The 56,931-nt window shown below is 70.4% G+C and carries 51 protein-coding genes and 3 pseudogenes (2 of these 54 running past the window's edge); 28 read left to right on the top strand and 26 right to left on the bottom strand.

Features of this window, described 5'->3' with window-relative positions; translation table 11 throughout:
* The 4 genes in view from narJ to ABD811_RS01870 are tightly spaced (at most 22 nt apart) and all read right to left on the bottom strand, a layout consistent with a single transcriptional unit that may run on beyond the window.
* Positions 1-361 carry the 5' portion of a nitrate reductase molybdenum cofactor assembly chaperone gene (gene narJ, locus ABD811_RS01885; protein WP_344939702.1) on the bottom strand. 344 nt of this gene lie to the left of the window's left edge, so 361 of the gene's 705 nt are visible here — the first part of the coding sequence; it begins with the start codon at positions 359-361; the stop codon falls past the left edge of the window.
* A complete protein-coding gene (narH, locus tag ABD811_RS01880) occupies positions 358-2,094 on the bottom strand; it encodes a nitrate reductase subunit beta (protein ID WP_344939700.1) in 1,737 nt (578 codons plus the stop codon). Before narH ends, narJ begins: the two co-directional genes overlap by 4 nt.
* On the bottom strand, positions 2,095-5,835 hold the full coding sequence (locus tag ABD811_RS01875; protein ID WP_425549362.1) for a nitrate reductase subunit alpha: 3,741 nt from the start codon (positions 5,833-5,835) through the stop codon (positions 2,095-2,097).
* A gap of 22 nt (positions 5,836-5,857) precedes the next feature.
* Positions 5,858-7,126, bottom strand: coding sequence for an MFS transporter (locus ABD811_RS01870; RefSeq protein WP_344939698.1), 1,269 nt, complete (start codon positions 7,124-7,126; stop codon positions 5,858-5,860).
* Positions 7,127-8,111: 985 nt separating this feature from the next.
* Between ABD811_RS01870 and ABD811_RS01865 the strand changes: the two genes are divergently transcribed.
* Positions 8,112-9,152 (top strand): NAD(P)-dependent alcohol dehydrogenase, encoded by a 1,041-nt coding sequence (locus ABD811_RS01865; protein ID WP_344939696.1) that lies wholly within the window; start codon positions 8,112-8,114, stop codon positions 9,150-9,152.
* Here the strand turns inward: ABD811_RS01865 and ABD811_RS43850 are convergent.
* Together ABD811_RS43850 and ABD811_RS01860 are read right to left on the bottom strand one after the other, a co-directional pair.
* Positions 9,116-9,334: a hypothetical protein gene (locus ABD811_RS43850; protein ID WP_425549361.1), complete on the bottom strand. Its 219-nt coding sequence runs from the start codon at positions 9,332-9,334 to the stop codon at positions 9,116-9,118. The two genes, ABD811_RS01865 and ABD811_RS43850, sit on opposite strands and share 37 nt — an antisense overlap.
* Before the next feature lie 41 nt (positions 9,335-9,375).
* Positions 9,376-9,653, bottom strand: a pseudogene (locus ABD811_RS01860) (transposase); the annotation flags it as partial.
* A 199-nt stretch (positions 9,654-9,852) separates the two neighbouring features.
* Here ABD811_RS01860 and ABD811_RS01855 point away from each other — a divergent pair.
* The 3 genes and pseudogenes from ABD811_RS01855 to ABD811_RS01845 all read left to right on the top strand — a co-directional run.
* Positions 9,853-9,996 (top strand): hypothetical protein, encoded by a 144-nt coding sequence (locus ABD811_RS01855; protein WP_344939695.1) that lies wholly within the window; start codon positions 9,853-9,855, stop codon positions 9,994-9,996.
* A 94-nt stretch (positions 9,997-10,090) separates the two neighbouring features.
* Positions 10,091-10,867, top strand: a complete 777-nt coding sequence (locus tag ABD811_RS01850) for a hypothetical protein (RefSeq protein WP_344939693.1) — start codon at positions 10,091-10,093, stop codon at positions 10,865-10,867.
* An 84-nt stretch (positions 10,868-10,951) separates the two neighbouring features.
* Positions 10,952-11,725 (top strand): annotated as a pseudogene (locus tag ABD811_RS01845) (IS5 family transposase); the annotation flags it as partial.
* A gap of 1 nt (position 11,726) precedes the next feature.
* On the opposite strand, the gene ABD811_RS43845 reads toward ABD811_RS01845, so the two are convergent.
* Complete coding sequence (locus ABD811_RS43845; RefSeq protein WP_425549360.1) at positions 11,727-12,203, bottom strand: transposase family protein; 477 nt, start codon at positions 12,201-12,203, stop codon at positions 11,727-11,729.
* Positions 12,204-12,538: 335 nt separating this feature from the next.
* On the opposite strand from ABD811_RS43845, the gene ABD811_RS01840 reads away from it, so the two are divergent.
* Positions 12,539-13,141 carry a histidine phosphatase family protein gene (locus ABD811_RS01840; protein WP_344939692.1) on the top strand — a complete coding sequence of 201 codons (603 nt, stop codon included), beginning with the start codon at positions 12,539-12,541 and terminating at the stop codon, positions 13,139-13,141.
* 842 nt (positions 13,142-13,983) lie between these two features.
* Here the strand turns inward: ABD811_RS01840 and ABD811_RS01835 are convergent.
* Positions 13,984-14,166, bottom strand: coding sequence for a hypothetical protein (locus tag ABD811_RS01835; protein WP_344939690.1), 183 nt, complete (start codon positions 14,164-14,166; stop codon positions 13,984-13,986).
* 46 nt (positions 14,167-14,212) lie between these two features.
* Between ABD811_RS01835 and ABD811_RS01830 the strand changes: the two genes are divergently transcribed.
* From ABD811_RS01830 to ABD811_RS01820, 3 genes are all read left to right on the top strand, one after another.
* Positions 14,213-15,652 (top strand): serine/threonine-protein kinase, encoded by a 1,440-nt coding sequence (locus tag ABD811_RS01830; RefSeq protein WP_344939689.1) that lies wholly within the window; start codon positions 14,213-14,215, stop codon positions 15,650-15,652.
* A gap of 355 nt (positions 15,653-16,007) precedes the next feature.
* Positions 16,008-16,193 (top strand): lysine 5,6-aminomutase subunit alpha TIM-barrel domain-containing protein, encoded by a 186-nt coding sequence (locus ABD811_RS01825; RefSeq protein ID WP_344939687.1) that lies wholly within the window; start codon positions 16,008-16,010, stop codon positions 16,191-16,193.
* A gap of 58 nt (positions 16,194-16,251) precedes the next feature.
* Positions 16,252-16,773: a GNAT family N-acetyltransferase gene (locus ABD811_RS01820; RefSeq protein WP_344939686.1), complete on the top strand. Its 522-nt coding sequence runs from the start codon at positions 16,252-16,254 to the stop codon at positions 16,771-16,773.
* A gap of 50 nt (positions 16,774-16,823) precedes the next feature.
* Here the strand turns inward: ABD811_RS01820 and ABD811_RS01815 are convergent.
* The 3 genes and pseudogenes from ABD811_RS01815 to ABD811_RS01805 form a co-directional block, all read right to left on the bottom strand.
* Positions 16,824-17,024 (bottom strand): annotated as a pseudogene (locus ABD811_RS01815) (apolipoprotein N-acyltransferase); the annotation flags it as partial.
* Between the two features lie 200 nt (positions 17,025-17,224).
* Positions 17,225-18,142, bottom strand: a complete 918-nt coding sequence (locus ABD811_RS01810) for an amidohydrolase family protein (RefSeq protein WP_344939684.1) — start codon at positions 18,140-18,142, stop codon at positions 17,225-17,227.
* 426 nt (positions 18,143-18,568) lie between these two features.
* On the bottom strand, positions 18,569-19,174 hold the full coding sequence (locus tag ABD811_RS01805) for a helix-turn-helix domain-containing protein (RefSeq protein ID WP_344939682.1): 606 nt from the start codon (positions 19,172-19,174) through the stop codon (positions 18,569-18,571).
* An 87-nt stretch (positions 19,175-19,261) separates the two neighbouring features.
* On the opposite strand from ABD811_RS01805, the gene ABD811_RS01800 reads away from it, so the two are divergent.
* The 3 genes from ABD811_RS01800 (at position 19,262) to ABD811_RS01790 (ending at position 21,354) form a co-directional block, all read left to right on the top strand.
* Positions 19,262-19,885, top strand: a complete 624-nt coding sequence (locus tag ABD811_RS01800) for a class I SAM-dependent methyltransferase (protein ID WP_344939681.1) — start codon at positions 19,262-19,264, stop codon at positions 19,883-19,885.
* 42 nt (positions 19,886-19,927) lie between these two features.
* Entirely contained in the window at positions 19,928-20,428 is a 501-nt protein-coding gene (locus ABD811_RS01795) for a DinB family protein (RefSeq protein ID WP_344939679.1), read from the top strand.
* 128 nt (positions 20,429-20,556) lie between these two features.
* Positions 20,557-21,354 carry a YdeI/OmpD-associated family protein gene (locus tag ABD811_RS01790; RefSeq protein ID WP_344939678.1) on the top strand — a complete coding sequence of 266 codons (798 nt, stop codon included), beginning with the start codon at positions 20,557-20,559 and terminating at the stop codon, positions 21,352-21,354.
* Between the two features lie 119 nt (positions 21,355-21,473).
* Here the strand turns inward: ABD811_RS01790 and ABD811_RS01785 are convergent, their stop codons facing one another.
* The 5 genes from ABD811_RS01785 to ABD811_RS01765 form a co-directional block, all read right to left on the bottom strand.
* Positions 21,474-24,686 carry a family 78 glycoside hydrolase catalytic domain gene (locus ABD811_RS01785; protein ID WP_344939676.1) on the bottom strand — a complete coding sequence of 1,071 codons (3,213 nt, stop codon included), beginning with the start codon at positions 24,684-24,686 and terminating at the stop codon, positions 21,474-21,476.
* 80 nt (positions 24,687-24,766) lie between these two features.
* Complete coding sequence (locus tag ABD811_RS01780) at positions 24,767-27,358, bottom strand: family 78 glycoside hydrolase catalytic domain (protein WP_344939674.1); 2,592 nt, start codon at positions 27,356-27,358, stop codon at positions 24,767-24,769.
* A gap of 51 nt (positions 27,359-27,409) precedes the next feature.
* Positions 27,410-28,237 carry a carbohydrate ABC transporter permease gene (locus ABD811_RS01775; RefSeq protein ID WP_344939672.1) on the bottom strand — a complete coding sequence of 276 codons (828 nt, stop codon included), beginning with the start codon at positions 28,235-28,237 and terminating at the stop codon, positions 27,410-27,412.
* Positions 28,234-29,181, bottom strand: coding sequence for a carbohydrate ABC transporter permease (locus tag ABD811_RS01770; protein WP_344939670.1), 948 nt, complete (start codon positions 29,179-29,181; stop codon positions 28,234-28,236). The genes ABD811_RS01775 and ABD811_RS01770 overlap by 4 nt, the downstream gene beginning before the upstream one ends.
* Positions 29,182-29,189: 8 nt before the next feature.
* Positions 29,190-30,491, bottom strand: coding sequence for an ABC transporter substrate-binding protein (locus ABD811_RS01765; protein ID WP_344939668.1), 1,302 nt, complete (start codon positions 30,489-30,491; stop codon positions 29,190-29,192).
* A 222-nt stretch (positions 30,492-30,713) separates the two neighbouring features.
* Between ABD811_RS01765 and ABD811_RS01760 the strand changes: the two genes are divergently transcribed.
* Positions 30,714-31,772 carry a LacI family DNA-binding transcriptional regulator gene (locus tag ABD811_RS01760; protein ID WP_344939666.1) on the top strand — a complete coding sequence of 353 codons (1,059 nt, stop codon included), beginning with the start codon at positions 30,714-30,716 and terminating at the stop codon, positions 31,770-31,772.
* Positions 31,773-31,834: 62 nt separating this feature from the next.
* Here ABD811_RS01760 and ABD811_RS01755 read toward each other — a convergent pair whose 3' ends face one another.
* Entirely contained in the window at positions 31,835-32,713 is an 879-nt protein-coding gene (locus ABD811_RS01755) for a helix-turn-helix domain-containing protein (protein ID WP_344939664.1), read from the bottom strand.
* A gap of 136 nt (positions 32,714-32,849) precedes the next feature.
* On the opposite strand from ABD811_RS01755, the gene ABD811_RS01750 reads away from it, so the two are divergent.
* Positions 32,850-33,872 (top strand): zinc-dependent alcohol dehydrogenase family protein, encoded by a 1,023-nt coding sequence (locus tag ABD811_RS01750; protein WP_344939662.1) that lies wholly within the window; start codon positions 32,850-32,852, stop codon positions 33,870-33,872.
* A 32-nt stretch (positions 33,873-33,904) separates the two neighbouring features.
* Here ABD811_RS01750 and ABD811_RS01745 read toward each other — a convergent pair whose 3' ends face one another.
* Positions 33,905-34,582, bottom strand: a complete 678-nt coding sequence (locus ABD811_RS01745) for a TetR/AcrR family transcriptional regulator (RefSeq protein WP_344939661.1) — start codon at positions 34,580-34,582, stop codon at positions 33,905-33,907.
* 207 nt (positions 34,583-34,789) lie between these two features.
* Here ABD811_RS01745 and ABD811_RS01740 point away from each other — a divergent pair, with 207 nt between their 5' ends.
* The gene (locus ABD811_RS01740) at positions 34,790-35,197 is read left to right on the top strand and encodes a hypothetical protein (protein WP_344939659.1); all 408 of its coding nucleotides are present in this window, start codon (positions 34,790-34,792) and stop codon (positions 35,195-35,197) included.
* The gene (locus tag ABD811_RS01735; RefSeq protein WP_344939657.1) at positions 35,179-35,661 is read left to right on the top strand and encodes an acyl-CoA dehydrogenase family protein; all 483 of its coding nucleotides are present in this window, start codon (positions 35,179-35,181) and stop codon (positions 35,659-35,661) included. Before ABD811_RS01740 ends, ABD811_RS01735 begins: the two co-directional genes overlap by 19 nt.
* Here ABD811_RS01735 and map read toward each other — a convergent pair.
* Positions 35,633-36,415 (bottom strand): type I methionyl aminopeptidase, encoded by a 783-nt coding sequence (gene map / locus ABD811_RS01730; protein ID WP_344939655.1) that lies wholly within the window; start codon positions 36,413-36,415, stop codon positions 35,633-35,635. The genes ABD811_RS01735 and map overlap by 29 nt on opposite strands.
* Positions 36,416-36,480: 65 nt before the next feature.
* On the opposite strand from map, the gene ABD811_RS01725 reads away from it, so the two are divergent.
* The 11 genes from ABD811_RS01725 to ABD811_RS01675 all read left to right on the top strand — a co-directional run bounded on the left by ABD811_RS01725 (position 36,481) and on the right by ABD811_RS01675 (position 49,495).
* A complete protein-coding gene (locus ABD811_RS01725; RefSeq protein ID WP_344939653.1) occupies positions 36,481-36,783 on the top strand; it encodes a helix-turn-helix domain-containing protein in 303 nt (100 codons plus the stop codon).
* Positions 36,784-37,911: 1,128 nt separating this feature from the next.
* Positions 37,912-39,510, top strand: coding sequence for a DUF1593 domain-containing protein (locus tag ABD811_RS01720; RefSeq protein WP_344939651.1), 1,599 nt, complete (start codon positions 37,912-37,914; stop codon positions 39,508-39,510).
* A 128-nt stretch (positions 39,511-39,638) separates the two neighbouring features.
* Positions 39,639-40,670, top strand: coding sequence for a sugar phosphate isomerase/epimerase family protein (locus ABD811_RS01715; protein WP_344939649.1), 1,032 nt, complete (start codon positions 39,639-39,641; stop codon positions 40,668-40,670).
* Between the two features lie 2 nt (positions 40,671-40,672).
* The gene (locus ABD811_RS01710; RefSeq protein WP_344939647.1) at positions 40,673-41,566 is read left to right on the top strand and encodes a transketolase; all 894 of its coding nucleotides are present in this window, start codon (positions 40,673-40,675) and stop codon (positions 41,564-41,566) included.
* Complete coding sequence (locus tag ABD811_RS01705) at positions 41,563-42,516, top strand: transketolase family protein (protein WP_344939646.1); 954 nt, start codon at positions 41,563-41,565, stop codon at positions 42,514-42,516. The genes ABD811_RS01710 and ABD811_RS01705 overlap by 4 nt, the downstream gene beginning before the upstream one ends.
* On the top strand, positions 42,516-43,985 hold the full coding sequence (locus tag ABD811_RS01700) for an FGGY-family carbohydrate kinase (RefSeq protein WP_344939644.1): 1,470 nt from the start codon (positions 42,516-42,518) through the stop codon (positions 43,983-43,985). The genes ABD811_RS01705 and ABD811_RS01700 overlap by 1 nt, the downstream gene beginning before the upstream one ends.
* On the top strand, positions 43,982-44,659 hold the full coding sequence (locus ABD811_RS01695; RefSeq protein WP_344939643.1) for a DUF2291 family protein: 678 nt from the start codon (positions 43,982-43,984) through the stop codon (positions 44,657-44,659). Before ABD811_RS01700 ends, ABD811_RS01695 begins: the two co-directional genes overlap by 4 nt.
* Entirely contained in the window at positions 44,656-46,221 is a 1,566-nt protein-coding gene (locus tag ABD811_RS01690) for a sugar ABC transporter ATP-binding protein (protein ID WP_344939641.1), read from the top strand. Before ABD811_RS01695 ends, ABD811_RS01690 begins: the two co-directional genes overlap by 4 nt.
* 1 nt (position 46,222) lies before the next feature.
* Positions 46,223-47,356, top strand: coding sequence for an ABC transporter permease (locus tag ABD811_RS01685; RefSeq protein WP_344939639.1), 1,134 nt, complete (start codon positions 46,223-46,225; stop codon positions 47,354-47,356).
* 68 nt (positions 47,357-47,424) lie between these two features.
* Positions 47,425-48,414: a D-ribose ABC transporter substrate-binding protein gene (locus ABD811_RS01680; RefSeq protein WP_344939638.1), complete on the top strand. Its 990-nt coding sequence runs from the start codon at positions 47,425-47,427 to the stop codon at positions 48,412-48,414.
* Between the two features lie 115 nt (positions 48,415-48,529).
* On the top strand, positions 48,530-49,495 hold the full coding sequence (locus ABD811_RS01675) for a sugar-binding transcriptional regulator (RefSeq protein WP_344939636.1): 966 nt from the start codon (positions 48,530-48,532) through the stop codon (positions 49,493-49,495).
* A 566-nt stretch (positions 49,496-50,061) separates the two neighbouring features.
* On the opposite strand, the gene ABD811_RS01670 is transcribed toward ABD811_RS01675, so the two are convergent.
* From ABD811_RS01670 to ABD811_RS01660, 3 genes are all read right to left on the bottom strand, one after another.
* Positions 50,062-50,835 carry a class I SAM-dependent methyltransferase gene (locus tag ABD811_RS01670; RefSeq protein WP_344939635.1) on the bottom strand — a complete coding sequence of 258 codons (774 nt, stop codon included), beginning with the start codon at positions 50,833-50,835 and terminating at the stop codon, positions 50,062-50,064.
* Complete coding sequence (locus ABD811_RS01665) at positions 50,832-51,314, bottom strand: hypothetical protein (protein ID WP_344939634.1); 483 nt, start codon at positions 51,312-51,314, stop codon at positions 50,832-50,834. Before ABD811_RS01665 ends, ABD811_RS01670 begins: the two co-directional genes overlap by 4 nt.
* Before the next feature lie 352 nt (positions 51,315-51,666).
* The gene (locus ABD811_RS01660) at positions 51,667-52,203 is read right to left on the bottom strand and encodes a YbhB/YbcL family Raf kinase inhibitor-like protein (protein WP_425549349.1); all 537 of its coding nucleotides are present in this window, start codon (positions 52,201-52,203) and stop codon (positions 51,667-51,669) included.
* Positions 52,204-52,353: 150 nt separating this feature from the next.
* Here ABD811_RS01660 and ABD811_RS01655 point away from each other — a divergent pair, with 150 nt between their 5' ends.
* Both ABD811_RS01655 and ABD811_RS01650 read left to right on the top strand, forming a co-directional pair.
* Positions 52,354-53,046, top strand: a complete 693-nt coding sequence (locus tag ABD811_RS01655; RefSeq protein WP_344939631.1) for a GntR family transcriptional regulator — start codon at positions 52,354-52,356, stop codon at positions 53,044-53,046.
* A 239-nt stretch (positions 53,047-53,285) separates the two neighbouring features.
* Entirely contained in the window at positions 53,286-53,516 is a 231-nt protein-coding gene (locus tag ABD811_RS01650; protein WP_344939629.1) for a hypothetical protein, read from the top strand.
* 84 nt (positions 53,517-53,600) lie between these two features.
* Here ABD811_RS01650 and ABD811_RS43840 read toward each other — a convergent pair whose 3' ends face one another.
* From ABD811_RS43840 to ABD811_RS01630, 4 genes are all read right to left on the bottom strand, one after another.
* Positions 53,601-53,843 (bottom strand): transposase, encoded by a 243-nt coding sequence (locus tag ABD811_RS43840; RefSeq protein WP_425549348.1) that lies wholly within the window; start codon positions 53,841-53,843, stop codon positions 53,601-53,603.
* Between the two features lie 1,014 nt (positions 53,844-54,857).
* Positions 54,858-55,451, bottom strand: a complete 594-nt coding sequence (locus tag ABD811_RS01640; RefSeq protein WP_344939627.1) for a TetR/AcrR family transcriptional regulator — start codon at positions 55,449-55,451, stop codon at positions 54,858-54,860.
* Positions 55,452-55,460: 9 nt separating this feature from the next.
* Positions 55,461-55,913, bottom strand: a complete 453-nt coding sequence (locus ABD811_RS01635) for a LysR substrate-binding domain-containing protein (RefSeq protein WP_344939625.1) — start codon at positions 55,911-55,913, stop codon at positions 55,461-55,463.
* Between the two features lie 861 nt (positions 55,914-56,774).
* Positions 56,775-56,931: the end of an acyl-CoA synthetase gene (locus ABD811_RS01630; protein ID WP_344939623.1), read on the bottom strand. Its footprint extends 1,349 nt past the window's final position; the window shows 157 of its 1,506 coding nt (coding positions 1,350-1,506); its start codon lies off the right edge, out of view; the stop codon is at positions 56,775-56,777.

Here is a 56,931-nt window from a genome sequence, read left to right as displayed (position 1 = left end):
CGTCGTCGCCGAGGACGAGCCCGGCGCGGTGGTAGGCGTGCTTGAACCGCAGGAGCGCCACGCCGCGCTTACGGGTGTCGCCGCAGGCGTAGTACGTCAGGTAGAGGCAGCAGCGTTTGCGGTGGTCGAACGTCGCGACGTAGTCGGCGGCCAGCTCCGGCAGGGGCGTCGCGTCGACGTGGTCGAGGAAGCGTCCCAGCGGCTCGCCCAGCTCCGCGGGCAGCGTGGCGGCGGCCCGGCGGAGCAGGGGACGGCGGCCGAGCAGACCGTCGTCGGGGTAGTCGAGCAGGAGTGAGGCCGTCTGCCAGGCCGTGGCCAGCTGCGTGCCGTCCGGCGCGGGGTTCCTCGTCCCTGTGATCATTGCTGGGGCTCCTCGGGGACCGTCGTCGTCGATGTCGGCCCGCCAGGGGCGCCCTCCGGATCCGTGGCGCCGGGGCGGGGTCCTTCGCGCCGGGGTGGGAAGAGCCCGGCGGGCGTGCCCTTGCCGTCCCAGTTGAGGAGGTTGACGCGCGTGCGCTTGCCGGCCGGGTCGACGGGACTGTCGGCCGTCTGCCGCTGCCGGAGCATGTGGAAGTTCTCCACCGCGATGGGGGCGGCGCCGCCGGAGGTCTCGCCGAACGGTCCCCAGCCGCCCATGCCCGGGCCGCCCTCGTAGTCCAGGCTGCATTCGGTGGCGAGTTCTTCCAGCTTGTGCGCCTGCTCGGCGTGTGCGGGCGGGATGACGTAACGCTCGTCGTACTTGGCGAGGGCCAGCAGCCGGTACATGTCGTACATCTGCTCGCCGGTCATGCCGACCTTGACGGGGATGCCCTCGTCGGGGCCGCGGCCCAGGTTGATGTCGCGCATGTAGGAGCGCATGGCCGCCAGGCGGCGCAGGACGGTCTCGACGGGCGCGGGATCGCCCGCGGTGAACAGCTGGGCGAGGTAGTCGACGGGGATGCGCAGGGCGTCGATGGCGGCGAACAGGTTGCCGGTGTCCTCCGCGTCGTGGCCGGTGTCGCGGACGACGTCCACGACGGGCGACAGCGGCGGGATGTACCAGACCATCGGCATCGTGCGGTACTCGGGATGCAGCGGCAGCGCCACCTTGTAGGTGCTGATGAGCGCGTGGACGGGGGACCGCTGGGCCGCGTCGATCCAGTCGCGGGGGATGCCCGCCCGTCCGGCGGCCGCGACGACCTCCGGGTCGTGCGGGTCCAGGAACACGTTCCGCTGCGCCTCGTACAGCCCCTCCTCGTCGGGCGTGGACGCGGCTTCGAGCACCTTGTCGGCGTCGTACAGCACCAGGCCGATGTAGCGGAGCCGTCCCACGCACGTCTCCGAGCAGACGGTGGGGATGCCGACCTCCACGCGGGGGAAGCAGAACGTGCACTTCTCGGCCTTGCCGGTGCGGTGGTTGAAGTAGACCTTCTTGTACGGGCATCCGGTGACGCACATCCGCCAGCCCCGGCAGCGGTCCTGGTCGACCAGCACGATGCCGTCCTCGGCGCGCTTGTAGATCGCGCCGGACGGGCAGGACGCCGCGCACGACGGGTTGAGGCAGTGCTCGCAGATGCGCGGCAGGTAGAACATGAAGGTCTTCTCGAACTCCAGCTTCACCTTCTCCGACACCCGCCCCAGCACCACGTCCCGGTCGGCGAGGCCGGGGGAGCCGCCCAGGTTGTCGTCCCAGTTCGCCGACCAGGAGATCTTCATGTCCTCGCCGGAGATCAGCGACTTGGGGCGCGCGACCGGGGTGTGCTCCTGCAGCGGCGCGTTGGTGAGGGTGTCGTAGTCGTAGGTCCAGGGTTCGTAGTAGTCGTCGATGGACGGCAGCTTCGGGTTGGCGAAGATGGTCAGCAGCTTGCGCAGCCGCCCGCCGCCCTTGAGCGCGAGACGCCCCCGCCGGTTGAGCGTCCAGCCGCCGCGCCACCTGTCCTGGTCCTCGTAGCGGCGCGGGTATCCCTGCCCCGGACGGGTCTCGACGTTGTTGAACCACACGTACTCGACGCCGCCGCGGTTGGTCCACGCCTGTTTGCAGGTCACCGAGCAGGTGTGGCAGCCGATGCACTTGTCCAGGTTCATGACCATGGCCATCTGGGCCATCACGCGCATCTAGTACGTCACCTCCTGGGAGCGGCGGCGGATCACGGTGACCTCGTCGCGCTGGTTGCCGGTGGGGCCCAGGTAGTTGAACGCGAACGACAGCTGGGCGTAGCCGCCGATGAGATGGCTGGGCTTGATGAGCAGCCGGGTCAGCGAGTTGTGGATGCCGCCGCGCCGCCCGGTCGTCTCGCTGCGGGGGACGTCGATGAGCCGGTCTTGGGCGTGGTGCATGTAGACGGTGCCCTCGGGCATGCGGTGCGAGACGATCGCGCGGGCGACGACCACGCCGTTGCGGTTGACCGCCTCGATCCAGTCGTTGTCGCTCACGCCGAGCTTGGCGGCGTCCCGGTCGCTGATCCAGATGGTGGGGCCGCCGCGCGACAGCGACAGCATGAACAGGTTGTCCTGGTACTCGGAGTGGATGGACCACTTGTTGTGCGGGGTCAGGTACCGCACCGTCAGGCCAAGCGCACCCTGCTCGCCGACATGAGGTTCATCGAAGAGGGCGTGCATGTTCAGCGGCGGGCGGTAGACGGGCAACTGCTCGCCGAGCTCGGCGATCCAGTCGTGGTCGAGGTAGAAGTGCTGGCGCCCGGTGAGGGTGTGCCACGGCTTGAGCCGTTCGACGTTGATGGTGAACGGCGAGTAGCGGCGCCCACCGCTCTCCGAGCCCGACCACTCCGGCGAGGTGATGACCGGGACGGGCCGGGCCTGGGTGTCGGCGAAGGTGATCTGCTTGCCCTCGTGCTCGGTGGCCAGGTCGGCCAGCGCCGTCCCGGTGCGTTCCTCCAGCGTCCGGAACCCCTGGACGGCCAGCTGCCCGTTGGTGGTGCCCGACAGCGCCAGGATCGTCTCGCAGGCGTGCACGTCGCGCACCAGCGACGGGCGTCCGTCGGCCGGTCCGCCGCGGATCGTCCCGTTGCGGTGCCGCAGGTAGTCCACCTGGGCGCCCAGGTCGAACGTGACGCCCTTGACGGTGGCGCCGAGCGAGTCGGCCAGCGGGCCGAGGGCGCGCATCCTGTCGGCGATCGCCCCGTAGTCGCGTTCGACGACCACCAGCTTCGGCATCGTCACGCCCGGCACCGGCTCGCACTCCCCGGCCTTCCAGTCGCGGACGCGCCCGTGCGGGGTGGCCAGCTCGTCGGGGGTGTCGTGCGTCAGCGGGGCCGCCACCACGTCCCTGCGGACGCCCAGGTGCGTCGCGGCCAGGCGGCTGAACGCGGCGGCGATCGTCTGGAAGGCGTCCCAGTCGGTGCGGGTCTGCCAGGGCGGGGCGATCGCCGGGTTGAACGAGTGCACGAACGGGTGCATGTCGGTGGTGTTGAGATCGTGCTTCTCGTACCAGGTCGCCGCCGGAAGCACGATGTCGGAGTAGACCGTCGTGCTGGTCATCCGGAAGTCCAGCGACAGCAGCAGGTCGAGCTTGCCGGTGGGGGCCTCCTCGCGCCAGACGACGTCCTTCGGCCGCGCCCCCGGCGGCGCCTCGTCCGCGCGCAGCTGCGAGTCGGCGCCGAGCAGGTACTTGAGGAAGTACTCGTTGCCCTTGGCCGAGGACCCCAGCAGGTTCGCCCGCCACACCGTCAGGATCCGGGGGAAGTTCTCCGGCGCGTCGGGGTCCTCACACGCGAACCGCAGCCGTCCCTCTTTGAGCTGGGACACCACGTACTCGCCGACCGGCATCCCGGACGCCTCCGCCTCGTCGGCCAGGTCCAGCGGGTTGCGGTCGAACGTCGGATAGGACGGCATCCATCCCAGCCGCGCGGCCTGCGCGATGACGTCCGCGGTGGTCTTGCCGGCCAGCAGCCCGCCCGTCCGCGCGGCGGCGAGGGTGTCGGCGCCGAAGCGGTCGTAACGGAACTGGTCGGTGTGCAGGTACCAGAACGCCGTGCCGATCATCTGCCGGGGCGGCCGCGACCAGTCCAGCCCGAACGCCAGCTGCGCCCAGCCGGTGAACGGGCGGCACTTCTCCTGGCCCACGTAGTGCGCCCAGCCGCCGCCGTTGACGCCCTGGCAGCCGGTCAGCGTGGTCAGCGCCAGGAACGCCCGGTAGATGGTGTCGGAGTGGAACCAGTGGTTCGTCCCCGCCCCCATGATGATCATCGAGCGGCCGCCGGTCTCCTCGGCGTTGGCGGCGAACTCCCGGCCGATCCGCGCCGCGGCCGCCGCCGGAACCCCCGTGATCGCCTCCTGCCAGGCCGGGGTGCACGGCTCGGCCGCGTCGCCGTACCCCGACGGCCACGTCCCCGGCAGGCCCTCGCGCCGCACACCGTACTGGGCGAGCAGCAGGTCGAACACGGTCGTGACCAGATGGCCGCCGACCCGTCGCACCGGCACGCCCCGGCGCAGCACGCCCGGCGTCCCGTCGGCGGCGTCGAACCGCGGCAGCTCCACCGGCACCGGCGGCTCGGCGGCCGGATCCCCTTCCACCGAGAGCCGCGGGTCGGCGTCCCCCAGGTCCAGGTTCCAGCGGCCCGCGCCCTGCTCCCCGTACCGGAAGCCCAGCGACCCGCCCGGCACCAGCGGACGGCCGGTGGCGCCGTCCAGCAGGACGGTCTTGAACGCGGCGTTCTCGGTGCGCGCCTCGGCGCCCGGCAGGTCGGCGGCGGTGAGGAACTTGCCCGGCACGAACGCGTCGCCGGCGGCGTTCGGCTCCAGCCGCACCAGGAACGGCAGGTCGGTGTACCGCTTGGCGTAACCGGTGAAATGGTCCACCCGGCGGTCGACGAAGAACTCCTTGAGGATCACGTGCCCCATCGCCAGTGCCAGCGCACCGTCGGTGCCCGGCCGGGCGGCCAGCCACTCGTCGGCGAACTTGACGTTGTCGGCGTAGTCGGGGGAGACGGCCACCACCTTCTGCCCTCGGTAGCGGGCCTCGGCCATCCAGTGCGCGTCCGGGGTCCGCGTCACCGGCAGATTGGACCCCCACATGATCAGGTATCCGGCGTCCCACCAGTCTCCGGACTCCGGCACGTCGGTCTGGTCGCCGAACACCTGCGGGGACGCCACCGGCAGGTCGGCGTACCAGTCGTAGAACGACAGCATCGTCCCGCCCAGAAGCGAGACGAACCGGGCACCCGAGGCGTGCGACACCATCGACATCGCCGGGATCGGGGAGAAACCCGCCACCCGGTCCGGCCCGTACGTCTTCACCGTGTGGACGTGCGCGGCGGCGATCATCTCGACCGCCTCGTCCCAGCCCGCCCGTACCAGGCCGCCCCGGCCGCGCGCCGACTTGTACCGCCGCGCCCGCTCGGGATCCGACACGATCTCCGCCCACGCCGCCACCGGATCCCCGGTGCGGGCCCGGGCCTCGCGGTACATCTCCAGCAGCACCCCGCGCACGTACGGGTACCGCACCCGCGTCGGCGAGTAGGTGTACCAGGAGAACGCCGCGCCTCGCGGGCAGCCCCTCGGCTCGTAGTCCGGCCGGTCCGGCCCCACCGACGGGTAATCGGTCTGCTGGGCCTCCCAGGTGATGATGCTGTCCTTGACGTACACCTTCCACGAACACGAACCCGTGCAGTTCACCCCGTGCGTGGACCGCACCACCTTGTCATGCGCCCACCGGTCGCGGTAGAACTCGTCCGCCTGCCGCCCGCCGGCCTTGTGCAGCGTCCGGAGGTCCTCCGACACGTCCGCGCGGGTGAAGAACCGTCGCGTCCCCACCAGCGCGTCCACCACGGGGCCGTCCAGACCCGCCCGGCCCGGCGGCCGCTTCCCGTTCTCGCCCAACGTCGCGTCCTTCGGCATCGATGTCATCTCGGTCAGTAGGTCAAGCGGCTCGCGCCACACGTCCGCCGGCGACGTCACGGCCGCGCACCGTCCGCTGAACGGCGACGATCGTGAAGGCCGCGGCCACGGCGGCGACCACCGACAGCAGCGCCAGGCCCAACGCGTAGGAGCCGCTGCTGCCGTAGACGGCCCCCATGACCAGCGGGGGCACGAAACCGCCCAGGCCGCCGGCGGCTCCGACGACGCCGGTGACCGCGCCGACCCGGTTCGCCGGCGCCAGCAGCGTCACCAGGGCGAAGGTGGCGCCGCTTCCCGCACCCAGCGCCGCGGCCATGGACAGGAACGCGATCGTTCCCAGCGGCATCAGCGAAGGCGTGAACGCCTGCACGGCCGCGCCCGCGGTGACCACCGCCAGCGCCGCGGCCAGTACGCGCGCCGGTCCCAGCCGGTCCGACAACCAGCCCCCGACGGGCCGCATCACGACCGCCAGGACGACGAACCCGGCCATGCGGTTCGCCGCGTCCGCCTGCGTCAGCCCGTAGCCGGTCTTGAGGTAGGTCGGCAGATACACGGAGAACGCCACATACCCGCCGAACGCCACCGCGTACAGGGCCGAGGCCTGCCAGGTGACCCCCAGCCGCGCGGTCGCCGCCAGCCGCCGCCCCAGCGTCTCCGCCGGCACCGTGCGCCCGGGGGCCTCCCGCAGCACCGCCATCGCCGCCGCGGCGTACACCGCCAGCAGCACGGCGGTCACCAGGTACGGGGTGCTCGTCCCCGCGGCGTCCACCAACCTGACCGTGGTCAGGGCGCTGATGGCGGTGCCGCCCATGCCCATGCCGAACACGCCGATCGCTAGGCCCCGGCGCTCCGGCGGGAACCAGGCGCTGACGAACGGCACCCCGACGGCGAACGCGGTGCCGCCGATGCCCAGGAAGAACCCGCCGACCAGCAGCGCCGTCAACGACGACTCCCCGCCCCACCCCAGATACAGCACCGGGACGATGGTGGCCGCCGACACCAGCGGGAACATCACCCTCCCGCCGAACCGGTCGGTCAGCGCCCCCACCGGAATCCGCCCGAGCGAGCCCACCAGCACCGGCACGGCCACCAGCAGTGCCTGCTGGAACGCCGTCAGGTCCAGCGACTCCTTCAAACGGGGCGCCAACGGGCTCAGCAACGCCCATGCCCAGAAGTTCAACGCGAACCCCGCGGTGGCCATCGCCAGCATCACCGCCGGACGACCCGCGGGCCCTCTCCGCACCGGTCCGGCCGCCTCGCGGCGGCCGTGCGCACTCCGCAGCTCATCCATGTGTCAGCACCATCGCCTCGCACCATCCGGGCAGGTCGTCGATCAGCTTCCGCCGAGGCGGGTACGAACGATCACCCGCCGAGCGGAATCCAGCATCGCCGCCGCAAGGCAGGCTGAGGCCGTCCGTCCGGCCCTTTCTCGGGGGCGATCAAGCCGGAGATTCCAGGACGAAAGTCCCTTGCGCCGCCGCCGCCCGAAGGCGCCCCCTGCATGGACGCTCCCCCGACCAATAGCGCCGCCGACCTCGGCCTCAACGTGCGGACCCGCTGGGCCGACCTGCGTCTCGGCCTGCCGCCGTCGGCCGCCGGCCACGCCGACCTGGCCATCACCGACCCGCCGTACACCGGCGAGGGGGTTGCGGCGCGCGGGGCTGTCGGGTGCGAGCTTCGTCAGGTCGCTCTGGCGGCTGCAGGACAACGCGCGCGCGATGAACCTCAACGCGGTGTTCGTGCAGATCCGCCCTGCTGGGCCGGGCGGGCGATGTACTCCTCCGCGGTAAGCGGCCATCACCCACGCGGCGACCGACGTGGTGCAATCGGACGCACCACCGCACGTCTGGCATGCGCTCCCCACCTACCTGATCGACGCCGTCGACGACGTGGGAGCCGCGGCGGTGCGGGCAGGTCTTCCAAGCGGGTGCGTTGTTCGTCATTGAGTCGCGGGTCAGGGTGTTCAGGACGCTGTCGGAGGCTCCGGGCAGATCGCCGCGTTCCGGTGGAGTAGTACAGAGGTGTCGTAGGAATGCAGCCGGGTCTGCTGCGGGCTGATCCTGGCCTGACGCGGCGTCAGGGACTCCCGGATTCGGCTGCTGTGATCCCTCCTCCCCACGCTGGACGGCCCCGCTCCGGCAGGGGTGCCCTGTCAGTACACCTTTCACCAGTGCCTTCTCCCTCGCCTGGTCAGCGCTTTCGATGGGGAGTGGCTCACCTCGCCCGGCTCCGTGCGCGCTGGGGGAGTGGGCCCCCGACCAGAGGAGCAAACCACTATGCGAGTTCACGCCTATGCCGCGCCGGCCGCCGCCGAGCCGTTGGCCCCCACGATCATCGAACGGCGGGACGTCGGTCCCAACGACGTGCTCATCGAGATCAAGTACGCGGGCATCTGCCACTCCGACATTCACACCGTCAACGGTGACTGGGGATCGCAGCCCTATCCGTTGGTCCCCGGTCACGAGATCGTCGGCATCGTCAGCGAGGTCGGCGCCGCCGTCACCCGGCACCGGGTAGGGGACCGCGTCGGAGTCGGCTGCATGGTCAACTCCTGCGGTGAGTGCACCAACTGCCGCAACGGCGACGAGCAGTACTGCCTCAACGGGATGGTGCCCACCTACGGAGGTGTCGACCGGGACGGCACCATCACGCAGGGCGGCTACTCCACGCACGTCGTCGTCGACGCCGACTTCGTCGTTTCGGTGCCCGAGGGCATGGACCTGGCGGCCGCGGCGCCACTGCTGTGCGCCGGTATCACCACCTACTCGCCGCTGCGTCGCTGGGGCGCCGGCCCTGGCAAGAAGGTCGCCGTCGTCGGTCTCGGCGGACTGGGGCACATGGCCGTCAAGATCGCCCACGCCCTGGGCGCCGAGGTCACCGTGCTGTCGCAGTCGCTGAAGAAGCAGGAGGACGGCCTGCGGCTCGGGGCCGACCACTACTACGCCACCAGCGACCCCGACACGTTCAGCCGGCTCAGCGGCCGGTTCGACCTGATCGTCAACACGGTCAGCGCCCGTGTCGACGTCGACGCCTACCTCGGCCTGCTCGCGGTCGACGGCACCTTGGTCAATGTCGGCGCCCCCGCCGAGCCGCTGAGCCTCGACGTGTTCTCCCTCATCGGTGCCCGACGCTCCTACGCCGGGTCGATGATCGGAGGCATCGCCGAGACGCAGGAGATGCTGGACTTCTGCGCACAGCACCACATCGGCGCCGACATCGAACTGATCTCAGCGGACCGGATCAACGAGGCCTACGAACGTGTCCTGGCCTCCGACGTCCGCTACCGGTTCGTCATCGACACCGCCACCCTCGGCTGACACGCGGCCCAACCCGCTGCACGCTCTCCGAGGACGTCACCAGTAATCACCGGTGACGGGCCGAGCGCGTGCAGCGGGGCAGGGGTCGGGGCCTCCGAGCGGCCGTGCACACGCGGGTCGCCGACGAATTGCTTGACCACCTCGGCGTTGTCATCGGGCGACCCGCCGTCGACGATGAGCAGCTCGCAGTCCGGCGTCGTCTGCGCCAGCAGCCCGGCCGCCGCCCGTCGCAGGCCAGGTGGAGTGTGCTGGTCAGCCCGCCCGCCGAGCGGCCGAGCGCCCGCCGTCGCCTTTTCGGGCGCCGGCGGCGTGCTGGTGGGCGCGCACGATCTCGGAGTCCACCGACACCAGCCAGTCGATGTCCTCGGCAGCGTCGGCGCGGGCCTGGGCGGCTTGCAGCATCGGCGTGAACGTCCCGTCGGCGGCCCAGCGGCGAAAGCGGGTGTGCAGCGATCGCCAGAAGCCATAGCGTTCGGGAACATCCCGCCAGGCCTCTCCGGAATACGCGGCAGGAACGCCGCCTGGCCGTACGTCGGCATGAGCGCCGAGACGGCCGGAACCTCGGCCCCTGCGGAGTCGTCGGACGAGCGCTTCATGGTCGGCCGGTGCCGCCTGGTCTGGACGGACCGCGGCCAGGACACCGGCCTACGCCCCCGAACTCAACCCCGCCGAAGGCGCGTGGTCCCTGCTCAAACGCTCCATGGCCAACTTCCTGGCCACCGATTTGCACCATCTCGCCGGCATGGTCAAGCACCGGCTCAAGGTGATCCAGCACCACCCCAACGTGATCAACGGCTGCCTGCACGCCACCGGCCTGACCCTGACGTCACCCCACCCGGCCTGACCAATTAATCCTGGTCAGGACGACCTGTCTGGCAGTTCTCGGCATCGAAGGCCGGTGGGCGGCCTCCCTGGCTGTACTTGTTTATGGTTGACCCGTGGACGATGACCGTCATTCTCGGCATGCGGCCCAGCCGGCGCATGGTCCAAAGGTCGATGCCGCCCAAGAGACGATGTTCAGTGAACGCGACCTTGAAGTGTTCCTCCGCCTGAGTCTTGACCAGGCTCATTTGCCGTCCCCCGCCGTTGGCGCCGGCGGCCTTGCCGGCACCGGTTTCACAGAAGCCGCCGCCAGGGAAGTCGCCCGCGTGAACCGGCGGCGTGTCATCACCAGCAACCTGGCCGTCGCCCTCGTCGGCCTCCGTGCCCTGGCCCGCGATCTCGCCCGTGACATCGCCCTCCGCCGCAACCTGACCCGCGTTCCCGGTCGCGTCGACGCCTTGGCGAGCAATCTGACTCTCGCCGCCGATCTTGCACGCTGCCTCCCGTCCGCCCACCCCAATGCGACGATGGTCGCAGGGTTGCGCAACGCCCGTGACACGTTCATGTATGCCCGCCAGAGCGCCGGCCGTGGTCCCCTCTTCGACAGCGCACTCATTCGCGCCCGAGACGACTCTCCTCTGCTGAAGGACAACAGCGCGCAGGTGCTCAGACGCGAGCTCGACGCGATCAGGATCAACGTATCGGGTATCGACCTGCCATACGGCCTGGACGGATGTGACGTGGAACTGTTCGTCAATTTCGTTTGGTCTCGCCGTACCCGGTGGCCGACCGGCCTCTACTCGCAGATCCAAGCCTGCTCCACCAGGGAGCAACCTGGCGGGTACCAGGTGGTCCAATCCAGCCGAGCACACTCTGACCACGGCAAGGCCTGATCTCCGGGCGTTTGCCTGTTCACGTAAGCGTCCTTGGGCACCGAGTTAGAGCGTGTCTCATGTGGCCGTGTGGTGATCTGCGAGATGATCGGGGATCATGACCCCGATCTCGCGCGCAGGCTGATGCCGGATGAGTTGTGGGAACTGGCTGAGCCTTTGATCCCGCGGTTCACGCCACGCCGTCAAGGTGGTGGGACCGCGCCGGTCGATGATCGGGCGGTGTTCACCGCGATTGTGTACGTGCTGACCAGCGGGTGTGCTTGGCGTCAGCTGCCCGGCGAGTTCGGGGTGAGCGTGCCGACCGCGCACCGCCGGTTCGCCGCCTGGACCAAGGCCGGGTTGTGGCCCAGGCTGCACCGGGCGGTGCTGGACGAACTCGGTGCGCGCGGGCAGATCGACTGGACGTCGGCGGTCGTGGACGCCGCCGCCGTCCGCGCGAAAAAGGGGGCACGCTGACCGGTCCCAATCCGGTCGATCGCGCCAAAAGGGCAGCAAGCTCCACGTGTTGAGCGATGCCGCCGGACTGCCGCTGGTGGTCGCCGTCTCCGCCGCCAACGTCCACGACAGCCTGGCGTTCAAGCCATTGTTCATGGCGGTGCCTGCGATCCGTTCCCGTCGCGGACCGCGCCGGCGCCGGCCGCGCTCAAGGCCCGCGCCGACAAGGCGTACCACTCGGCCGAGCACTTGATCTTCCTGCGGCGGCGCGGGATCACGCCGCGCATCGCCCGGCCCGGCATCGAGTCCAGTGAACGTCTTGGCCGTCACCGCTGGGTCATGGAACGCACCATCTCCTGGCTGCTGGGCTACCGGCGCCTGGCCGTGCGCCACGAGCGCCACGGCCATCTGTTCACCGCCTTCCTCACCCAACCTGCGGATCGGGGAGCGCCCGCAGCATACGTGGCAGCGTGGACCGGCACGTCGGCCCACCGGCACGCCGGCCATGGCGGCCATGCGGGCACCGGCGCGGCCAACCAGGGCCACCGCGATCGAGGCCGCGCAACGCGCCGGTGCGGCGGGGATGCCGCTCGGCGAGTCCATCGATCTGCTCGGCGAAGATCTCTCGCTCGCATGCGGGTTCACCACAGAAGAATCGGCGTACCTCCAGTGCGATCATCAGCGGCCCTCCGCACGCCGCCAGGTCCCACAATTTCCGCCGGTACCGGCTGTGCACCCGGGCCGACGACACCCCACACTTTGGGCACGAGGCCTCGGTCGCCGAGGTGCGCGCCGCGATCCGTACGGTGTCGCCGCGTTCCACAACGTCCAGGACTCGCAGGTCCTTGAGGGCAGGGCAGAACAGATGAAGGCAGCAGGCTTCCGTCGCCCGCCGGCGCATGCAGCACAACTGACCCCACGGCCGCTCGTTGGTGATCGGTTCTCGACAAACAGATCGTTGACGAGCGGCTGCTTGCGTGCGCGGCCCGTTACGGGATCGCGATCAACGAACTGGGGGCGCGGACCACCCCGTGCCACAGGCCTGCTCGCACCTGGGGTGGCCTCTGACCGAAGCTGCCGCGTGATCGAAGGGCTCGCGGGCCCAGTGCTGATGCCGGTGTGTGCCTCGGTCCTGTCCACCGAATTCGCGGTCGCCTGGATGGCGCTGACCAGGTCGGGATCGGTGACGGTAGATATTTGTTCGCGCGCTCTGCGCAGGCGGAGGAGTCTTTGTGTATGACGATCTTCTATCTCGTTCAGCATGGTGAGAAGGACCGGAGCCGGTTTCCGGGAGATCCCGGGCTGACCGAGGCGGGCTGGTGGCAGGGCGTCCGGACCGGTGCGTGGTTGCGGACCACCGGGGTGGTCGCGGTCTATTCGAGCCCGCTGCGGCGGGCCATGCAGACTGCTGAGTTGATCGCGTCGGCGTGCGGGGTGAACGTTCGGACAGACCCGCGGCTGCGGGAGCGGATGAACTGGGACGGCTCGCTGCCGTGGCCGGAATTCCTTGTTGAGTGGGACCGGACGGTTACCGACCGCGATTACACGCCTTCTTCGGGAGACTCGTCACGACAGGCCGGTGAGCGGCTGGCGGACTTCCTGGTGGAGCACCAGGGGTGCCGTGGACCTGTTGCGATGGTCGTTCACGGCGGTGTCACCGTGGATCTGCTCAGGACCTTGCTGGGCGATGCCGCAGTCCCTGCCGAGCTGCTGTCCGGGGTCCCAAGCTGCGCGATCACCAAGCTCGATGGGCTGGAGGTAACGGAGATCGCCTCGGTCACGCATCTGACGTCACGACCGTGGAGCCGACCAGGTCCTTTCCAGGCTCACCCTGAGTGACTTCTCATCGAGCGTGGGCCAGAGCCGCTTTCCGTGCGCGGTGGTAGCGGTGCAGCCGGTAGATCAGCCGAGGCCGGTGGCCGGGCCGGTAGCAGACCATCCCGGCGACCGAGACGCGGGCGCCGTGTCGGCCGCCGTGCACCCTCACCTGGGGGCGGTGTCCGCGGCGGCTCCAGGGACGTCCGTTGGGCGGCCTGAGCCCTTGACCGATCTCGTCGAACCGAGGCCGCCCACGCGGGCCCTTGGACCGCAACGCCTCGACCCCGCCCTGGCGCCAGGCCCGCCGCCATTCCTCCATCTGCCGCCGCCCGAGTCGCAACTCGACGGCGACGCGCGCATTGCCCACTGCGCGGCCTGCATCAGCACCTGTTCTCGTTTGTCACGGCCGACGGCGGCCAGCCCGCCGCCCTGGAGGTATCTGGCCATGCCACGGGATATGCGCGCTACACCGGCCTGTCCACTCACCCAAGCGCCATCACATATTAACTCTGGTTAGACGTCGGCGCTGATGCAGTGGCTGCACATCTACAACCATCACTGCGGCCACACCGCACTCGGCGCTCTTCCACCCGCCGGCCGCGTCACCAACCTCACCGTTCAATGAGTTTCTCGACCCACGCATTCGTCCGGCAGTTCATCGTTTCGCTGGCGCGTAAAAGGGCGCGCCTTGGGAACGGCTCGCCCATCAGATATTGGACGGCCACGACTCTGTGCGATCTGTGAGAGATATTGAGTCGTTCGAGTCTGGCCGCCGGTGGGGTCGGTCTTGTTTTAAGTTGCTTGAAGGGGTGCGGCGGCGCGGTGGCAGGCGACCTTGCGAAAGGGCTTAGCTGGCAGTCTGTTCACTTTAACGGTAAGTTCGGCAGGCTGGCTGTCGCCGATTCCGTGTGCTGGGTGATGAAGCTTATTGAGATGGCCAGGATGTCGATGACTTTTTCGGTGCGGTCTGGTTCTTGGTGCATGCGGGGCTTGCGGGTGACCGTGGGCGTCCGGGGGCTAATCGTGATGAGACGCTGAGTGTTCATTCAAGGAACCCTGCCATATAGACAGGGATGTTTGTATCATCGTCTCGTGGCAGAGGAGACGAGGCCGGGGCGAGTGATCGGTGGTCGCTACCGGTTGACCGACGAACTGGCGGCGGGTGGTTTCGGGCGCGTCTGGCGAGCGTGGGACACGGCGCTCGAGGTCGAGGTGGCCGTCAAGGAGGTGTGGCTGCATCCGGGGATCAGTGGCCCTGTGCGGGAGGACATGCTGCGGCGCGCCACGCGCGAGGCCCGGAATGCGGCTCGGCTGCGCAATCACCCGAACATCGTCACGGTGCACGACGTGGTGATCGAGGACGGTGTTCCCTGGACGGTCATGCAACTCGTCTCCGGATGCTCCCTGCACGAACGCGTCAGCGAGCAGGGGCCGCTGAAGGCGAAGACCGCCGAGAAGGTGGCCAGAGCAGTGCTGAGGGCTCTGGAGAAGGCGCATGAGGCGGGCATCGTGCATCGTGACGTCAAGCCTGCGAACGTCATGCTGGCCGCAGACGGCGAGGTTCTGCTCACCGACTTCGGGATCGCGGTCCAGCAGGACGAGACACGGCTCACGGCGCCCGGAACGTTCATCGGAACGGCCGAATATCTCGCGCCGGAGCGGATTCGCGGGCGGGACGAGCGGACCGCGAGTGACCTGTTCTCGCTCGGGTCGACCCTGTACTACGCCGTCGAGGGCGTCTCGCCGTTCCACCGGGACACACCGGACGAGACGTACGGCGCGATCCTCATGGCGGAGGTTCCCGCACCGCGGCGGGCGGGAAGGCTCGCGCCGCTGATCGAGCGCCTGCTGCGGAAGGACCCCGACCGGCGGCCGACGGCCACCCAGGCGCTGGAACTGCTCGACCTGCCGCCGACCAAGCTCGTCACGACCCCTGGTCAGCAGAAGCCGAAGAAGGAGGGGGCGGACAAGCCAAAGAAGGCGGGCAAACCCTCGGATGCTCCCAAGCCGCGACCCAAACCCCAACCCAAGCCTCGGCCGAAGGTCCAGCCGAAGCCCCAGCCCAAGCCCCAGCCAAAGCCTCAGCCCAAGACTGTCTCGCCGCCGGCGGCGAAGAGCACCCAGCCCGCGCAATCGCAGGCCAAGGCGAAGGAGCCAGCCAAGAGCTCGGACGACACGTGGTTGTGGGTGGTCGGTGTCGCCGCCGTCATCTGCGGTCTGTTGTATCTCGAGAAGCCCGGCTTCGCCGATGCCGTCACGGACATGGGGCTCTCCGGAGACCTAGCGTCCGCGGCACAAGGCGACTGCCTGCATCGCGGGAAAGATCTGCGGTGGGTCAAGGTCCCGTGCTGGTCCGCTGCCGCCGACCGTACGGTGACCAGGACATTTTCTCGATCCCCGTACCTGGTCCGCTCCCGCCTGTCCACGAGTACGACCACCAGCACCTCGACATGCCAGTTCTACGGCGGCAGCTTGTACGAAGTTCAGGACATCGGATCCGGCCGGGTTCTGTGCACACGGCTCAAGCAATGACGCCGAGTTCAGCCAAGCCCAGCGCGCGACCTGCTCGGGAACAGCGTGCTCTCACTGCTGATTTGGGCAGGGAGATGGGCCGTCCACCAGATGACGTGGTGAGATCGGGAGGTTGAGCACATGCCCATGTGGGGCGCAGTCGGCGGCCCCCGGAAGGGCTTGCAACAAGCCGTAGCCATCGCCGTCGCCTACGGCTTCGGTCCCGACCCCGACTTCGTGTGCCGCGAACCGTACAAGGCCGCTCGCCCATGCCGGTCACGCGCCGCGTTCGGTGAAGCTCTTATTCGGTTTCCCCGGCTCGCCGACAGCAGACGTCGGCAGGACGCGGTGACACCTGGGTCGGGGCCATCAGCTCGTGCGTCACACCCCCTGGCTGTCGGACCGCGACCTGGCGCTGGAGAACGTGCGCTACGTTCGCGACGCCTGCGGCGACCTGGCCGAGGACTTCGTCCCGAGCCCCGACGGGTTAACACCCGCGACCAGGACGGACCTCGGCAGGCGTGCTGCCCGACCCGCTGAATGTTCGTGGGCAGCGCACTAGAGTCGACCCGTTGATGCTGTGACGGTTCGCCGATGGACCGCATGGGCGGGTGGTTCGAGTGCACCTTCGTGATGTCGAGCTCGGTGATGTGGACGCCTACGTCAGGATGCGGTGCGACCCGGTCATGATGGCCGAACTCGGTGGCCCGCGCCCCCGGGACGGGATAGAGGAGAAGGTCCGGAGCGACGTCCGGGATGCGGCCTCGGGCACCGCCTGGATCAAAATGATCGTCCCCAGCGACGACAGGCCCGATGCGGTGGCCGGAACCGTGTCGTTGTGGTCGCATGACAGGGACGGTGCGTTGTTGTCCGAGATCGGCTGGATGGTGCTGCCAGAGTTCCAGGGGCGTGGCCTGGGCAAGCGCGCGGTCCGCAAGCTTCTGAAAATGGCCCGCGAGGAGGACCGCTGGGGGCTGGTGCACGCGTTTCCGGCGGTGACCAACGCCCCGTCGAACGGCATCTGCCGCTCGCTCGGCTTCAGGTTCGCAGAAGAACGGGAAGTCGTCTTCGCAGGCCGGACCCTTCGGTCGAACCACTGGATCATCGATCCTGCCGCCGATCTGATCGGAAAGGTTCGTTGATGGCCTGCGGTGACGGTCGGAGCCTCTCGACGAGGCGCTGTGACGATTCACCCTGTGACGGCGCCTGCCAACGGACCCAGCCACCCCGAGCCCGAGAGGGCTAGATCGTAAGAGGCGGTCTGGCTGAACGCCAGCCGCGCCCAGGGGAAGCCGCCGAACGGGACGCGTCCGCGGGCCGCCTCCTGGGCCACCCACAGCGCGGCGGTCCAGAGGGGCAGGCGGGTGACCAGGGCGATGCCCGCGCCCATGGGCCATGACCTCCGGTGCGGTGTCGGAGCGGAGGGTGTTGCGGTAGAGGACCGGCGGAGATCCGCAGGTCGCACCGGAAGGTGTGCGCCGATGGCCGGGCTCGTCCGCCGTCACCCGAAGGCAGGCCCGCGCTCGCGCCATCCAGCGCTGGTGCGACAACGCCGTGCGCAACGTCGCGGCCCCTCGGCAATCCGCGGGGGCACTAGCGTCCAGAATCGGTTTGAGGCTCCTCAGAAGCCAATCCGAACAGCCTCGCCGCGTTGTCGTGGCACACCGCCCGCAGCCATTCCTGTCCGAGGCCCAGCGTCTCCAGGGCGTGGAGCTGGTGCACATAGGGATAGGGGATGTTGGGGAAGTCGGAGCCGAGCAGGATGCGGTCGCCGAGCCCGGCGAGCCGGGGCAGGGCCCGGCGCGGGAACGGCATGAATTCCTCGGTGAAGTCGGTGAACGTCATCGTCGTGTCCAGCCGCACCTGCTCGTACCGCTCGGCGAGGCCGAGGAACTCCTCGTACTCGGGCATCCCCATATGCGCGATGACCAGCCGCAGCCGGGGGTGCCGCGCCAGCACCCGGGCGATCGGCTCGGGGCCGGTGTGCTTGCCGGGCGCGGGCCCGGAACCGCAGTGGATCACCACGGGGATCCCGGCCTCGGCGAACACCCCCCATGCCCGGTGGAGCAATTCGTCGGCCGGGTCGTACGCCCCCACCTGGACGTGCGACTTGAACACACGCGCGCCCGCTTCGATGGCCTCGCGGACGTAGGTCTCGACGTCCGGCTCGGGGTAGAGGGTGGCGGTGTGCAGACAGTCGGGGGTGCGGCGGGCGAAGTCGGCCGCCCATCCGTTCAGCCACCGGGCCATGCCGGGCTTGTGCGGGTAGAGCATCGCGGTGAAGGCCCGGACGCCGAACTCCCGGAGAAGGGCCGTCCGCTCCGCCTCCTCCTTCCGGTAGGTGATCGGCCACTCGAGCCCGCCGATCAGCGGTCCGTGCGTGTCGAAGTAGTTCCAGACCTTGTGCAGGACACGCTCGGGCATGAAGTGCGTGTGGACGTCGACCAGCCCCGGAAGCCCGAGCCGGCCCCAGAAGCGGCGCACCTCACCGGCCTCATCGGCCAAGGTCACGTCACTCGTGGCCCCTCGCGGACCCGTGGCTGCGCTCGACCTCGGCGACCCGGCACTGTACGAGGCGGCGGCGGTGGGTTCGGCGGAGGCGGCAGGGGCGACAGGGGCCATGCGGTGATCGCTCATGTCGCCCACGATCGGCCCTGGTGAGGGGACGGGTCCACCCCTTTCCACAACGGACGCGTGAGGAATCCATCACCCGGGCCGCGGCGGTGAGGTGCCGCCTCCGGCCGCAAACCGCGCACCCCGCGCGGAACAACGGCGCGAGAACACGCGCTGAGTGGCGCGTCCGGTTTCTGGTTGTGCGGGTCGGTGAGGGGTCCTGGCGGGCGTTCCTGATGCCCCCGACGATGAGGATGATCTCACTGGCCTAGTGCTGATCGGACTCACTGCCGGTGCGAACAGACAGATGGTCTTTCGCTGAGTTCACCGCCGGCTCCCGCCGTGAGACGACCGATGAGGATCGGCGCGCACGTGCACTCGCATCCCCTGCAGGCCGAACAGGATGAGAAGCTCCACCACGCCGCCGTCGGCGCTGCCCAGCCAGTGCGGCAAGGACGTGTCGAACTCGGCGGCCTCGCCGGGCGGCAACGTCAGGTCGCGCTCGCCGAGCACCAGCCGCAGGCGTCCGTTGAGCACGTACAGCCATTCGAATCCGTCGTGGGTCTGCGGGGTCGGTTCGAGCGGTTCCGGCTGGGCGGGGATGATCATCTTGAACGCGTGCACCCCGCCCGGCCGCCGGGACAGCGGTATGAACGTCATTCCGAATCGCCGGATCGGCTTGAGGTGGATCCGGGGGTCGCCGGTGCGCGGGGCGCCGACGAGGTCGTCCAGCGGAACGTCGTAGGCACGGGCCAGCGGCAGCAGCAACTCCAGAGTCGCCCGGCGCTTTCCGCTCTCCAGCCGGGACAGGGTGCTCTGCGACACGCCGGTCGTCGCCGCGAGGTCGGCGAGGGTGATGCCGCGGTCCCGACGCAGCGCACGCAGCCGCGGCCCCACCGCGTCGAGCACGTCTTCTGTTGTGTGGTCCACGAGGCCATGTTGCCGGAACGGCAAGATTTCGTGCCAGATCGTGGTGAGCCCGGCAAGACTGAGCGCGTGCCGACAGAAGGAGTCTTGATGAGCACCACCGATGCGGTCACGTTCTGGGACGGCGTCCACGCGGCCCGACCTGCCATCGACCCGCAGCCGAACGCTCGTCTCACCGAGACGGTCACAGGCCTCCCGCCGGGCGACGCGTTGGACCTCGGATGCGGCGACGGCGGCGACACGCTGTGGCTCGCCCGCCAGGGGTGGCAGGTCACCGCCGTAGACATCTCGGCCGTTGCGGTCGAGCGGCTCGCCGGCCTCGCCCGCTCACACGGCCTTGGCAACCGGGTCATCACCGTGCGGTACGACCTGCACAAGTCCTTCCCGCAAGGTCGGTTCGACCTGATCTGTGCCCACTACCTGCACACCCCGTTCGACCTGGACAGGGCAACCGCCCTGCGCTCGGCCGCGCACGCACTGCGCCCGGGTGGGCGGCTGCTGGTCGTCGACCACGGCTCGGCCGCGCCGTGGTCGTGGAACACCGATCCCGACGTCCGGTATCCGAGCCCGCGGGAGGTCGCCGCGGGTATCGATCTGGACGCGGCGACATGGACCGTCGAGCGTGCCGACGCACCCCGCCGGATCGCGACCGGACCAGACGGGAGCACCGCCGAGGTCACCGACCACGTCCTGCTCATCCGCCGCACCGCCTGACACGGCGACCAGCGCCGCTCCCCACAAAGGAAGGAGACCACCGTGTCCAGGACCACGCGCCGCAACCGCCGCGGCGACACCCCGCCGCCCCGCACCGGAAGCAGCGAGACGGAGACCCTGCGCGAATTCCTCGACTACCTCCGGACCTCGATCGCCGCGAAGGTCGAGGGTGCCCCCGAACCGCAGGTGCGGACAGCCGCGGTGCCGTCGGGCACGAACCTGCTCGGCCTGCTCAACCACCTGACCTTCGTCGAGCGCTCGATCTTCCTCGGGGACGACGTCACCGACTGGCAGGCGACCTTCCAGGCCGCACCGGCCGACAGCGCGGCCGATGTCGTGGCCCGCTACCGCGAGACGGTCGAGCGCGCCAACGACGTCCTCGACGGGTGCACCGATCTCGGCGCACCGGTCCCTCGACCGCGGCCGGGCCGCCCCGCTCCCAGCATCCGCTGGGCACTCACCCACATGATCGAGGAGACCGGCCGCCACGCGGGCCACGCGGACATCCTCCGCGAACTGATCGACGGCACGACCGGGCGCTGACACCTCGCAAGCACCGCCGCGTAGACGGCGCCACAAGGACCGACGTCACCACCGGACAGGCCGGTCCACTCATGACACCGGAATGGACTTCAACCTGCCGACGGGTCCCCGCATCTGGCCCTCTACGAATGGCGCAGGACGCCGGCGTCTCCGCAGAGGGAACCGGGATCCGCGGTGCCTTGGTTCACCTCAACCCCGACTCCAGGGAAGCGGCGGATGAGATCATGCGCGGCGCGGCGGCTGCCGGCGGCAGCGTGGTCAAGGAGGCGGCTCCCGCCCAGCGACCCCGACGGTTATCTATGGCAGGTCACCGCGTACGCCTCCTGCCCCGCCGCGGCCATCCCGGACGCGGCGATAGCCTCGGCGAGGAAGTGGCCGGTACCCGGGGCGGGGCGGGCTGGATTCGCGGTGAGCCGGCAGGACAGCGGGAGCAGATCATGAAGTTTCGGGCCTACGTCGAGCCTCCGGAGCCCATGAGGGGGCTGGAAGTCCCCGAAGAGGTCGTGGACGCGCTCGGTGGAGGCAGGCGGCCGAGGGTGACCATCACCATCAACGGGCATTCCTGGAAGAGCATGATCGCCATCATGCGCGGCCGCTACCTGATCGGCATCAGCAAAGCCAACCGGCAAGCCGCCGGTCTCGTGATCGGCGACCAGGTCGAGGTCGAGGTGGAACTCGATACCGAGCCCCCTGTCGTGGTCGAGCCCGCCGACTTCGCCCAGGCCCTGGACGCCGACCCGGTCGCACGCGCCGCCTACGACCGCTTGGCCTACAGCCACAAGCGCAAGCACGTGCTCGCGATCGAAGGCGCGAAGAAGCCCGAGACGCGCATACGGCGGATCGAGAAGGCATTGGCGATGCTGCGGGACGGGGAGGAGCGGCCTGCTGCCCGCGCCAAGACCCGGCCCGCCCGGGACGAGTCGTAGCCTTCCAGCGGCCGCACCGTCGCTACCGGCTGCGACCGGCGACGGCACGGGCGTACGGGTGCCACAGCGCGTGTGACACCCGTACGCCCGGTCAGGTGTTCAGGCGCGTTGGGCGGGCCTCACTTCGCCGCCGGTGAGGTGAACGTGAACTCGCCTGAGGGGACGGAATAGACGGCGTGCTTGCCGTCGGTGCGCAGGAAGGTCGCCCGGGCCGGTGTCGGGCCGGGCCGTCCGCTGGTGGGCACCCAGACCTCGGCCGTGGTGCTCGCCGGGACGGTGATCTTCAGCTGGAAGCCCTGGGTCGACTTGGTCCACGAGCTTCGCGCGACGCCGTACGGCGTGGCGTAGCTGCCGTGGGCGTAGCGCAGGTCGCCGACCGGCTTGGGCTGGAAGACCAGCTTGTCGTAGGCGGTGGCGCCGGACGCGGCGCGGATTCCGGCGACGCCGGAGTGGAACCATTCCTCGATCTGGGCGAGGATCATGTGGTTCTTGGAGTCGCCCCTGTTCCAGCGTTCGCCGATGGTGGTCATCCCGCCCGGGTTGGCCGGGGTGGACGCCATGAAGTAGCCGTAGCCGGGCTGGTCGTCGGTCTGGAGCAGGTCCCACAGCACGTCGTCGCGATCGCCGTCGGCCAGGGCGCGGATGGTGGAGGCCATGCCGATGGTGCCGCCGCTGAAATGCGGGCCCTCGCCGTTGGGGTGGTAGGCGTAGACCAGCTCGACGAGGGCGTTCAGCACCTGGGCGCGCTTGTCGTCCGGGACGAGCCCGGAGTCCAGCGCCAGCGCCTGCGCGGCCTGGGTGGCGCCTTCGGAGCCGGCGTTCCCGTTGGCGGTGTAGCGGCCGAGCGACTCGTTGAAGAACGCCTTGTTGAACGCCTCCCTGATGTCGGCGGCGAGCGTGCGGTACTCGGCCGCGTCGGCGGTGTGGCCGGTGAGCTCGGCCATGCGGGCCATCTTGCTGATCATGATGTAGTAGCCCCAGGTGCCGGTGATGCGGCCCGAGGTCTGGTCGGCGGCCACCCAGTCCGCCAGCGCGGCGTCGACGATGTGCGCGTTCGCGCCGGTGCCGACTTTCTCCCGCCGGATGTAGTCGACGTACATCTTCATCCGGTCGTAGTACCGCGCCATGGTCTGGGTGTCGCCGTACAGCTCGTACAGCATGGACGGGACCAGGACGATGGCGTTGCCCCAGTTGATCTCGTCGCCGAAGCGGCCGCTGTAGCCCCAGTCGTAGACGGGGGTCTTGAGCGCGACGTTTCCGCGCATCGGGGTGTCGGCGACGGACTGGCCTTCCACCAGGTGCCGCATCGTGGTGCGCAGGTAGGCGGCGAGCTCGAAGTTCCGATGGACGGCCCCCATGGGCATGGTGTAGTCGGCGGGGTAGGACAGCTTCTCCCGGCCGGGGCAGTCGGTGAACGTCGACATGATGTTGCTGGCGATGGAGTAGTACGCCATCTTGTGGATGCGGTTGATCCGCGCGTTGGAGCTGCCGAACTCGCCCGCGGCGGGGGTGTCGGCCTGCAACCTGATCCCCGTGACGAGGTCGCGGGTGGGCTTGTAGCCGTCGGGCAGCCCGGTGACCTGCACCCACTGCATGCCGAAGTAGTTGAAGTCCGGATGCCAGGTCTCGCCGCGAGGGTCGCCGTGGGCGGTGTAGGTGTTGAACAGGTCGACGCCCCGGGAACCGCCGCCACCCATGAGGGACGCCTGGTTCACCGTTCCGTCGGGGTTCAGCGACTCGGCCGGCGCCATCTTCACCGTGGTCCCCGCAGGGACCCGGCGCAGGTTGAGCTGCGGCCAGCCGGTGAAGTTCTGGCCGAAGTCGAACACCCAGGTACCGGGGGAGGGGTTGGTCACCGAGACGGGGGTCAGCTTCTCCTGCGCCCGGACCGGCTCGGCGTTCCGCGCCACCAGCCTGGTCGCCAGGTTCGGCGGCGGCGCGATGCCCGCGCCGGTCCAGCCGGTGGCCGAGCCGTCCCGGCGCTTGGCGGACGCGGTCAGGTCGGCGCCTGGTTCGTTCCAACCCGGCTGTTCCCGGCGCGCGTCATAGTCCGCGCCCGAGTACCAGGCGTCGGTGACCAGGGGCCCGAGGGCGGTGCGCCATGACCGGTCGGTGACGATGACGTCGGTGCCGCCGTCGGTGTAGCGGATCTCGGCGCGGCCGATCAGCCGCGGTGTCACGGCGGCTCCCGCGGACGGGTCGCTGGCGGCGACGTTGTTGCCCGAGCCGGTGACCTTGGCGCCGGCCGCGTGCCCGCCGGTCAGCGCCGGGGTGAAGGCGATGCCGGTTCCGTCGGCTCCGGCCGTGCCGACCCGGGTGATCGTGCGGGACTCCAGCCGGTCGCCGCCCCCGCCGGTGTCGATGTTGATCGTCCCGCCGACGTGGTAGCCGTCGACGGAGTTCACCTTGACCGTCGTGGCGCCGGCGGCGGCGGCCGCGGCGAGCGTGCCGTTGCCCTTGAGCTGGCTCTGCCACCACGAGTACGGCGACGTGCGTCCCACCGCCGGGTTCGTCACGCTGCGGCGCACGTAGGCGGTGCCGTTGCCCAGTTCGACGCCGATGGTGTTGTCGCCGGACCGCAGCACGCCGGTGAGGTCGTAGGTGCGGTACTCGGTGGACAGCTGGTAGTTGGAGTTGCCGGGGGCCAGCACCTCGTCGGTCAGTTCCCTGCCGTTGACGGTGGCGTGGTGCAGCCCGACGCCGGACAGGTACAGGCGCGCGTCGGCGACCTTCTTGCCGCGCGGCACCCGGAACTTGCGCGCGAAGATCGGCAGCGGCTGGTTCTCGGCGCGGTCCGGGTAGTCGATCCACCGGGCGTCGCCCCAGTCGCTCTGCTCCAGCAGGCCCGTCGACCAGGTGGCCGGAGCCGACCATCCGGACGGCTTTCCGTTGGCGTCCCATACCCGGACGCGCCAGGCGACCGTGTCCCTTGAGCCGAGCGTTCGTCCGAAGGTGACGCTTTGCTGCGTGGTGCGCACCCGGCCCGACGTCCAGATCAGCCGCCCCGCCGCCAGTTTCCGCGTCGTCTCTGCCGCCTGCACCTCGTAGGCGGTCTGCCGGTCGGCAGGGCAGGGGATCTTGGCGCCGGGCCGGTGGCATGGGTGCGATCTGGCGCGTCGGGTCTCGCTGATCTGCCAGCTCAGCGTCGGACGCGGGTTGTCCAGCCCTTCGGGTGAGTCATGGCGGCCGTCCACGCCGAGGTGTCCCACCTGGACGTAGCCGGTGTCGGCGGGTGATGCCGCGGTGGCGTTCGCCGCCCCGTGCGGCGGCGCCAGGGCCACGAGCAGGCCCATGGCCGTGAGCGCGCCGATCGAACGTTTGCTGACCGACATCGGGCTCCTTTCATCGTCAGCGCATATGCGTGGTGCGGTCCTGCGGAACGTTCCGCAGGAAGTCGGGATGCGACGGCCCGTCACGCCTGCCCGGGTGTGTCGCAGTGGAAGACGTGCCGCCCCGGCCCGGCCTCGATGGGCCGGTCGGGCGCCGTCGGCAGGTGAACGGCCGCGGTGGTGTTGGGCGGAACGAGCACGTGCAGCGTGAGCCGTTCACCGGTGCGCTCCCACTTGACCTCGGCCACGCCGTACGGGGTCGTGTGGGCGGCGCGGGCGTGGGTGAGCCCGCCGCCCGTACGAGGGCGTACGAGGATCCGCCGGTAGCCGGGCGCGGCGGGTGCCAGCCCCGCGAGGGTGCGGTGCATCCAGTCGGCGACGGCCCCGAGGGCGTAGTGGTTGAACGAGGTCATCTCGCCGGGGTTGATGGTGCGGTCGGGCAGCAGGCTGTCCCAGCGCTCCCAGACGGTGGTGGCGCCCATCGTCACCGCGTACAGCCAGGACGGGCATTCGGTCTGCAGCAGCAGCCGGTAGGCGTCGCCGACGGCGCCCGCCTCGGTGAGCGCGTCGCAGATCAGCGGGGTACCGACGAAGCCGGTGCCGATGCGGTGGCCGCTCGCGCGGACGAGTTCGACCAGGCGTGCGGCGGCGTGCGCGCGGCGTTCCGCACCGTCGATGAGCCCGAACCGCAGCGCCAGGGCGTAGGCCGTCTGGGAGTCGCCGGAGACCTTTCCCTCCTGTGAGACGTATGCGGCGTCGAACGCGGTCCTGACCCGTTCGGCGAGCTTCCGGTACCGGCGGGCGTCCTCGCCATGGCCGAGCAGCTCTGCGGTGTCGGCGACCAGCCGGGCGGAGCGCGCGAAGCAGGCGGTGGCGACCAGGCCCGGATCGGTGGCCGCCTCGGCCGGCCGGTCGGGCGGTGCGGATGGGTCGAGCCAGTCCCCGAGCTGCGGCCCGGTGTCCCACAGGCCGGATCCGCCGGCCCGTTCGGTGACCTGGTCCACCCACGCCGTCATGCTCGGGTACTGCCTGCGCAGCAGGTCGACGTCCCCGGTGCGCTGGTAGAGGGTCCAGGGCAGGACGACGGCGGCGTCGCCCCAGGCGGCGATCGGGTCCGTCGGGGCGAACGGTCCCCCCAGGTCGATCCAGGGCACGAACAGCGGGACGGTGCCGGACCGGCGCTGGTCGGCGGACAGGTCCTCCAGCCAGGACCGCAGCATCCCGGCGCAGTCGTAGAGGAACGCCGCGGCCGGGCCGAACACCTGGATGTCACCGGTCCAGCCGAGCCGCTCGTCGCGCTGCGGGCAGTCGGTGGGGATGTCCACGAAGTTGCCGCGCATGCTCCACACGACGTTCTCGTGCAGGCGGTCGAGCAGCGGGTCGGAGCAGGAGAAGTCGCCGATGCGGCGCATGTCGGTGTGGCAGACCACGGCCCGCACGTCGGCGGGGTCCAGGTCGCCGGGCCAGCCGTCGACCTGGGCGTAGCGGAACCCGTGGACGGTGAAGCGCGGCTCCCACTCCTCGGGCTCGGCGTCGCCGCGCAGCGTGTAGGCGTCGAGCGCGTCGGCCGTGCGCAGCGGCCGCACGCCCAGGGCGCCGCCGTCCAGCACTTCGGCGTGCCGCATGGTGACGGTGCGACCGGCCGGTCCCCGGACGCGGATGCGCAGGCGGCCGGAGATGTTCTGCCCGAAGTCGAGGATGGTCTCCCCGTCCGGCCCGGTGAGCACCGCGACGGGAGGAAGCGTCTCGACGCGGCGCACCGGCGGTCCGGTGGGCGCCACCAGCCTGGCCGGATCATGGTCGAGCAGCTCGGCGGGCCGCCAGCCGGCCGCGTCGAAGCCGGGCTCGGACCAGCCGGGCGGCAGCAGCCGGGCGTCGTACTTCTCGCCGTCGTACAGGCTCGCCGCGGTGACCGGGCCGGACGCGCACCGCCAGTCCTCGTCCGTGGTCACCAGGTCGGTCGTGCCGTCGCCATAGGTGATCTCCAGTTGGGCGATCAGCGCGGTGCGGTCGCCGTACACGGCGGTCCTCCCGCCGCCGTAGCCGATCCGGCCCCGGTACCAGCCGTCGGCCAGCATGGCGCCGACGGCGTTGCCGCCCTCGCGCAGCAGCCCGGTGACGTCGTGCGTGCGGTAGCGCAGGCGGTGGCCGTAGCTGGTCCAGCCGGGCGCCAGGACATCGTCGCCGACCGGGACGCCGTTGATCTCGACGTCGTACAGGCCGTGCGCGGTGACGTACAGGCGGGCCGAGGCGATCGGCGCCCGCAGCGCGAACTCGCGGCGCAGCAGCACGGCGGGCCCGTCGGGCGGACCCAGCAGGTCCGGCGGCGGCGCCGCCGCGCCGGCCCGCCAATCCGCGGGGGCGAGCAGCCCCGCCTCCACCCAGGACCAAGGGCTCCAACCGCTGGCCGATCCGTCCCGGCCGAACACGCGCACCCGCACGCCGCGCCGTTCGCGGGAGCCCAGCGCCATGCCGGGCCAGGGAACGAGCACCGAATCGGCCGACTCGACGCGCCCCGTGGAGCCGCCGTCGCTCAACTGGATCTCGTAGGCCCGCTGGTGCCAGCCCGCGATGCCGGACGTGACGGTCCAGGACAGCCGGGGAGCGGACTCGCCGATGCCGAGAGGGTCCCGATGGTGCTCGAACGTGGGAGGTTCGACGCGCACAGTGGTCACAGGTGTGCTGCTCCTTGGGTGAGCGCTTGGCGGGTCCGGCCCGTGCCGGGGTCAGCCCTTGACGGCGCCGGAGGTCATACCGGCGACGATCTTGCGATTGAAGAAGACGAAGGCCAGCAGCGGCGGAATGGTGATCAGGACGATGTCCATGAACAGCAGGTTCCACTGCGTGCCGTACTGGCTCTGGAAGTTGTAGAGCGTGACCTGCACGGTGGCGTAGTCGTCGCCGGGCAGGAAGTACAGCGGGTTGACGAAGTCGTTGAAGACGGCCACGGAGCTGGTGAGGATCACGGTGACGGTGACCGGCCGCAGCAGCGGGAAGACCACCTGGAGGAACAGCCGCAGCCCACCGCAGCCGTCGATCATGGCGGCCTCGTCCAGCTCCCGCGGGATCGTCGCGATGAACGCGCGGAACAGCAGCACCGCGTACGGCAGGCCGTAGGCGATCTCGACCAGGACCAGCCCGGGCAGGGTCTTGAACAGCCCCAGCTTCTGCAGCAGCCAGATGGTGGGCACGACCGCGGGCGGGATGATCAGCCCGGCCAGCACCAGGGCGTTCGCGAGCGCGCCGAGCCTGCCGGGGCGGCGCTGCAGCACGAACGCGGCCATCGCCCCGAACACCACGATCAGCGTGACCGACGCGACGGTGACGATCGTGCTGTTGACGTAGGCGCGCAGCAGCACGTGGTCGCGGGCCCGCACCACCTCGGTGACGTTCTGCACGATCCGCCACTCGGTGGGCCAGGAGAAGTCCAGGTCGGTGGCCTGTGCCGGACTCTTCACCGCGGTCAGCGCCATGAACGCGAACGGGACCAGGAAGACCACGGTGGCCACGGCCAGCGCGACCGCCTCGGCGCCGAGCCTTCTGAGTGCTCTCACAGGGTCACCTGCCGCTTGCCCAGGAGGTAGGTGAGCGGGACGACGACGGCGGTCACGACCACGAACAGCAGCACGTTGCCGGCGGTGGACAGGCCGTAGAAGCCGGCCTGGTACTGCTTGTAGATGATCGAGGCGATGGTGTCGCTGGTGAAGCCGGGGCCGCCGCGCGTCATCGTCCAGATCAGGTCGAAGGAGCGCAGTCCGCCGATCAGTGACAGGACGATGACCGAGGAGGTGGCCGGCCGGCTCAGCGGCAGCGTCACGTGCCGGAAGGCCTGCCAGGCCGAGCCGCCGTCCACCGCGACCGCCTGGTAGTACTCCCGCGGAATGGACACGATCCCGGCGATGTAGATGACGGTGGCCAGGCCCACGCCCTTCCACACGTCCACCAGCGCGACCGACAGCAACGCGGTAGTGCCGTCGCTGAGCCAGTCGGGGCCGTCCACGCCCACCAGCCCCAGGGCCTGGTCGACGAGGCCGGTGTCGGGCTTGAGCAGCATGCTGAAGGTGATGCCGACCGCGACGGTGGAGACCAGCACGGGGAAGAACACCACCGAGCGCAGGAAGCCGCGCAGCCGGAGCCTGCCGGTGAGCAGCACGGCGAGGGCCATGCCGAGGACGACCTTCAGGCCGCTGGTGACGACGGCGTAGACGAGGGTGTTCCGGAACCCGATGCGCAGGTTCTGCTCGGCCAGGAAATCGCGGAAGTTGTCCAGCCCGACGAAGGTGCTGTCGAACAGCGTCCACCGGGTCAGCGCGAAGTAGAACGCCGTCACCGTCGGCACCAGGAAGATCACCAGGTAGACGGCGGCGGCGGGCAGATGGAGCGCGTAGGGGTAGGCGGCGCGTCGCTCGGCCCGGGAGGCCGGGGTCGTGCGGGTGCGGCGCCGCTTTCCGGACGGGCCGGGCCGCGTGCGGGGGCCGGCGTCCTGCTCGGTGACCACGGCTCCCGTCACCACCCGGGGAGCCCGAGCTGCTTGGCCTGCTTCTCCACGTCCCTGTCGTACTGCGCGGCGCCCTGGGCGGGCGGTGTCAGCCCGGACCCCACGGCCACCGTGATCTGTTCCAGGGACGGGCCCTTGACCGGGGACAGGAACTCCAGCGCCGGGGTGGCCGCGCCGCGGTCGAGGTACGCCTGCAGATCCTTGGCGACCTGGGGGGCGTCGTCGGGCAGTTCGGCGCCTTCCACACGGTACGGTCCCGACGGCGGCACGACCTTGGTGACGGCTTCCGCGGCGGGTGGCGAGGCGACGAAGGCCAGGAACTTCTTCGCCTCGGCCAGGTGCTCGGTGGACTTGGCGATGTAGATGGCGGGCGGTTCCCAGACGGTGGCGCCGTGCCGTGCCGGGTCGTCGCCGGGGATTCCGAAGAAACCGATGTCGGTGGCCGCCTGCGGGTGGGCGGCCAGCAGCGGCGGCAGTGTCAGGCCGAGCATCGCGTAGTGCGCGCCCCTGCCCTCGATCAGCATCTTGAGGCCCTGGTCGTTGGTGGCCGAGCCGAAGCCCTTGTTGAGGTGGCCCTCGGCGTGCACCTGGGCCAGGTGGTGGAACCCGGCGGACGCGGCCGGGGTGGTGGCGAACCGCGCCCTGCCGGCGGTGTAGTCGCGGGCGAAGGACGGAACGGCGGCCTGGACGTTGTGGTAGTCGCCCAGCACGAGCAGCTGCGACGTCCAGGTGTCCTTGAAGGTGGCGATCAGCGGGGTGGTCCCGGCCGCCTTGATCTTGTCGTTGTTGGCCATGAACTCGGCCCACGTCCTGGGGACCTTCAGGCCGAGCCGCTCGTAGACCTTGCGGTTGTAGAGGATGCCGCCGCCCGTGGCCGCGGTGGCGGGGACGCCGTAGGCCCTGCCGTCGACCGACACGACCGGCAGGTAGTCCTTTTTGACCCTGCTCAGGACGGGGTCGCCGGTGAGGTCGACCAGGGTCCTGCTGGGGTGCAGCGCCCGCAGCAGCGAGCCGGAGTTGTACCAGAACACGTCGGTCATGTCGCCGGTCGACAGCCGCGTCTTGACGACGTTGTCCCCCTCGCCGCCGCCCGGGACCACCTCCGTCTTGATCTTGATCCGGGGCTCCGCCCTCATGAAGGCGTCGGCGAGCGCCTTGGCCGCGTCCACCGTCGACTCGTCGCTGCCCACCAGGAACGACAGCGTGACGGTGCCGTCCGCGGAGGTGCCCGAACCCGAGGCGCAGGAGGTCAGCGCCGCCATCGCCAGGCCCGTCAGGGCGGCCCCGAGCATGCGGAGAGAGGTGTTCACAGCACCCTCCGAGGGAGTTAAAACGTTTTAATGACCACCCCGATGCGCTTAACGTAGGCGTAACCCGAAGGCCCGTCAAGAGGTCGTTTGAGCAACGATCCTCAGGTACTCGCCCAGGTGGAATGGCCTGGCGGCAGGTTTTCGGCGCCAGAATGGGTAACGTTACCCATGCCCTGGGGCCTGCCGCCCGTACAATCGGAGCGCGTCCGGGAAAGGAGATCGATGGCCACTGGTGACCGGCGGCGACGGGTGACGATCGCCGACGTGGCCAGCCACGCCCAGGTCTCCACCACCGCCGTTTCGAAGGTGATCCGCAACGCCTACGGGGTGAGCCCGGCCATGCGGGACCGCGTCCAGGCGGCCATCGCGGAACTCGGCTACCGCCCGCACGCCGCCGCCCGTGCCCTGCGCGGACGCACCTTCACCATCGGCGTCATGCTCCCGGACATCAGGAGCCCGTTCTTCGCCGAACTCCTCGACGGCCTCACCGAGCACCTGGCCGACACCGACTACCAGGCGATCATGATTCAGGGGGGCCTCACCCAGCGGTCCGAGGAACGGGCGATCAACGCCCTGGTCGACCGCCCGGTGGACGGCATCCTCATGGTCGCCCCGCTCGCCGCCAGGACACGACTGGAGCGGGTCGCGGCCGACATCCCCACCGTGGTGCTCGGACGGCACGAGCGGTCGGCCGCCTACGACACGGTCTGCGACGACGACGACACGGGCGCCCGGCTGGCCGTGGAGCACCTGATCTCCCTCGGGCACCGCAGGATCGCGCACATCGCGCACCGGGACAACAGCCGCGCGCGGCCCGCGGACCTGCTGCACGTGATCCGCGCCGAGACCTACGACCGGGTGATGCGCGAGCACGGCCTCGCCGACGAGATCGCCGTCGTGACGACGTCCTACAGCGCGGAGGGCGGTTACCAGGGCGCCTGCGAGCTGCTCGGCCGGGATCCGCGTCCGACCGCGATCTTCGCGGGAGCCGACCAGGCCGCCGTCGGCGCCCTCGGCGCCGCCCACGAGGCGGGCCTCGCCGTCCCCGCCGACCTCTCGGTCGTCGGATACGACAACATCCAGCTCGCGGCCCTGCCCAACATCGCGCTGACCACCGTCGACCAGGACGGAGCCGTCATGGGCCGCACCGCCGCCCGGCTCCTGCTCGAACGGATCGAGGGCCGCACCTCGGCACTGCGCTTCTCCGTCACCCCGAGCCTGATCGTCCGCCGCTCCACTGCCGCCCCGCCCCCGGAATCGGCGCCGCCCCAGACCACATGAGCCGACGTGGCCCGCGGGGTGGTCCGGCCGCCTGAGAGCGCGTCGGCGGACCGGCCGCAGCGTCACAGCCGATGATCAGTGCGGGTCCGGGTCGGCGTTCGGGAGGTGGTGGCCCAGCTCGCGAGCAGGCGGAGTTTGTCTTCGGACTCGCTGCCGGGCTCGGTGCCGTAGGCGACCAGGGTGAGTCCGTCGGCGGGCAGGTCGAGGGATTCGTAGGTGAGGTGGAGGTCGCCGACGACGGGGTGGTGGAAGGGCTTGGTGCCGATGTGGTGCTGGCGGACGTCGTGGCGGGCCCAGCGGGCGCGGAAGTCGTCGCTGCGGGTGGACAGCTCGCCGATGAGGTCGGTGAGGTCCTTGTCGTAGGGGTCGCGGCCGGCCTGGGCGTGCAGGAGGGCGACGGTGTCGTCGGCGGCGCGGTCCCAGTCGCCCCAGAACTGATGGGAACCGGGGTCGAGGAAGATGTACCGGGCGTGGTTGGGCGTGGCGCCGCGGGCCGCGTCGATCATGGGGGCGTACAGGGCCCGGCCGAGGGCGTTGGTGGCGAGGATGTCGCCGCGTCCGTTCATGACGAACGCGGGCGCGTCGGTCATGGCGTCCAGCATCCGCTGCACCGTGGGCCGTACCCGCTGTGGGGCGGAGCGACGCCGGCGGCGCTGTCCGGGGCCGGCGGTGCGGGCCAGGTCCTCCAGGTGGGTGCGTTCCTCATCGTTGAGCCGCAGGGCGCGGGCCAGGGCGTCCAGGACGCTGTCGGAGACTCCGGACAGGTCGCCGCGTTCCAGGCGGGAGTAGTACTCCACGCTGATCCCGGCCAGCTGGGCGACCTCGGCACGGCGCAGGCCGGGCACCCGGCGGGTGCCGTAGGAGGGTAGCCCGGCCTGCTGCGGGCTGATCCTGGCCCGGCGGGAGGTCAGGAACTCGCGGATTTGGCTGCGGTGGTCCACTCTTGCCAGGCTAGGCGGCCTTCCTGTGGGAAGGGGTGCCCTGCCAGTACACCCTTCGCCGGTGCCTTCCCGCCGGGCCGGCCGGCGTCTTGGATGGCAGTGGCCCCCAGAGAGACCAACGGGAAGAAGGACCATCATGCGCGCCACTGTTCTGCACGCTCCGGGGGACGTGCGGGTCGAGGAGATCGACGACCCGCGGATCATCGAGCCGACCGACGCGGTCATCCGGCTGACGGCGGCCTGTGTGTGCGGTTCGGACCTGTGGCCCTACCGCGGTGCCGAGCCCGTCGACGGGCCGATGCCGATGGGGCACGAGTACGTGGGCGTGGTGGAGGAGGTCGGCAGCGAGGTCGCGACCGTCAAGCCGGGCCAGTTCGTGGTGGGTTCGTTCGTGGCCTCGGACGGTACGTGCGAGATCTGCCGGTCGGGCTACCCGTCCTCCTGTGTGCACCGGGTGTTCATGTCGCAGGTCGGCACCCAGTCCGAGCGTGCCCGGATTCCCTGGGCCGACGGCACGCTGGTGGCCACCCCCGGTGTTCCGGATTCCGATCTGATCCCCAGTTTGCTGGCGGCCTCGGATGTGCTGGGCACCGGCTGGTTCGGTGCGGTGGCCGCCCAGGCGGGCCCCAGCAGGACGGTGGCGGTCGTCGGTGACGGCGCGGTCGGTCTGCTGGGTGTGCTGGCCGCCCGCCGGCTGGGCGCCGAGCGGGTGGTGATCTTCAGCCGGCACGAGACGCGGCAGAGGCTGGCCCGCGAGTTCGGCGCGACCGACATCGTCACCGAGCGCGGCGACGAGGGAGTGGCCGCGCTCAAGGAACTGACCGGTGGGCTGGGCGCGCACTCGGTCATCGAGGCGGTCGGCACCCAGCAGTCGATGCAGCAGGCCATCCGCTCCACTCGCCCGGGCGGCCACATCGGTTTCGTGGGAGTCAGCCACGACGTCTCCCTCAACGGCCAGGAGCTGTTCTTCTCCCAGGTTCACCTGCACGGCGGCCCCGCCCCGGTGCGCCGGTTCCTGCCCGAGCTGATCGACCTGATCTGGCAGCGGAAGATCGATCCCGGCAGGGTCTTCGACCTCACCCTCCCGTTGGACCAGGCCGCCGAGGCCTACAGGGCCATGGACGAACGCCGCGCCATCAAGGCGCTCCTGACCCCCTGACCTTTGGGCCGAAAAGAGAACTGCTTCGCGGATTACGGCTTGGCGAAGCCAGTGGAGCAGAAGTCCCAGATCTCGTCGGCGGTGATGGGATGCGCGGTTCCGTCCTCGGGAGCACCGCTGGACTGGGCGGTGAACATCACCGTCTGCATCGTCAGCGCGGCGGCGTGTCGCGGCGTGGTGCCCGAGCGCAGTTTCCCGGCGGCCTCGACCTGGGTCATCAGCTCGGTGAACAGCGCCAGTAGCGGCGCGTGCGCGACCTTCACCTCGGCGGGGTGGGAGATCAGCAGCTGCGGCGCGAAGTCGGTGAACAGCGGGCGCTGCGCGGCCGGGTCGGGGCGGCACAGTTCGAACAGCGACTGGACGGCGACCTTGAGCCGTTCCACCGGGTCGGACGCGCCGGACGCGGCGGCGCGCAGCTGGTCGGCCGTGCGGCGCAGGGCGTCCTCGAACAGCGCCAGCAGCAGTTCGTGCTTGCCGTCGAAGTGCTGGTAGAAGCTGCGCAGCGACTGGCGGGACCGGTCGACGACCTCCTGCACGGTGAAGTCGGTGGTGCCCTTCTCCGTGATGATCGCCTGCGCCGCGTCCAGGAACCGCTCCACCCGCTGCTCGGCGCGCAGCTTGGCGGCCCTGGTGGAGCGCTCGACCGCGCGCCGCTTCCAGGCCGGCTCCTCGCCGGGGGCGGTCGCGGTCGGATCGGTCTCGTGCGCCATGTGTAGAACCTTACTGCGATGTGCATGTGACGAACGGATTTGAGATCCGCACTCACATTTCACAAGAACCCAGCATCCGAAAGTGACCCTAGTCACAACCCCGGTGTTCGCCGAGTACATCGCCTCGCTCTCCCGGCAGCTTGCGCCGTCCCCCGACGCCGACCCGGACACGCCCTGAGGCATCGGCTGGTCGCGATCGCGCCGACCATGGCGGAGGTGGTGCGGTACGCGGGAGGCTGGCTTTTCGACCGGGGGATGGCCGGATGGGAGGTCAACGTCCTCACCGCGGCCCGCCCCGGCTGCCGGGCGGCGCGCATTCTCGGCGCCCGCGTCGTCGAGCTGGAGGCGGCGCCGGCCCGTCCGGTGCGCGGGCCGCGGCCGCGGACACTGGCGGTGTGCACGGACCTGTACGCCACGGACGAGCGGATCCGCGACAGGCTGCTGGAGACCATGGCGACCGGCCGCCTGGCGGAGGTACGACTGTTCGGCGACCGGTGTCCGGAGGATCTCGACGGCGGCGTCGACCCGGTGCCGCACCGGCTGAGCGCGGCGGCGCGCACGTTCAAGGCCCACGCCCTCGCGGCGGCGTCCGCTCGATGTTCGTGGTCGACCTGACCGGGGGCGAGGTGGAGATGCGGCCGATCCCGAAGATGGGCCGCAACGCGGTCTCGTCCTACGAGCTGTTCATGGACGACTTCCGCGTCCCCGGGTCGGCGCTGGTCGGGGAGGAGGGCAGCGGGTTCAAGTACCTGCTGGACGGCATCAATCCCGAGCGGATCCTGCTCGCGCACGAGTCGCTGGGCATCGGCCGCGCGGCGCTGCTCCGGGCGGTGCGGTACGCGGGGGAGCGGGTCGTGTTCAACCGGCCGATCGGCCGGAACCAGGGCATCGCGTTCCCCCTCGCCGAGGCGTCGATGCGCCTGGACGCGGGGCCCCTACCGTTCCACGTCGGCGGCGAGCAGCGCGGGCCTGGCACCCGGCGCCGCGGTGCCCTCCGCCCTGGACACCGACCCTCCGGCCGGCCCCGGCACCTGAGCCGCGCCCGCCTCCTCACGGGTGCGTCTGCCTCGGCAAGGTGAGGATTTCGGCTCCGTCGGCGGTGATGGCGATCGTGTGCTCGCTGTGGGCCGTCCGGCAGCCCGTCGCGCTTCGGAGCGTCCACCCGTCGGCATCGGTGACGAGCTCGGCGGTGTCCGCCATGACCCACGGCTCCAGGGCGAGCAGCAGCCCAGGGCGCAGTTTGTACCCACGGCCGGGCCGTCCGGTGTTCGAGACGTGCGGGTCCTGGTGCATCGTCGATCCGATGCCATGACCTCCGAACTCGGTGTTGATCGGATACCCCGCCTCACTGAGGACCGAGCCGATGGCATGGGAGATGTCACCGATGCGGGCCCCGGGGCGGGCGGCGGCTATCCCCGCGCGCAACGCGCGTTCGGTCGCGCTGATCAGCGCGACGCTCTCCGGAGGCTTGGATTCGCCCACGATGAAACTGATGGCGGCGTCCGCGGCGACTCCGCCTTTGGAGACGGCGAGGTCGAGGGTCAGCAGATCCCCGTCGGCGAGCGTGTAGTCGTACGGCCGTCCGTGGAGCACGGCGTCGTTGACGGCCGTGCAGATGTAGTGGCCGAACGGCCCGCGTCCGAAGGACGGCTCATAGTCGACGTAGCAGGACTGGGCTCCGGCCTCGACGATCATGGTCTTCGTCCACCGGTCGATGTCCAGGAGGTTCGTGCCGATCGTGCTACGGCTCTTCAGCGTCTGCAGAATGTCGGCGACCAGGGCGCCCGTGTCCCTTGCTTGAGCCAGCTGGGCGGGGCTCAAAATCTCGATCATGCGGCGCCCTCTCATGCAACCAATAACTATACCGGCCATACTATACCGGTACTAGAATCGGAATCATGGTCAGGTTGCCGCTCACTCCCGCAGAGGTCGAACGCGGACAGCGCCTCGGCGCCCTGCTACGCCGGGCCAGGGGAGAGCGCTCGATGCTCGAGACCGCGCTCGACGCACGTGTCTCGCCGGAGACCCTCCGGAAGATCGAGTCCGGCCGCGTGGCCACCCCTGCCTTCCCGACCATCGCGGCGATCGCCGAAGTCCTCGGCCTCTCCCTCGACGCGGTGTGGGCCGAGATCAACCAGCCCGAACGTGGTGGTGAACCGGCCGGCTCCGGTCACCGCACACGTGAGCGGACGGCCTCGTGAGCCTCAGTCCCACGGCTGCGTTGGAAGCGCCGGCGAGACAGGAGGCGTGGGCGCGGCTCCAACCAATGTCCCTGGTCACTGCGGCTTAGCCGGGGAGGCGGCGGGGAAGCGGCAGGCGCGCGGCATCGCCGTCGCCGCGCTGACCGGGCTGGACTGGGGGCGCACCGTGCGCGCCGTCCGCATCAACGGCCTCGACACAGATCGCCGCCTACCAGAGCGCCGCCGCCGACGGCATCGGGGCCATCGGCAGCGGCGGACGCCTGGTCGACGCGGCCCACCTGCGCCACGTCGCCAATGTCCTGCACAGGGCCGCCCTGGCGGACACCGCTTCCCCGGCGTAAGACAAGCACCGCGCCGACCTCCATGCGCGCGGCAGCGGGGCGCCCGGCAACGCAAGCCATCTCCACCGTGCCGGCGCGCCGTCCGGGCGCCCCGCCGAGCGGCACCCGTGACAGGACGAGCTCGGCGGCGCCGCTCAGCGCTGGGGCTTCCGCCTGAGTCTCCCGACCGCCGAGTCCTGGCGGTTCGGCTCCCCGGGAAGGCCGAAGTCCCGGAGCCGCATGATGCCGTCCCGGCTCGCGGCCAGTCCGTGGCGTGTGTCCGGGGCAACCGAGACCTGCCCGCCGTGCCCGGTGAGGAAGCGCAGACATTGGCCCTGCCGGTCGTGCAGAGGCCCGCTCGACCGGCGGGTGCACCGCCTTCGAATGGCACGGGGGCGGTCGAGGAAGTCACTCTCACAGGGGGACCATTCCGTCCGAGCGGCAGGCGTCGCCGCCGCACGCGGGCGCCGCTTTCCGCGGTCGAGAGCTCCGGGGGAATCCGCCGGGCGTCCGTGTCTTTGCCGCAGGCGTCATAGAGACGTGCATAGCACTATTGACAGCATTCCTTCGATGCGTTACTCTCTGCTCGAATTAAAGATCGGCCTTGAATATATAGTCGTCAGGCTGCGGTCGCTTTCGTCGGCGTCCAGGCGGCAGACGTCGAAGAAACCCCCACCCCCTTCCCTCTGCCCTTCTTCTCGAAACCTTTCCTCGCCGACTTGCGGATAGTCGGCCGAAACATCCGTCAACGCTTCCGTATGGCGTTCTGCTGCGCCGATGTGGCGCATCGAGAAGGGATGTATGACGTATGAAGAAAGCCGCGGCATCGCCGGGTGCACCGCTGCTCAGGACGGCGGTGTCGGCCCTGGCCGTAGCCGTCGCCGGTTCCCTGCTGGCCGCCTCCCCGGCGACGGCCGAGGGGGCGGCGAAGAACGTCGAACGCTCCCCGGCCGGTCTGGAGGGCGGGCGGCAGAAGCCGCGTGTCATCCTGATGCACGACCCCGAACTGGACGACCAGAACACGCTCATCCGCTATCTGCTCTACAGCAACGAGTTCGATACCGAAGGGCTGGTGTACGCCAGCAGTGGCGTGCACTGGGCCGGTGACGGCAAGGGCACGAAATGGTTCGTGCCGGGACGGGAGTACACCCGGTTCGGACTGAACCTCTGCCCGTGTACGTCCTGGCGCTGGAAGCCCGGAGAACGCTTCATCCACGAGGCCGTCGACATCTACGAGAAGGTGTATCCGAACCTGCGGGTGCACGCCCAGGGATATCCGCTGCCCCAGGAGCTGAGGTCGCGGATACTCCACGGCAACATCGAATTCGACGGGGACGTCTCGAAGGACTCGCCCGGATCCGATCTGATCAGGCGGGCGCTGCTGGACGACCGGCCTGGCCCGGTGTACCTCCTCACCGGCGCGGGCCAGAGCACGATCGCCCGGGCGCTCAAGTCCATCAAGGATGAGTACGCGGGCACGCCGCAGTGGCCCGCCATCTACCAGAAGGTGTCCCGGAAGGGCATCATCCAGTCGTTCGGCGACCAGGACGACACCTACGCGAAATACATCAAGCCGAACTGGCCGGACATGGAGTTCCGCGAGATGGCCACCCGCATATGGGGGTACGGGGCGCGTAACGCCGTGCTCCCCGAGGACGCCGGGTACCTGTCCGCCGGATGGACGAAGGCCAATGTGTCGGACGTCGGCCCGTTCGGCGCGTTCTACCGGGTCTGGGGCGACGGGAAGCAGATGGTCCCCGGCGACATCTTCGACTACTTCGGCCACTCCGGCCTGACGGCCGAGCAGCTCAAGGCCATGGGCTACATCGTCTGGACCCCGCCGCAGGAGAAGGGATCGTGGATCTCCGAAGGAGATACGTCGATCTTCATGAACCTCGTCGCCAACGGTCTGCGCGGGCATGTCGACGCGAGCTACGGCGGCTGGGGCGGCCGGGACGGAACCGATGTCGATGCCGGCGGGCGGCCGTCCGCCGACTATGCGTCGTCCCGCTGGTTCGGCGCCGCCCAGCGGGATTTCGCCGCCCGGATGAGGTGGACGGTCACCTCCCGCTACTCCGCCGCCAACCATCGGCCCGCCGTCAAGGTGAGCGGGCGGCTGGACCGCGGTGTCCACCGGGGCCAGGCGGTGACACTCACCGGCCGGGTCACCGATCCCGATCGCGACAAGGCGACCGGCCGATGGTGGCGGTACGCCGACGCGGACACCTATCAGGGAGACCTCTCGCTCGCTCAGAGGTCGCTCGGGGGAAACCTCGTGCAGGTGCGGTTCCGCGTGCCCGACGACGCGAAGCCCGGCCAGACCATCCACCTCATCCTGCAGGGCACGGACAGCGGCTCGCCGGCCCTCACCGGGTACCAGCGCGTGGTGCTGACCGTCCGAGGCTGAGCCGCCGCCCGGCCCGGGCAGGGGGTCCCACGGGCTCGTCGCCACGGGTCATCCCGCCGGGCCGGGCCGGTGCTGGAGATCGCAAAGAGATCCTTGACGCCGATTTGTTCCTCCCTTAGCGTGCATGCATGTCTGATCGAGAGCGCATAAAAATTCACGACGCGGACGGGCCCGTCTTCGGGGCGGGAATCTGGCACTTCGCCACCTATGTCGACCGGTACGCCACCGACGGCTACGGCGAGCCGCGCACGGTGTTGGACGCCATCGAGCTGGCCGGGCAGGTCGAGGACCTGTCGGTGGTCGACCTCAACTGGCCCTTCCCGCCCGGCGGCATCGCCACCGCCGAGGTGAAGGACGCGCTGGCGGCGCGGAACCTGCGCGCCATCGCGGTCACGCCGGAGTTCTACACCGGCAGGTTCGCCAAGGGCGGTTTCACCAACCCCGATCCCGGGGTGCGGCGCGCGGCCATCGACCTGGTCGCCGCTTCGGCGGAGGTCGGGCGCGAGCTCGGGGTCGACTACGTCAAGCTTTGGCCGGGCCAGGACGGCTACGACTATCCGTTCCAGGCCGACTACGCCGACCTGTGGGACAAGTCGGTCGGCGCCGTCCGGGAGCTCGCGCTGGCGTTCCCCGACCTGAGGTTCGCGATCGAGTACAAGCCGCGTGAGCCGCGCAACCGGATGGTGTTCTCCTCGGTCGCGCGCACGCTGCTGGCGATCGAGGACATGGCCGTCGACAACGTGGGCGTGCTGCTGGACTTCGGCCACTCGCTGTACGGCGGAGAGACACCGGCGGAGGCGGCGCGGATGGCGATCGCGCGCGACAGGCTGTTCGCGATCGATGTCAACGACAACTTCCGCGGCTGGGACGACGACATGGTCGTCGGGTCGGTGCACCTTCTGGAGACGTTCGAGTTCTTCTTCGCGCTCCACGACGCGGGCTGGGACGGGGTGTGGCAGCTCGACCAGTTCCCCTTCCGTGAGGACCCGGTCGAGGCGGCGCGTACCGGGATCCGCACCATGAAGGCGTTCCACCGGGCGCTCGGCTACCTCGACCGCAAGGAGCTCGCCGACGCCCAGGCGGCGCAGGACGCTCTCGGCGCCCAGCGCATCGCCAAGCGCGCCCTGTTCCGGGCGCTCGCCGAGAGCGAGGCGGAGTGACGGTGCTGGAAACCCCGCTGCGGGTGGACGAGGCGACGGCCGCCTCCTACGTCGAGCGGAGCGCGCGGCTGCGGGCGGCGACACCCGCGCAGGCCGCCCCGGAACTGGCGAGGATCGCCACCGGGATCCGCCGGGACGTCCTCACCACCATCCAGGCGGCGCGGATGGGGCACGTCGGCGGTGACCTTTCGGTGACGGACCTGCTGGTGACCGCGATGTGGGGCACGCTTCGGCTCGACCCGCTCGACCCGTCCAACCCGCTGCGCGACCGCTTCGTGCTGAGCAAGGGACACTGCGCCGCGGCCCTGTACGCCACGCTCGCGTCCTGCGGGTTCTTCCCGCGTGAGCGGCTCACCGACTTCATGGCCCCGCTGTCACCGCTGAACGGCCATCCCAACCGGGTGAAGGTGCCGGGAGTGGAGACCAACACCGGACCTCTCGGCCACGGGTTCCCGGTCGCCACCGGCTGCGCGCTGGGCGCGAAGCTGCGCGGGGAGACCTGGCGCACGATCGTCGTGCTCGGCGACGGCGAACTGCAGGAGGGCAGCAACTGGGAGGCGGCGATGACCGCCGCCCACCACGAACTGGCCAATCTCACGGCCGTGGTCGATCGCAACCGGCTGCAGCAGGGCGCCCGCACCGAAGACACCAAGGCGCTGGAGCCGCTGGACGCCAAGTGGGCGAGCTTCGGCTGGGAGACGCGGGTCATCGACGGCCACGACCACGCGGCGATCAAGCAGGCGCTGGAACCGTCGACGACGGGCCGTCCGGTCGCCGTCGTGGCCAACACGATCAAGGGCAAGGGAGTGTCGTTCATGGAAGACCGGGTCGAGTGGCACCACAAGGTGCCCACCGACGAGCAGGTCCGGCTCGCCCTGGCGGAGCTGGCCGGATGACCGCCGTCACCGAACAGGCCCCCACGTTCGACTGCCGCGCCGACTTCGCCGACGAGCTGGCGGCCCTGGCCCGGGCCGACGAACGCGTGGTGGCGGTGTGCAACGACTCGGTCGGGTCCAGCAACCTGGTGAAGTTCCGGGAGGAGTTCCCCGACCGGCTCATCAACGTCGGCATCGCCGAACAGGACATGGTGGGCGTGGCGGCGGGGCTCGCCAACGCCGGCTTCATCCCGTTCGCGTCGGCGGCCGCGCCCTTCCTCACCGGCCGCGCCCTGGAGCAGATCAAGGCCGACGTCGTCTACAGCGACCGGCACGTCGTCCTGTGCGGGCAGAGCCCGGGGATGGCGTACGGCGAACTCGGCCCGACCCACCACTCCATCGAGGACATCTCGTGGATGCGGGCCGTCCCGGGCCTGCGGATCGTCGTGCCCGCCGACCCCCGGCAGACCCGCGACGCCGTCCGCTGGGCCGCCGAATGCGGGCGTCCCTCCTACATACGCATCCCGCGGTTCAAGGTGCCCGAGGTGACGCCCGCCGACGCGCCGTTCCGCGAGGGCGGGGCCGTCCGGCTCCGCGACGGCGGCGACGTCACCCTGATCGCGATCGGGACGATGGTCTCGCGCGCACTGGAGGCCGCCGCGCTGCTGGCCGGGGACGGAGTGGCCGCCCGCGTGGTGAACATGACGTTCGTCGAGCCGCTGGACGTGGCGGAGGTGCTGGCCGCCGCCGAGGAGACCGGGACGATCGTCACGGCGGAGGAGGGCCTGGTCTCCGGCGGGCTGGGCGCCGCGGTCGCCAGGGTCGTCGCCGAGCACCGTCCCGTGCCGGTGCGCATGCTGGGGGTCCCCGCGTTCGCGCCGACGGGCAGCACCGCGTTCCTGCTCGACCACTTCGGTCTCAACGCGACCGGGATCGCCGCGGCCGCGCGCGAGGCGCTGGGACGGGCCTGATGGGACCGTTCGTGCTGGCGATCGACCAGGGCACCAGCTCCACCAAGGCGCTGCTGGTGGACTCCGCCGGAGACATCGTCGCCCAGGCGAGCGCTCCGGTGTCCGTGCGTCATCCGGGCCCGGGGCTGGTGGAGCAGGACGCCGGGGAACTGCTGGCCAGTGTCCGTGCCGCCGTCGCCGCCTGCACGGACGGGGTCGACCCCGCGTCGGTCGCCGGGATCGGGCTGAGCACGCAGCGCGAGTCGGTGGTGCTGTGGGAGGCCGCGACCGGACGGCCGATCGCCCCGCTGGTCAGCTGGCAGGATCAGCGGGGCGCGTCCCGGGCGGCCGAGCTCGCCCGCGAGGGGCACGCGGATCTCGTCCGGCGGCGGACCGGGCTGCCCCTCGACCCGATGTTCTCGGCGCTGAAGATGACGGCCCTGCTTGACGAGCACGACCCCGCCCGGGACCGTTCCAGGCGGGGCGAGCTGCGGCTCGGCACCGTGGACGCGTGGCTGCTGACCTCGCTCACCGGCGCCTTCGTCACCGAGATCGGCAACGCCTCCCGCACCCAGCTGCTGAACCTGCGCCGCGGGGACTGGGACGCCGAACTGCTGGAGCTGTTCGACGTGCCGCGGGCGGCGTTGCCGGACGTCGTCTCCTCCACCGGCCCGTTCGCGGCGGCCGGCGACCTGCCCCCGCTGCCCGCGGGTGTGCCGGTGCTGGCCGTGCTGGGCGACTCCCACGCCGCGTTGTTCGCCCACGCGGGCTGGCGGCGCGGCGTCGTCAAGGTCACCTACGGCACCGGCTCCTCCGTCATGACCGTCACCGACGCCCCCGGGGCGGACGCGGCGGTCTGCGACACCATCGCCTGGTCGGTCAAGGAGGTGACGTTCGCGCACGAGGCCAACATCCGCTCCAGCGGACGCACCCTGACCTGGCTGGCCGAACTGCTCGACGTCCCCACCGACCGGATCGTGGAACTGGCGGCCGGGGCCGACGCGGGCGGCGTCACGCTCGTGCCCGCGTTCGGCGGGCTCGGCGCGCCCTGGTGGGACCCCCGGGCCGTGCCGGTCCTGGCCGGATTCGACTACGGAACCGGCCGCGCGCAGCTCGCCCGCGCCGCCCTGGAATCGGTCGCCCACCAGGTCGACGACGTGCTCGCCGCGATGCCCGGACTGCGCCGCGTCGTCGCCGACGGCGGCCTGACCCGCAGCACCGCCCTCATGCGGCTGCAGGCCGACCTCGGCGGCGTCGAGGTCGCCCGCACCCGTCACCACCAGCTGTCCGCGGGCGGCGCGGCCGACCTCGCCGGGCTGGTCCTGAACTGGTGGACCATGCCGGACCTGGAACAACGCGCCGACACAGACCTCGAGGTCTTCACGCCCTCATGGGGCGAGGAGCAACGCGGCCACGCCGTGGCCCGATGGCGCCGGCGTCTCGGGGCCGCCCGCGAACTCGGCGCACGCCCACCGGAGAGGACGTCATGACAACAGTTGGGGAACCACGGCGAGCCGGCGGGAGCGTCGGGCGCCGCCTCGGCCGGCTCACACTCGGCCGCGCCTGCCTGGCCGCGCTGGTCATCCTGATCGCCGCGATCCTGGCCGACACGACGTACCGCTCGGACGACGTCCAGCGCGCGGGCGAGACCCAGAAGTTCGACGCGGCCAGGTACGGCGCGCAGACCTACGAGTCCAAGGTCGTGCCCGCGATCCAGCAGAAGGCCGTCGACATCGTCACCCTGCACAAGGCCATCGCCGCCGACCCCGAGACGGCGGGCAGGCGGTACGGCAACCGGGAGGGCACCGGCCCCTACAGTTACGCCGTCTCCCTGACCGGAACCGCCGGGGACGCCGAGGCGGGACTTCTGCGGGTCGAGGTCCCCGATCTGGACGACACCCGGATCTCGGTCCAGATCGGCCCGGCCGTCAACGGCACCGCCCTGCGTGACGCCGTGGGGTTCATCAAGTTCGGCCAGTTCACCAACCAGGTCGAGTACGCCGACGCCGGCACCGCCCTCAACAACCAGGTCAAGGCCAAGGTGCTGGCCTCGCTCGACGTCGCCGCCCTCAAAGGCAAGGAGGTCACCGTGGTGGGCGCGATGACCCCGCTGACCCCCGACGTCCTGACGATCACCCCGATCTCCGTCAAGGCGGCGTCATGACCACCGCGCCCGAACGGCCCGCGGCCGCCGCCACCGCCCCGGTCCCGCCCGTGCTGCGCGCCGTCGACGTCACCAAGGTCTACGGCGGAACCCAGGCGCTCAAGGGCGTCTCCCTCGACATCGCCCCCGGCCGCGTCACGGTGCTGTTCGGGGAGAACGGCGCCGGCAAGTCGACCCTGATGAAGATCCTCAGCGGTGTCGAGCCGCCCACCACCGGACGGGTCGAACTCGACGGCCGGACGGTCTCCTTCGGCAGTGCCCGCGAGGCGGCCGACCAGGGCGTCTCGATCATCCATCAGGAACTGAGCCTCTGCCCGAACCTGAACATCCAGGACAACCTGTTCCTGGGGCGCGAGCGCACCCGCGCGGGGGTCCTCCTCGACGGATCCGCCGAGCGGTCGCTGGCCGCCGACGTGTTGCGCCGCCTGGACGGCGCGCTCGACCCCGGCCTGCCGGTCGGCGACCTGCGGCTGGGCCAGCAGCAGCTGGTCGAGATCGCCCGCGCGCTGCTCCAGGACGCCCGCATCCTGATCATGGACGAGCCGACCTCGGCGCTCAGCGCCCCCGAGGTCGAGGTGCTCTTCCAGGTCATCCGCGAACTGACCGCCGAGGGCGTCGCGATCGTCTACATCTCCCACCACCTGGAGGAGGCGCTGGACATCGCCGACGACGTCGCCGTCCTGCGCGACGGCGCCATGGTCGCCACCGCGGCCGCCGCCGACGTGGACCTGGCGTGGGTCGTCCGCACGATGGTCGGACGCGAACAGGACGACCTGTTCCCCGAGCGCGACCCGCACCCGGGCCCGATCGCACTGGAGGTCGACGGTCTGTCGGTGGCCGACCCCGCCAACCCCGACCGGCTCGCCGTCGACGGCGTGTCGTTCGGCATCCGCGCGGGGGAGACCGTCGGCATCTACGGGCTGATGGGCAGCGGCCGCACCGAACTGCTGGAATGCCTGGCCGGGCGGCTTCCCGCCGCCGCCGGACAGGTGCGCCTGCACGGCGAGCCGGTCACCGGGTCGATCCGGCGGCGCATCGGCTCCGGGCTGGTGCTGGTCCCCGAGGACCGCCAGCGCGACGGCCTCGTCCAGACGATGAGCGTCGGCCAGAACCTGTCCCTGGCGGCGCTGACCAGATTCCTGCGGGGGCTGCTGGTGAACCGCGGCGCCGAACGCGCCGCCGTCACCTCGATGATCGACGACGTCACCGTCAAGGCCGCCGGGCCCGACGCGCCGATCGGCTCGCTCAGCGGCGGCAACCAGCAGAAGGTCGTCATCGGCCGGGCCCTGATGACCGGGCCGCGCGTGCTGCTGCTGGACGAACCGTCCCGCGGCGTGGACGTGGCCGCCAAGGCCGACGTCTTCGAGCTGATGGCCCGCCAGGCCGAACGCGGCCTGGCCGTCCTGTTCACCACATCCGAGACCGAAGAGGCGCTGAACATTCCGGACCGCCTGCTCGTCCTGGTCCGCGGCCGCCTGGTCGCCGACCTGCGCGCGGGCGAGATCACCCGCGACCGGCTGATGAGCCTGGCCGACGGCGCCGACCTCCAGCGGGGGGCGTGAGATGACCGACACCCTGACCCACGACCACGCGAGCGCCGCCCGGCGGCGCCGTCAGGCCGCCGCCGAGGCCCGACGGCTCAGGACGCTGAACTCGATCTTCGAACTCCGGGCGTTCATCGCGCTCGGCGTGCTGATCGTCGTGTTCAGCCTGCTGTCCGACTCCTTCCTCACCGTCGACAACCTCATCACGATGACCAAGCACGTCGCCATCAACGCCGTGCTGGCGCTGGGCATGCTGCTGGTCATCCTCAAGGGCGGCATCGACCTGTCCGTCGGCTCGATCGTCGGCCTGTCGGGCGTCGTGGCCGGCGAACTCCTCCAGGGCGTCCACCTGGAGTTCTTCGGCGTCATCGCCTACCCGCCGGTGTGGGCCGTGGTCGTTCTGTGCGTCGCCGTCGGCACGCTCGTCGGCACCGTCAACGGCATCCTGATCACCCGGTTCAACGTGGCGCCGTTCATCGCGACCCTCGGCATGCTGTACGTCGCCCGCGGCGCCGCCCTCCTGATCTCGGACGGGACCACCTACCCCGACCTGGCCGGGGACCCCGGCACCGGCAACACCGGCTTCGGCTGGATCGGCAGCGGACGCCCCCTCGGGCTGCCCGTGGCCATCTGGATCATGATCATCCTCGCGGCCGCCGTCGCGATCCTGCTGCGCTCCACCCCGTTCGGCCGCTGGCTCTACGCCACCGGAGGCAACGAACGGGCCACCGAGCTGACCGGCGTCCCCGTCCGCAGGGTCAAGACGATCGTCTACATGGTCTCCGGCGCCTGCGCCGCCATGGCCGGCGTCATCATCGCCTCCGAACTGACCTCCGCCGCCCCGCAGGCCGGAGACAGCTTCGAGCTCAACGCCATCGCGGCCGTCGTCATCGGCGGCGCCGCCCTGTCCGGCGGCCGCGGCAACGTCCGCGGCACCCTCGTCGGCGCGTTCGTCATCGGCTTCCTCGCCGACGGCCTGGTCATCCTCGGCGTCTCCACCTTCTGGCAGATCTTCATCAAGGGCACCGTGATCGTCGTCGCGGTCATCCTCGACCAGAGCCAGCAGCGCTTCCAACGCCGCCGCGCCGCCGCCTCGGCCGTCGCCGTCGCCACGACGGACGACCCCGCCGACACCACGACGAAAGCCACCTGAGCCCCACCCCACCCCGCCCCGTGCGGAAACCCACCCCACGGCCTAACGGCCACGCGTTAGGAGCCACCATGTCCCACCCCAACCGTCGCCTGGTGATTCGGGCCGCCGCGGTCCTCGCCGCGGGCGCCCTGACATTGACCGCCTGCGGGTCGTCCGACGACTCCGGAACCGCGAAGGCGGCCGGCGGCTCGGCCAAGAGCAACCTCATCGCGATCATCACGCCGTCGCCCGACAACCCCTTCTTCAAGGCCGAGGCCGACGCGGCCAGGAAGAAGGCCGAAAGCCTCGGCTACCAGACCTCGGTCGCCTCGCACGACGACGACCCGAACAAGCAGAGCGAGCTGATCGACGCCGCCATCTCCCGCAAGGCCGCCGCGATCATCCTCGACAACGCGGGCGCCGACGCGTCGATCGGTCCCGTGCAGAAGGCCACCAACGCCGGGGTCCCGGTCTTCCTGATCGACCGGGAGATCAACAAGACCGGCGTCGCCAAGGCCCAGATCGTCTCCAACAACGCCCAGGGCGCCCAGCTCGCCGCCCAGGCGTTCGTCAAGGCGATGAAGGGCAAGGGCAACTACGTCGAGCTGACCGGCAAGGAGTCCGACACCAACGCCGGCGTCCGCTCCAAGGGCTTCAACGACGTCATCTCCCAGTACCCCGACCTCAAGCGCGTCGCCAGGCAGACCGCCAACTGGGACCAGCAGGAGGCCTTCGCCAAAATGGAGACCATCCTCCAGCGCAACCCCGACGTCCAGGGGGTGATCGCCGGCAACGACACCATGGCCGTGGGCGCGGTCGCCGCGCTGAAGGCCGCGAAGAAGACCGATGTGGTCGTGGTCGGGTTCGACGGCAGCCCCGACGCCATCGCGCAGATCAAGGCGGGGACCATGCACGCCACCGCGCTCCAGCCCGCCCCGCTCGGCGCCCAGCGGGCCGTCGAGCAGGCCGACAGGTTCATCAAGACCGGCTCGACCGGGCAGCCGGAGAAGCAGGCGATCGACTGCGAGCTCGTCGACAAGTCCAACGCCGACCAGTACGGCGTCTTTGCCAGACTCTGACGCGAAAACGGCCAGGGCGCGAACGCCCCCGCCGGGCTTTCGCCCCTGGCCGACCCAGCGTCTACCATGCCAACTGGGCGCCCCACGGCGCCCGCGTGAGGAGCTACCACCCGTGGTGACCGCATCGACGCCCAGCCCCGACCACCTCCGGCTGCTGGTCAAGGTGGCGCGCATGTACCACGAGCGAGGGCTCCGGCAGCCCGAGATCGCCGAGCGGCTCAACATGTCGCAGGCGCGGGTGTCCCGCCTGCTCAAGGAGGCCGCCGACCGCGCCGTCGTCCGCACGGTCGTGGTCTCGCCCGAGGGCGTCCACGCCGAGCTCGAAGACGCCCTCATCAAGGAGTACGGGCTGCGCGACGCGGTCGTCGCCGACGCCGGCGGCGCCGGGACCGACGTCATCCCCGCGCTCGCGGCCGCCACCGCCACCTATCTCGACGCCACCCTCAAGGGCGGCGACGTCATCGGGATCTCCTCCTGGAGCGCCACCCTCCTGGAGGCGGTCAACGTCATGCCCGCCAAGACCAACTCCGTCGCCCACGAGGTCGTGCAGATCGTCGGCGGATCGGGCAGCCCCGAGGTCCAGCTCCACGCCACCCGGCTCACCAGCCGGCTCGCCGAACTCACCGGGGCCCGGCCGGTCTTCGCCCCCTGCGCCGCGCTCGTGCACAGCCGCGAGCTGCGCGACCTGCTGTCGAAGGAACCCGACGTCGCCGAGGTCATGCAGACGTGGGCGCGGCTCACCCTCGCCTTGGTCGGCATCGGCACCCTGGAGCCGTCCCCCCTGCTGCGCCGGTCGGGCAACGCCATCACCCCGGAGGACAAGCGCCAGCTCGAAGAACTCGGCGCCGTCGGAGACGTCTGCACCCGCTACTTCGACGCCGACGGCCATCCCGTCAACGCCGACTTCGACGACCGCATCATCGGCATCGACCCCGACCAGCTCCGCGCGGTCGACCGCCGTATCGGCGTCGCCGGAGGCGAATCCAAGGTCGCCGCCATCCGGGGAGCGGCCCGCGGCGCTTGGATCAACATCCTCATCACCGACGCCGACACCGCCAAGGCACTCCTGAAGAGCCCGTAACACCCCGCGACTCGCCAGCCGCACCGGGAACACGCGGATGAACGCCTCACCTTTGAGCCATCGGGCCGCGGCGTCCGGACGAGACACTGACGGCATTCCGCGAGGCCGTGGAGACATTCCGCCGCCTGGCCCGCGCCGCCCCGCCGAACCCGAAGCCAAGGGGATGCCGCGCTTCACGCCGGCCGCCCAGGCCGGGGTGCCGCTGCGGCTGGGCCGCACCCTCGCCGCCCTCCACGAGGCTGTGCGGATATGGGCCGCCTGAATCAGGAGGCCCCAGACGGCCGCGATGCCCGGAGCGAGACCGCGCAGGGAAGGGGGCGTCTACCGGCCACAGCCCCCAGATCGGCAGCCTCCTGCCGGTCTATCTCCCGGCCACCGGCGCCCTGCTTGCGGCCGTGTCCCTCATGGCCGCCGGATGGGACGGCGCCGTCACCGACTGCCCGGGCTTCTCGCGTGACGGCCGCTGATCCGTACGCCACGAGGGATTCACCCCGGGGCCCTGACGTGCGTCTATGTATGCCGCCGACGGAAGTGCCGTAGCCTCCACGCTCGGTTTTCGTCGGAAGTCAAGCGTCGGCTTTGCGACCCACCAGGTGGAAGACCCGGCTGAGCTGGCGATACGGGTCCCGGCGGCTTGCCTGCAGTTCGACGGCCGCCACGGCCGAGACCTCCTCGGTCGCCGCGAGGTCCAGCCAGTCGCTGAAGAGCCATACGCCGTACCAGGCCACCGCTTCCACCTCGTCGGCTCGGAACAGCTCCGCCAGCTCCTCGACGGTGTCCGCACGGGTGTCGACCCCGAGAACCCCGCGTTCACCGGTGGATTCGAAGGCTTGCAGCGCGTCGGCCCAGCGGCGCTCCAGTGCGGGGCGGACCGCCAGCGTCCTGGCGTTGAGGGCCATCACCGACACGATTCCGCCGCTGGCCGCGCACCTGCACAGAGACGTGATCAGCGGGCCGGGGTGGTCGACGTACATGAGAACGCCGTGGCAGAGCACAGCCTCGAAGCGCTGACCGCTGGTCGCCTCGGCGGCGTCCTCACCGCGGGCCTGTACCAGCCGGACGCGGTCGCGCACCTTCGGCGCCTCGGATGCCAGCTTCTGCTCGGCCTTGGCCAGCATCGCGGGGGAGGGGTCGAGCAGGGTCACCTCGTAACCGGCCCGAGCAAGAGGCAACGACTGATGGCCTGCCCCTCCCCCCACGTCCAAGACGGTTCCCGGTGGCTCGGTGAGGTGCTCCATCAGCTGATGGTGGAGGACGTAGGTGCGGACCTGCCCCTTCACCGTCGCGTATGCCCCGTCTACGAACCGGTCGGCAAGGGAAGCCCAGACGTCATCGCTCATGGCCGCCATCCTCGCAACGGGGGCCAGCCGGAGATTTGCAAATGACCGATGCCCGCCATTGGGGGACGCCCACCGAGACACTCTCCGGCGCGAACACCGAGACAACCCGGGGATGTCGTCTCACATAACCAGGAGATTGCGGGGAGTTCGGAGAGCGGCGACCCGCGCCGATGCGGCTGTGGACAGCCGATACCGAACTCCCACAACCGGCGACTGTGCGATCGGCGCGCCCCGGCGAACGCCAGCGTCAGGCCCGCCAGGGCGGCCAAGTCCTCCAGCAGCACGCTGACGAACGTGGGGTCGTCGGTGCGGCGGATGTAGGTCCGCACCGGCAGGCCCTCGTCCCGGGCGTCGCCGCGCACCTGCCGCCGGGCCGGGCGCCCGAGATCGAATGGGTCGTCGACATCGCCACCATGACCTTCGGCGCCGACCGCGTGGTACGTCAGGCGGGACGTTCCCAGATCGCCGTTACAGAACACCGCTCAGCCTCACTGTCCTGAGAAACGGCTCTGAACGACCCTGACCGGCGCAGACGCTCTACTTTGGCTCCTGCCCGCACTGACCGGAGTGGACGGCTTGGAACAACTGGTCGGCCGCCACGGACCGGGGCGACGCGATGCCGTGGCCCCGTCGCCACTATCGACGACATGGCGGCCGGTTCTGGGTTCGCCGCCTGGACGGCCGAACAGTTCGGGCGCGTCGGACTTGAACACGCGGTTCACATTCCACTGAATCAGTGGGCGCCCCTGGCCGCGGTGAATAGCGGGTGACCGCCTCAAGGATGGTTCTCGGCCAGGATCGGGGCCGAGAACCATCCTTGAGGTCTGCTCGTCAGGCGGGGGTTTCCGCGGTGGCGACCAGGACCGCGCGGCCGAGGGTGTGGCCGGACATGGTGAAGCCGAGGAAGGCCGGAGTGGCGTCGGCCGGGACGCCGATGTGCTCGACATCGAGGGCGTGCACCACGACGAAGTAGCGGTGCGGGCCGTGCCCGGCAGGCGGAGCGGCGCCGATGAAGCGGGACGCGCGGGCGTCGTTGGGCAACTGGAAGGCGCCCTCGGGAAGGCCCGAGCCGGTGTCGTCGCCGGCGCCCTCGGGCAACTCGGTGACGGTGGCGGGGATGTCCGCGACCGCCCAGTGCCAGAACCCCGACCCGGTGGGCGCGTCGGGGTCGTAGACGGTGACGGCGTAGCTCTTGGTGCCTTCCGGGGCACCGCTCCAGGACAGCTGCGGAGAGATGTCCTTCCCACCGGGGACACCGGAGGAGAACTGCTCAGGCGACCAGGCGGCGCCGTCGGTGACGGAGGTGCTGGTGACAGTGAAGGACGCCGCCTCGGGAAGGCGGGCGAAGGGATCGTTGGCGCTCATCACGTCGTTCCTTTCAGGCCGTGCGGTGGTGGGTAGTGCGGCCGACGGAGGCCCTGCCCGGCAGCGTCGCTGGGGGGCACCGCCTCTCGTCCGGCCGCAAATCGACGATAACATAGATAATCGATTATTTGCCCGATCGTCTATGCTCAGAGCATGACCCAGACGGCCCCTACCTCGACCTCGCCGGGGAAGCAGATGCTGTCCGAGCAGGTCTACGCGCACCTGCGGGACGCGATCATGCGGGGGAAGTACGCCCCCGGTGATGCCCTCAAACCGCACGACCTCGCCAAGGAGCAGGGCGTGAGCCTGGCCGTCGTGCGCGAGGCGCTCGTGCGGGCGGTCGGCGAGGGGCTCGCCGACCGGCTGCCCAACCGCGGCTTCGCCGTCCCGGCCTTCTCCGACCGCCGCTGGCAGGAGATCGCCGAGGCCCGCCGGACCATCGAACCGGTCATGCTGCGCATGTCCATCGAGCGCGGGGACGTCGACTGGGAGGCGCGCGTACGAGCCGCCCACCACCGTCTGAGCCGCACCCCGGCCTACGTGCCGGAGGAGGGCGAGTACTACAGCGGCGCATGGTCCGAAGCCCACCGGCTCTTCCACCGCACCCTGCTGGAGGGGTGCGGCAACCCCTTCCTGCTCGAGACCTTCGACCGGATGTGGACCGCGAGCGAGCTGGCCCGCCGCTGGTCGGCGCACCGCGACCCCGATCGGGACGCCATCGGCGAGCACCGCCGGCTGGAGGAGGCGACACTGGCCCGCGACGCCGACACCGCGGCCGAGGTACTGACCCAGCACCTCACCTCGACCGTGGCCGCACTGACCCGCGGACCCGCGAAGAAACCCTGATGCACCCTGCCCGCCGCGCCGCACGACTCAACCTGGTCACCAACCCGTTGAGGTGAGCGCGGGCCGCTGCTGTCACGACGTCGTCAACACCCTGCACTCCTCCCCGGCCTGCGCGCGGGAGACGGAGGACGGACTGGCGGCGCTCGGGCGGTTGGAGCGCGGCTCTACGGTCTACTTTGCGGTCGGGGAGGGCGCGGGCTCCGATGCGCCCGCCGGATCGCCCTTCGCCGGAGTTTCCTTTGGGGTCGGCGGCACAGCGGCACTGCGACCAGGAACACCACCAGGGAGGCGGGAGGGCCGTCGGCGCCATCACCATCGACGCCCTGTCGCTCAACCGCTTCGAGGCACCCGGCTGGGCGTCGATGACCGCCCGCGCCCAGCTCGCCGACCGCTTCGGCACCAAGCCCCCAGCGTCGCGCTGCTGGTCACCGCCCGCCAGGGCACCGTCGATGCCGCCGGCCGCGAAGTGACCCGCGAACTGGCCGCCTGGCCCGGCGTCGGCGACACCTGGTCCTACTTGAGCCGCGGTGCCGCCGCAGCAAGCTCCTACAACTTCAACCACCGGCATCCGGAGCGGTACATCCCCGCCGTGCGCACAGCCACCACGCTGGCGGCGGCGTCCAGAGGAAATACAGTTCCTGATCGTTCAGCACCAGGCGCCGACCTGGAACGACAAATGACAAGAACACGCCGATCTGGCAGTTGGTGAGCCTCTCCGCAGCGCCGGTGTACTGCCGTTGCACTCCCGCCGACGCGGCCCCGCTTCTCAGCCCCAATGTCGTCGACCGCCACAACACCGTCCGCCGAACCGGGAGTTCTGCCGGGCGAAATTAGCGGGGTGGCAGGCGACTGCCCCTCAACATCCTCGCCGACCCTGAGCCGAAGGGCAGGCAGACGTGCCAACGCAGGACGCGGTCGGGGGCAGTGGGCGTTCACCCTCTGGCGCCGGGGCCGCCCTGTGCGAGATCGTTGCGATGCGCCTGCTCAACGGGAAGCGGCCGCGGCCTTGTCGTACGTGGTGGGCGGGGTGAGGAACCGGGCGTCGCTGCGCGCGGTGGCCGACCGCAGCGGTTGCACGGACGGCGCCCTGGCGCCTTGCCGCCATCGGCAAGGCTTGCGCGGTCGCGCCTCCCCAATGCAGAGCAGCTCGTTGCCGTAGAGCGCGCCCGTCGAGCAGGCCCTGGAGCGATGTCGGCCGTCCTTTGGGCAAGGAAAGAGTGGCGCAAGCCGCGCTCTTCCCCGGGTGGGAAGCAGCGATGGATGAAGTTGGACCGCTGGGCAGGTCGGTGGCTCGTTCTTCACGCCGCGCCGGAGCGGAACGCGCTGGTGTAGCTGGGGGATGCGGCGCGTGAGGTGCGTGGTGTCGGCGGCAGGGGTGTCAGCGGCTCGCATCACGGGCGATCGCGTGGGCGTTCGTGACGTAGGCGCCGGTGGGGCGCGCGTCTTTGGTTCGTGGGTTGGTGAGTGACGCGGCCCCGTCCTGTCCTTTGCCGTGTTCGTACCGTTGACGGCGCCGGGGCTTGACGTCCCGCCAGGTGGCCCTGTGGTGCGGATGCGGTCGAGCGCTGCTGGGAAACGGCGACGGGGGCGCGCCTGGCCCGGTACTCCTGGGTGCTCGGCCTGTTGTCACTGGTTTGTGTCGGTGCCGCTCGCTGGTCAACCGGGCTGGGGTCAGGATGAGCTGCGTGTGCGTGTTGGGGGAGTGGCCGGTTCGGTGGCAGGGGAGATGGGCGTCGGCGGTGGGGGTGGGGGGAGGCTGGGGCGGCCGGTGATCTGCTCCGGGTGTGATCTGGCCGGGGGCGGCACTGAGTTCACTGATCGGAGGTCATCATTCCTTCGAGCATCAAATGGAGATGAGTTCGAAAGTCGCTCACCACCTTCGGATGGTCTGTGCGAAGCATCCCACGACGCCGGGCGAGCACTCCGGAGCCGAGAAAGCCGTGCACGGTCCATACCATCATGCCCAGCATGTAATAGACGTTGACGCGGTCCGGGACCGCGTCCCGGGTCTTCTGTGCGACCATCCGGAACAACGGCCGAGGATAACGATCCTCCAGGTCCACGATATCGGCCGCGTCGGCCACCCAGCGGTGCGCCCACAGCGCCCTGATGTAGGGATGGCTGACATGGAAGTCAAGATAAGCGTCGGCGATGTGATGCACGCACTCACGGCCTGGTGGACAGCTGTCCGCCGCCGTTTTCAGGGCCGCCCACTCGGCCTCGAAGGCGCGCTGCATCACCGTCAGGTACAGTTGCCGCTTGTTTCCGGCCTCGTCGGCAATCCCCGAAACGGGGACGCCCAGCGCGTCGCCGATCATTCCAAGTGACGTGCCATCGTAGCCGAGTTCCGCGAACAGTCTGGTCGCCGTATCGACGATCTGATCTATTTCAATGCTATTTTTCATCCTTTCATCCTATGCAGTGCCGGACACAGGTTTATTATAACCTTGACAAGTAGATTCATATGGATCATTTACCTGTGGCCCATTCCATGAAACATCAACTGCCATGCTCCTGCGGTGCGCATCCTCAACGGTCCGGCGGGGCGATCGGAGCGGCGCATCGGTGGGCCAGGTCGGCCGGCTTCTGGCTGTCGCGGGGGCGAGCGGATCGTCGGTGCGCAGCAGCGCGCCCACCGGGTCGGCGCGAAGCTCGCGCACGACCAGGCCGGTCTGGTCGAACGGCCCGCGGGTCAGGGCGACGTCGACCGATCCGGTGCGCAGCCCGCAGGTGGGATCGGTCAGGTCGGTCTCGCGGACGCGCACCTCGACGCGCGGGTGCCGCCGGTGGTAGGCGTCGGCCAGCTGTGGCGCGCCCGGGTCGGTGCTGTCCCCCAGGATGCCGACAGTGCCGGCCGCCGCGGTCACACGTACGCGCTTCTGCGGCCTAGGTGAGCAGGGCGCGCGCATCGTCGAGCAGCACCGCGCCCACCGGAGTGAGGGCCGAGGACCGGTTGATCGCCGACGTGTTGTGTCGGTCGTCGGGCCGTCATGAACTGTCAAGGGCGGCGTCGTCGGTGCCGTCGTGAAGGTCGGTCCTGGCCGGTCCTGTGAGTCGCTGGCTCGTGGGATCGGAGGGGGGCTTGGCCGGCCGCGGATCGGGCTTGACCTGAGGGTCGGGGGAGACGTCACCGGAGGGGCGGCGTGAACAAGGGCGCGGATCTGCGGCTCCAGAGCCGCGCCACTGCAGCGCATTCGGCTATCGGGCAGGCATCAGGCGGTATGGGGCGTTGCCTGATCGTTAGGGCGCGCTGTGGGTGCTGCTTCTTGGGCGTGCCGGCCGGGGGGGACGACTGGCGAGGCCGCCATCGGCCCGAGCGGTGGCTCGTCAGCCCCCGCGCGCCGCTGCGACGGCTCTGCTCGCGCTGTTGGACGGCATGCAGCAGCAATGGCTGCTCGACCCCGAGCAGAACGACCACCCGGAAATCATCCGGGACGTGCTGATGGTCCTGTTCGGCACACGACCAGCGGAATGACGCCCTGACCGACTCGGCCTCCTGCCAGCGCAGCGCCCCGTCGTGACGCCATAGCGCCGGCCGGAGCCGGGTGGGGGCGGAGGGGCCTGGCCGAGTGGAACGACAAGCCGGTGGCCCCGCCCAGGGAGATGAACCGGCCCGAGAGCCGCCCGGACCGGGGCGCGGGGCTTTTCGTTCCGGACGGCCGTTGTGTTATCGCGTTCGTGTGTGTTGGTAGTGGCCGTTCTCCATGGCGGGGGAGGTGTGCGGTCTCTCAGGAGCGGGTGGCGTGGTGCGGGTCGTCAGGGAGGGGGGTCTCCCGCAGCCGTCCCTTCTGGATCTTGTTGGAGCCGGTGCGGGGCAGTTCGGCGACGATGTCGAGATGGGCGGGGATCTTGTACTTGGCCAGCCGGCCGGTCAGGAACGCCCGT

This window comes from Actinomadura miaoliensis, assembly GCF_039536785.1.
Taxonomy (GTDB): domain Bacteria; phylum Actinomycetota; class Actinomycetes; order Streptosporangiales; family Streptosporangiaceae; genus Spirillospora; species Spirillospora miaoliensis.
The sequence above is the reverse complement of the archived record's forward strand: the minus strand, read 5'-3'. Positions and strand labels throughout refer to the sequence as shown.

What these genes read in the sequence shown, in the direction of transcription:
- ABD811_RS01855 (WP_344939695.1), top strand. Translation starts at nt 9,853, where the DNA reads ATGGCCAACTTCCTGGCCACCGATTTGCACCATCTCGCCGGCATGGTC.
- ABD811_RS01740 (WP_344939659.1), top strand. Translation starts at nt 34,790, where the DNA reads ATGGCGGAGGTGGTGCGGTACGCGGGAGGCTGGCTTTTCGACCGGGGG.
- ABD811_RS01655 (WP_344939631.1), top strand. Translation starts at nt 52,354, where the DNA reads ATGACCCAGACGGCCCCTACCTCGACCTCGCCGGGGAAGCAGATGCTG.
- ABD811_RS01705 (WP_344939646.1), top strand. Translation starts at nt 41,563, where the DNA reads ATGACCGCCGTCACCGAACAGGCCCCCACGTTCGACTGCCGCGCCGAC.
- ABD811_RS01760 (WP_344939666.1), top strand. Translation starts at nt 30,714, where the DNA reads ATGGCCACTGGTGACCGGCGGCGACGGGTGACGATCGCCGACGTGGCC.
- narH (WP_344939700.1), bottom strand. Translation starts at nt 2,094, where the DNA reads ATGCGCGTGATGGCCCAGATGGCCATGGTCATGAACCTGGACAAGTGC.
- ABD811_RS01790 (WP_344939678.1), top strand. Translation starts at nt 20,557, where the DNA reads ATGGCGCAGGACGCCGGCGTCTCCGCAGAGGGAACCGGGATCCGCGGT.
- ABD811_RS01785 (WP_344939676.1), bottom strand. Translation starts at nt 24,686, where the DNA reads ATGTCGGTCAGCAAACGTTCGATCGGCGCGCTCACGGCCATGGGCCTG.
- ABD811_RS01680 (WP_344939638.1), top strand. Translation starts at nt 47,425, where the DNA reads ATGTCCCACCCCAACCGTCGCCTGGTGATTCGGGCCGCCGCGGTCCTC.
- ABD811_RS01865 (WP_344939696.1), top strand. Translation starts at nt 8,112, where the DNA reads ATGCGAGTTCACGCCTATGCCGCGCCGGCCGCCGCCGAGCCGTTGGCC.
- ABD811_RS01695 (WP_344939643.1), top strand. Translation starts at nt 43,982, where the DNA reads ATGACAACAGTTGGGGAACCACGGCGAGCCGGCGGGAGCGTCGGGCGC.
- ABD811_RS01720 (WP_344939651.1), top strand. Translation starts at nt 37,912, where the DNA reads ATGAAGAAAGCCGCGGCATCGCCGGGTGCACCGCTGCTCAGGACGGCG.
- ABD811_RS43845 (WP_425549360.1), bottom strand. Translation starts at nt 12,203, where the DNA reads ATGCGCCGGCGGGCGACGGAAGCCTGCTGCCTTCATCTGTTCTGCCCT.
- map (WP_344939655.1), bottom strand. Translation starts at nt 36,415, where the DNA reads ATGATCGAGATTTTGAGCCCCGCCCAGCTGGCTCAAGCAAGGGACACG.
- ABD811_RS01735 (WP_344939657.1), top strand. Translation starts at nt 35,179, where the DNA reads ATGTTCGTGGTCGACCTGACCGGGGGCGAGGTGGAGATGCGGCCGATC.
- ABD811_RS01685 (WP_344939639.1), top strand. Translation starts at nt 46,223, where the DNA reads ATGACCGACACCCTGACCCACGACCACGCGAGCGCCGCCCGGCGGCGC.
- ABD811_RS01690 (WP_344939641.1), top strand. Translation starts at nt 44,656, where the DNA reads ATGACCACCGCGCCCGAACGGCCCGCGGCCGCCGCCACCGCCCCGGTC.
- ABD811_RS01875 (WP_425549362.1), bottom strand. Translation starts at nt 5,835, where the DNA reads ATGCCGAAGGACGCGACGTTGGGCGAGAACGGGAAGCGGCCGCCGGGC.
- ABD811_RS01640 (WP_344939627.1), bottom strand. Translation starts at nt 55,451, where the DNA reads ATGAAAAATAGCATTGAAATAGATCAGATCGTCGATACGGCGACCAGA.
- ABD811_RS01800 (WP_344939681.1), top strand. Translation starts at nt 19,262, where the DNA reads ATGAGCACCACCGATGCGGTCACGTTCTGGGACGGCGTCCACGCGGCC.
- ABD811_RS01700 (WP_344939644.1), top strand. Translation starts at nt 42,516, where the DNA reads ATGGGACCGTTCGTGCTGGCGATCGACCAGGGCACCAGCTCCACCAAG.
- ABD811_RS01750 (WP_344939662.1), top strand. Translation starts at nt 32,850, where the DNA reads ATGCGCGCCACTGTTCTGCACGCTCCGGGGGACGTGCGGGTCGAGGAG.
- ABD811_RS01715 (WP_344939649.1), top strand. Translation starts at nt 39,639, where the DNA reads ATGTCTGATCGAGAGCGCATAAAAATTCACGACGCGGACGGGCCCGTC.
- ABD811_RS01745 (WP_344939661.1), bottom strand. Translation starts at nt 34,582, where the DNA reads ATGGCGCACGAGACCGATCCGACCGCGACCGCCCCCGGCGAGGAGCCG.
- ABD811_RS01840 (WP_344939692.1), top strand. Translation starts at nt 12,539, where the DNA reads ATGACGATCTTCTATCTCGTTCAGCATGGTGAGAAGGACCGGAGCCGG.
- ABD811_RS01835 (WP_344939690.1), bottom strand. Translation starts at nt 14,166, where the DNA reads ATGAACACTCAGCGTCTCATCACGATTAGCCCCCGGACGCCCACGGTC.
- ABD811_RS01670 (WP_344939635.1), bottom strand. Translation starts at nt 50,835, where the DNA reads ATGAGCGATGACGTCTGGGCTTCCCTTGCCGACCGGTTCGTAGACGGG.
- ABD811_RS01725 (WP_344939653.1), top strand. Translation starts at nt 36,481, where the DNA reads ATGGTCAGGTTGCCGCTCACTCCCGCAGAGGTCGAACGCGGACAGCGC.
- ABD811_RS01870 (WP_344939698.1), bottom strand. Translation starts at nt 7,126, where the DNA reads ATGGATGAGCTGCGGAGTGCGCACGGCCGCCGCGAGGCGGCCGGACCG.